The sequence below is a fragment of the Thermanaerovibrio velox DSM 12556 genome (genome assembly GCF_000237825.1).
Lineage (GTDB): Bacteria > Synergistota > Synergistia > Synergistales > Synergistaceae > Thermanaerovibrio > Thermanaerovibrio velox.
Window position 1 is genome coordinate 402,789 of the sequence record NZ_CM001377.1, and the last position, 56,714, is coordinate 459,502.

A 56,714-nucleotide genomic window follows, 5' to 3' on the forward strand; every position below is an offset into this window, starting at 1 on the left:
CCTCTTGTCCCTGGGGTTCCTGGCCCTGGCGGTCCTGTCGTGCTGGTGGTTTAAGAGGTCTTGGCTGGGCCTTGGCTGCTTCGCCATAAGGGAGGATGAGACCGCCGCTTCCAGCATGGGGATACCCCCTGTCAAGTTCAAGCTAGCCGCCTTCGTGTTCGGTGCCAAGCTGGCCGCCCTTTCGGGGGCCCTCTATGCCCACTACATGAGGTTCATAAGCCCCGGGGACTTCGGGTTCCCCGTTTCGGTCATGTTCCTGTCCATGGTGGTGTTGGGCGGTATGGGGACGCTCTGGGGGCCCATATTGGGGGCGGTGGTGCTTGGTGTGTTGCCCGAGGCCTTTAGGTCCCTGATGGACTACCGAATGCTCCTCTATGGGGCCCTTCTCTTGCTTATGATCCGTTTTCAGCCCGGGGGTCTTCTGGGGGAGGGAAGCTTTGTGAAGAAGGTCCTCGGTTTCGGGCGAAGGGGCGGGTGATCGGTGATGGATGCCATTCTGGAGGTCAAGGACCTGTCGATAAACTTCGGGGGGCTCAAGGCGGTGGACTCCGTGAGCTTCTCCATGGCAAGAGGGGAGATAATGGGGCTCCTAGGTCCCAACGGGGCGGGGAAGACCACTTGTTTTAACATGATATCCGGGGTGCTGAAGCCCACCGGGGGGGCCATATACTTCGACGGCAAGAGGACCGACGGGCTTCCCCCCCACAAGATGGCGGAGCTCGGGGTGGGACGGACGTTCCAGATAGTGCGGCCCTTCGGTGCCCTTTCGGTTTTGGAGAACGTATGCGTGGCCCTCGGTGGTTGGCGCTACAGGGGAAGCCCCATTAAGGCCATGGGGTTCTCCATGGGGCGGGAGGTCCTGGAGGAGGCCAGGGGTATCCTGGATAAGGTGGGGCTCCTTCCCCTGGCGGATACCAGGGCGTCTCTTCTGCCCATAGGAAACCTCCGCCGGCTTGAGATAGGCAGGGCCCTGGCGCTGAAACCGAAGCTCCTGCTGCTTGACGAGTGTTTCTCTGGCCTGAGGCACGAGGAGATAGAACGGATAGAACAGCTGGTGAGATCCATCCGGGAGTCCGGGGTTTCCGTGCTGCTCATAGAGCACAACATGAAGGTGGCCATGGGGCTGAGCGACCGGGTTGTGGTGTTGGATCACGGCAAGAAGCTGGCGGAGGGGCTCCCAAGGGAAGTGGCGTCCGATCCGGCGGTGGTGGAGGCCTATCTGGGTAAGGGGGTGTCGTCCCTTGCTTCTTGACGTTAAGGACCTAAGGGTTTCTTACGGTGACTTTGAGGCGGTGCACCAGGTGTCCTTCTCGGTGGATCAGGGGGAGCTGGTCTCCATAATCGGGGCCAACGGGGCGGGGAAGACCACGGTCTTAAGGGCCCTGATGGGGCTCACCATGCCCAAGGAGGGACACATATCCTTCATGGGCAGGGACATCACCTTCATGCCCCCCCACGAGAGGGCGCGGCTTGGTATGAGGCTGGTGCCCGAGAGGGCCAGGGTTTTCCCTCAGCTCACGGTGGAGGAGAACCTGCGGATGGGGGCCTATGGGATGAAGAAGGACCGGGCTTTGGCGGAGCGCATCGATTGGATATACGAGCTGTTCCCGGTCTTGAAGGACAGGATGACGCAGCTTGCGGTGACCCTTTCCGGGGGGGAGCAGCAGCAGCTGGCCATAGGAAGGGCCCTAGTGTCGGATCCGAAGCTCCTCCTGGTGGACGAGGTTTCCATGGGGCTCATGCCGAAGCTGGTGGATAGGGTTTTTGAGGTCTTAAAGGAGCTCAATGCCTCCGAGGGGATGACCATACTGCTGGTGGAGCAGAACGCCTTGGCGTCCCTTGGGATATCCCACCGGGGCTACATCCTCCAGACAGGGAGGATAGAGATAAGCGGAGCGGCCTCGGAGCTCATGGCGGATCAGCGGGTTCGGGAGGCTTACCTTGGGGTTTGACGGGCCTTGTGTCGCAGGCCCGATAACGTTGAAGGAGGTGTTGCTGTTATGAAGACGAGAAGGGGCTTATTGGCTGTTGTGGCGGCTGTGGGGCTGTGGTTGGCCTTATCCCTTGCGGCGTTTGGGGCGGAGCCGATAAAGATAGGGCTTCTTGCCCCCATAACCGGTTTTGCCGCCGCGGACGGGGAGAGCATGATCAACTCCGTGAAGTTGGCAGTGGGAGAGGTTAATGCCGCCGGTGGGGTTTTAGGGCGCAAAGTTCAGCTGGTCTACTACGATGACGCGGCGGATCCCAAGCAGGCGGTTCCCCTGGCCCAGAAGTTGATCAAGCAGGATCGGGTGGTGGGGGTTGTGGGAGGGTCCTACAGCATGCCCTCCCGGGCGGTGGCTCCCATCTTCGACGATGAGGAGATACCCTTCATAGCCGCCTACGCCATACACCCGGACATCACCAAGGGGGACTACACGTTCCGCAACGGGTTCCTTGGGGCCGTGGAGGGGCAGGCGGCGGCTTACACGGCGGTGAAGATCCTGAAGGGCAAGAGGATCGCCATAATAACCAGCGACAACGATTTCGGAAGGACCCTGGCAGAGGGGTTCAAGAAGTACATGAAGCGTAACCCCAGCGACGCCCAGCTGGTGCTTTCCCTCACCTATCCCATGAGCGAGAAGGACTTCAAGGCTTACCTTGCCAAGGTGAAGGAGGCCAACGCGGACGTGGTGTTCGCCAGCGGGTACTACTTCCAGACTGGTCCCATGCTCAAGCAGGCCCGGGAGATGGGGATAACCGCCAAGTTCCTGGGGGAGGAGGGGGCGGACTCGCCTAAGACAATCGAGATAGCCGGCAAGGCCGCGGAGGGTTTCGTGATAGTGACCAACCTCAACCGGGATGACCCAAGACCGGTGGTGCAGAAGTTCCTCAAGGAGTACCGGAAGCGGTACAAGACCGAGCCCGACATGGTTGGCGCCTCCGGTTACGACGCCTTCATGGTGCTGGTGGACGCCATCAAGAAGGCGGGCTCCACTGACCGTAAGTCGGTGAGGAATGCCATCGCCGAGACCGCCAACTACAACGGCCTTACGGGCATCATAAGGGGCTTCGACAGGGACGGGGAGGTCATAAAACCGGTGCAGGTCCAGGTGGTGAAGGACGGTAAGTTCCGTTACCTCGCCATGGTGGACAACCCGGCCATAATAACCCCTAAGCTGGCGGCGGGGGATGATTAAGGTCTTAAGGAACTCTCTTGCCCCTTGAGTATTGACAGCTTTCCCAGGGGCTAATATAATCTCTCACGTTGTGACTGGGGCTGTGGCGCAGCGGGAGCGCGCTTCCTTGGCATGGAAGAGGTCGGGGGTTCAACTCCCCCCAGCTCCACCAGTCGGTTGCTACTCCGCTCCCTCGCGGGTATCCGCAGGGGAGCGGTTTTTTAGTCCCCGCCCCATCCCCTCTCGCGTCGCCCGTCCTCCCCTTTTGCCCCAATCCCTTGCATTGGCTGGTGCTCCTTATACTCTTCGGAAGCTTCAAGTCACCGCTCCCCCTGTGTTGCCCCGCCGTAACCGTCCGATTACGCTGCGGAATAATCGTTCATATCTAAAAACAAAGTTCGAATAAAACTTTCATACTTGAAGATTTTTTGTATCAATATAGTATCTTTAGCGGGGTCGTTTGGGCTTTTTGTGTTGATTTTGGAAGGAGGATGTGCAGTGGAGGGAAGGGAGACCTTTTCGAGCAAGTTGGGGTTCGTGTTGGCCTGTGTGGGCGCTGCCATGGGGCTTGGGAGCATATGGCTTTTCCCCTGGAGGCTTGGGGCGTTCGGAGGAGCCGCGTTCCTCATCCCCTATCTGGCCTTCACCTTTGGTCTTGCGGTCACCGGTCTCATGGGGGAGTTCGCCTTCGGCAGGAGCCAGAAGGCGGGGGCCATAAGGGCTTTCGGGAGGGTCCTTTCGGAGCGGGGGTTCCGCTTCGGTGGAGCCATTGGGCTGATCCCCGTCCTTGGGGTAAGCGGGGTGTTCATCTTCTACCTCATAGTTTGCGGGTGGGTGCTCAAGTACCTGGTCCTGTCGGTGATCGGGGCCTTCTCAAACATGGACCCCGCTGCCTACTTCCAGGCCTTCGCGGGCAGTTGGGAGAGTGTGCTTTGGCACTTGGCCGCCATGGCCCTTACCATGCTCATAATAGCCCGGGGAGTTCAAGGGGGCATAGAGAGCTCCAACAAGGTCATGATGCCCGCCCTCTTCCTGATACTGCTGGCTTTGATGGTGAGATCCCTCACGCTTCCCGGGGCTATGAAGGGCGTTGAGTTCCTGCTGCTCCCCAAGTGGCACCACCTGATGGATCCCAAGACCTGGGTGATGGCCCTTGGCATGGCCTTCTTCACCGTGTGCCTCGGCGGGGCCGCCATGTTGGTTTACGGCAGTTACCTCAAGGACGGGGAGGACATACCCTCCTCGGCGATGAACACCGCCCTCTGGACCACCGTGGCCTCCATCCTGTCCGCCCTGGTGACCATTCCAGCGGCCTTTGCCTTCGGCCTTGACGTAAATGCCGGGCCGTCCCTGCTGTTCATAACCGTGCCTCACATCTTCGGCTCCATGCCGGGGGGCTACGTCTTCGGCATCCTGTTCTTCCTGTGCGTGCTCTTCGCTGCCATATCCTCCGCCATAAACCTCATGGAGGTTCCGGTGGAGGCGGTCATGGACAGGTTCGGCCTTTCCAGGAAGAGCAGCTCCATCCTTGTGGCGGCCCTGGGTTTTCTTCTTGGGGTGCCCATGGCGGTGAACCTCAACCTCTTCGGAAGCTTCGCCGACGCGGTCACCACCTACGTGGTGCCCTTTGGGGCGGTGCTCTCCGCGGTGGTGTTCTTCTGGTTCTACGGCGCCGATCGCGCCAGGGAGGAGGTTAACAGGGGGGCCCGCAAGAAGCTCGGGGCCTGGTGGAACTTTCACGCCAAGTACGTATTCGTGCTCACCTCCGTGGCGGTGTTGGTCTTGGGCATAGTTATGGGGGGCTTCTAGATCCCGAGGAGCGGGACAAAACAAGCCCCTTGGGGTAGGAAAACTGGAAAATAACGAGGGCAGGAGGGGCAAACCCCCCTGCCCTTTACTATTCCCCTCCCTCGCCTCTTTTGCCCCTTTTGCCTCTTAGGATCCCTTTTTAACGTATCCCTTGGGTATCTCAAAGAGCCCCTTGGGGAGCATTCTGAGCTTTGGGTTCTTTATCTCCATGGACCATCTTCCATAACGGTCCCCAACCTTTACTGTGACACCGGTCTTCTGGTCGGTCCAACGGATGAGATCCTCCTTGACGCCTCCAACCGTCCGGGTTATGAAGCTCTTAGAGCACCTCATCCCTCCCACCAGCTCCTGACCCGAATATGTCTCATCGATTGTGCCCGGCACCCCCTCAGGGGAGAAGTAGGGCATGGCGTTCTCCAAGGGCCTCTCCTCGTAGGTCCTTTCCGCGGTCTTTAGGGTCCATAAGACCCCAAGGTCTGGCCGGGCGATCTGCACGGTCCCGGTGCCCTCGATCCTCACCCCCGAGGAGCTTATATAGGCCCGATAGCTCATGGCACCGCTAGGCCCCTTGTATATCATGTACCCCTCGTAATCCATGGGAGGGAGGGCCACCCCAAGGGCCAGATGGGGCAGGAAAAGACCCACCACCAGCCCCAGGATCGGGACCAGTGCCCGCAAAGGGTTCAACTTCATCTTCATTTATTGCTCCTCCTTTTTCATGGGAATTTATGTTTATTATATTATAATCCTAGATTCCATAACAGTTCATGGGGGTGGTGTAGAGATGCGCGGGTCTGACTTCGAGAGCTCCATATCCCGGGTTGACGAAGCCCTTTACGGCCTTATGAGGAGGGAACAGGCTCGTCAGAGGCATGGGCTTGAGATGATAGCCTCTGAGAACTTCGTTCCACGGGCCATACTGGAGGCCCAGGGCTCTGTCCTCACCAACAAGTACGCGGAGGGGTACCCTCACAAGAAGTACTACGGGGGATGCGAGTTCGTGGAGGAGATAGAGGATCTGGCCATAAGGCGGGCCTGCGAGCTCTTCGGGGCGGAGCATGCCAACGTTCAGCCCCACTCGGGCACCACCGCTAACATGGCGGTCTACTTCACGGTGATGAAACCCCAGGACACCATGTTGGCCATGAAGCTTGATCAGGGGGGGCGACCTGTCCCACGGGCATCCGCTTAACTTCACGGGGCTCATATACAACGTGGTGGGCTACGGGGTCCGGCGGGACACGGAGACCATAGATTACGACGAGGTGATGAAGCTGGCCCTGGAGCACCGGCCGAAGGTTATAGTAGCCGGTGCCAGCGCCTACCCCAGGTTCATAGACTTCAAGGCCTTCCGGGAGATTGCGGACCGGGTGGGGGCGGTTCTCATGGTGGACATGGCCCACATAGCGGGGCTGGTGGCCGGGGGGGTGCATCCGAACCCGGTTCCCCATTCGGACTTTGTAACCACCACCACTCACAAGACCCTGAGGGGGCCAAGGGGGGCCATGGTGCTCTGCAAGTCCCAGTACGCCAAGGACCTGGACCGAACGGTCTTCCCGGGGGTACAGGGAGGGCCCCTGGTGCACGTGATAGCCGGCAAGGCGGCCTGCTTCCACCTGGCCATGAGGGATGACTTCAAGGAGTATGCCGCGGCGGTGGTGAAAAACGCCAAGGTCCTCGCGGAGGCCCTGATGGAGCGGGGTTTCCGGCTGGTGAGCGGGGGAACGGACAACCACATGGTCCTGGTTGACCTGAGGTCCAAGGGGATTACCGGCAAGGAGGCGGAGGTGCTGCTCGACCGGGTGGGGATCGCCTGCAACAAGAACATGATACCCTTTGACCCGGAGAAGCCCATGGTAACCAGCGGCATAAGGCTCGGCACCGCTGCCCTCACCACCCGGGGACTTGGGGAGGAGGAGATGCGGGCCATAGGGGAGATAATAGACCTGGCGATCGCCAACCGGTCCGACCAGGCAGCCCTAGAGGGCCTCGCCCGGCGGGTGGAGGAGCTCAGCGGTCGATTCCCCCTCTACGCCTCGATGGACGAGCCTTGGGTGGAGTCAAGCCCGAAGGAGTAGCCATAGGAACCTCTAGGGGACTATTGGAAGATAAACAAATAAGGAAGAATCGGAGGACTGTTCATGCCTAAGAAAGATGCCCTGTCCCTGGGTTACCAGGACTGGGTGGCGGAGATGGAGGCCCTTGGGGAGAAACGCTTCAGGGCGGATCAGATATGCGGGTGGCTATACAAGAAGCGGGTCTTCGAGTGGCAGCTCATGAGCGACATAGGGCTTGAGATGCGCAGCAGGCTGGACGAGCTGTTCCGGGTTGAGGTGCCAAGGCTTGAGAAGGTGGTGTCCTCCCGAAGGGACGGCACCAAGAAGTTCCTGTGGGACTTCGGGGGCTCCTCGGTGGAGTCGGTGGCCATAGCCCACCCGGGCAGGCTCACCGCCTGCCTCTCCACCCAGGTTGGGTGTCCCTTGGGGTGCCCCTTCTGCGCCACCGGCCAGTCCGGGTTCGAGCGGAACATGACAGTGGGGGAGATGGTGGGGCAGTTCCTGGCCATGGAGGCCCGGCTCGGGGACATCAAGAACCTGGTGTTCATGGGCATGGGGGAGCCCATGCTCAACTACGATAACGTTATCGGGGCGGTGAGGAACCTCAACCACCCAAAGATGAGGGGGCTCGGCATAAGGCACATAACGATCTCCACCAGCGGGGTGGTGCCGGGCATACTGCGGCTTGCGCGGGAGGGGCTTGGCGTGAGGCTCGCGGTATCACTTCACGCCCCAAACGATGATCTTAGGGACCTCCTGGTGCCCATAAACGCCCAGTACCCACTGAAGGAGCTCCGGGAGGCCCTGGAGACCTATCAGGAGGCCACTGGAGATAGGATAACCATAGAGTACTCCCTATTCGACAAGGTCAACGACTCGGTGCCCATGGCAAGGCAGCTTGGGGAGTACCTTAAGGGACTTTCCGTGTTCATCAACCTCATCCCCGGTAGCTGCACCGGGGACGCCCGGTACGTCACGTCCCCCCCACTTCAGGGTGAACGCCTTTGCGGAGATCCTGTCCTCCATGGGGTACCAGGTGGCGGTCCGGATGAGCAAGGGGGCAGATGTGGGCGGGGCATGTGGCCAGCTCAGGCGAACGCATGAGGCCCAGGCGGCAGAGTCGGAGGGCCGGAGATCAGAACCCCTAAGGGGAGAGCCCGCGGGGCCTGCGGGTCCTAAGCGTCCGAACCGCTCGGGTGGTTCCGGTAAGCACGATCCTTCGAGGTCCAAGGAGCTAAGGACCAGGGAGGAGGGCTTCGCAAGGGGCGGAGGAGGTCCCTCCAGGAAGATCGTAGATACCCCTGCGGATGACCGTGGGGAGCGCCGTGGACCCTCTTCGAAGGGCCGTTCCAGAGGGGCCGACAGGGCTCTTAGGGGCGACGGCGCCCAAGGTCCAGGGCGGAGCGGCAAAGGCAGAGGGGACGATGGGACCAATGGGCGCCCGGGCCGCCCGGGAGGGCCTAAGAGCAAGAGGCCCTCGGCCCCTGGGGAAGGGACGTTCACACCCGGAGGGTTCAAGGGCCGCCAGGACCGCCGTGAAGGCCCCTCCAGTGAGGCGAGGGGTAAGGGGGCTAGGGGGAAGAAGGAAGGCCGCCGCTGAGGCACCTCTCCCTGAGGCATTTGAAGGGCTAGGTCTCACCCCTGGCCCATAGCGCTTTCCCCATCCTCGCACCCATGCCGCCATGGGGTGTCGGATCCCTGGGATCAGCCGAGGTTTAAACCCTTTAGATCCATCTTCGGGGCCGCCGCAGGTCCGGCGGCCCCGCCGCTGTCCATTTGTAAGCTTGTACGCTCCGCTGAATGGGCCGCTTTAATTACCTGGTGCCCGGGTTAAACGGAGGTCCGCCGATATGATCCCCTCCCCGCGCACTCCTGGGGTCATCCGGAGCTCATCCGTTGGAGGGCCCTTGCCGTTTGGACCCGTGGATTAATATTGACCGATGGTCATTTTTAAGACCGGTGGTAATATATGGGATGAGGGGCGTTGGTGCTGGCCCTTTTTTATGTCTTCATATGGTCCCTTTCCGGCGGCGCTGTGCCGCTTTTGTAGAGGGTTTTATCTGGAGGTGTTCGTTGAACATGGCGCACAGGGACAGTGAGTTTTTGGGCACCGAACCGGTGGGCAGTCTTCTTATCCGGCTGTCGTTGCCCGCCATGGTGGGTATGTTCGTTCAGGCCACCTACAACATGGTGGACGCCCTTTTCATAGGTTGGGGGGTTGGACCTTTGGGCTTGGCGGGCACGGCGGTGGTGTTCCCGGTCCAGTTCGCTGCCATGGCGTTTGCCACCATGGGTGGTGTGGGGACCGCGTCGCTGGTCTCAAGGAGCCTTGGTGCTGGGGACGTGGGGACCGCCCGGCGGGCCATGGGTAACCTGATGATCATGGGGGTGGTGCTGGGGGGGCTCCTGGCGTCCCTTTGCGCCTTGGGGATATCCCCGCTTCTTGAGCTCCTTGGGGCGTCCCCGGAGGTCATGCCCCATGCCCGGGGTTATCTCGGGGTGATACTGCTGGGTTTCCCGCTCATAATACTCGGGGTGGGGATGAACAGCGTGCTCAGGGCCCAGGGCAGGGCAAAGCTCGCCATGGTTACCATGTTCGTGTCCGCCGGGACCAACGTGGTGCTGGACTACATCTTCGTTTTTCCCCTGGGCATGGGCGTTAGAGGCGCCGCATGGGCTACCGTCATATCCCAGGGGGTCATGGTGATCTGGCTTCTCTGGCACTACTTCGTTAGGGGAGGGGTATTGTCCCCTGGTATGGGGGACATGAGGCCCGACCTCCGCGTGCTGGGACAGATACTTTCGGTGGGCCTGTCGGAGTTCACCCGTCTCAGCGCCTCCGGTGTGGTGGCCGCGTTGGTGGTGGGAAGCCTTCAGCGGTACGGCTCGTACCAGGCGGTGGCGGCCTACGGGGTGGTCAACCGGGTGGTGTCCCTGGCGTTCATGCCCATAGTGGGGGTGGGGCAGGGACTGCAGCCCATCTTGGGCTATAACTACGGGGCGGGGAAGCTAGACAGGGCCCTCAGGGCGGTTTACCTCTCCCTCGCTGGGGCCTCCGTCATATCCACCGGTGCGTTCCTGGTCATGCTCCTGTTCCCCGAGGAGATATTCTCCCTCTTCACTTCCGACGTCTCCCTGGTGTCCCTTGGGGCAAGGACCTTGAGGACCATGGGCATGGGATTCGCCCTGGTGGGGCTTCAGGTGGCGGGAACCGGGGTCTTCCAGGCCGTGGGGAAGGGACTCGTGGCCTTCATGCTCTCCCTGTCAAGGCAGGTCTTCCTGTTCATACCCCTCCTTCTGCTCCTGCCCCCGGTTTTGGGGCTTAAGGGGGTGTGGCTTGCCTTTCCGCTGTCGGACCTCATGTCCGCCGCCATAACCGCGGGCATGCTGGTGCCTCATCTCAACGCCATGAGGGACCGTTGAGCCAATTTCTGACGCCCCCGCGGGCGTCCCGTTATCCCTGGGGGACACTGCGTTTGCAGCGTCTTTCAGCCCTTAGCCCGCTGGGGGGGTAGTTGGAGATCGATGCATAATCCGACGGGGGAGGACGAAAAAAAGCGGGGTCTCAAAGAGACCCCGCTTTTGATAACTTGGCAGTCCCAAGGGGATTCGAACCCCTGTTTCCGGGCTGAGAACCCGGCGTCCTAGGCCTCTGGACGATGGGACCGCTTCGCTCAACGAAAAGCATTATAACAGCCCATCATGGGTTTGACAAGCGGTCATGTTGGATCTGAATTTTTAGTTTCTTTTATCCCCTTGGTCGATGGCCTTGTCCCCCTCCGACAGGTCCTCCGGGTATGGGGCTATCACCCGCTGATCCAAGGAGAGCCCGTGGGTTACCATCACCAGCCCTTCCCGGTCCTTCCCAAGCTTAACCTTCACGGGCTTTACGGTCTCCTTTTCCAGCACCATCACCGTTCCGTCCCTCACCGCGTCGGAGGGGATGACGAGCCCCTTCTGGGAGCCCTTTATGAAGGTCACCCGGGCCAGCATCCCGGGTCTTAGGTCCTTCGGGTCCTGGATGATCACCTGGACCTTAACGGTCCTGGTGGAGGTGTCCACGTAGGGATATATGGTGGAGAGCCTTCCCTTGAAGACCTTTTCGTCCCCCAGGGCCTCGGAGACCACCCTTGCCTCCATCCCCTCTTTTAGGTATCTGATCTCCGTCTCGGGGAGCTTAACGGTGCCTTTAAGGGCCTTGAGGTTCGCCACCCGGAACACCGGGGTAGATGGGGATGCAAGGGTGCCGGGGGCCATGCCGTAGTCGTCCAGCACCACCCCGTCCATGGGGGCGGTTATGATGTAGTCCTGCCGGTTTATCCTCTGGGCGCTCAGGGCTGAAGCGGATGCCCCGGCGTTGGCCAGCGCCTGCCGGTAAGAGGCTCGGGCCTGATCTAAGGCGGTCTTGCGTTTATCCAGCTCCTGTCTCGTGGCGTAACCCTCCTTGAACAGCTTCTCGTACCTCTCCAACTCTCGGGATGCGTCGTCCAGGGAGGCCTTTGCCTGGAGCACCGCCGATTGGCTCGCCTTGAGCTGGGAGTACGAGGCGTTCACCTGGGCCTCCTGGGAGCTGTAGTCCAAGAGGGCTAGCACCTGCCCCTTACGAACCCTCTGCCCCGGCTTGGCGGACATCCTGACTATTCGGCCCGTAACCTTCGGAGATATGATGGCGTCCTCTAAAGCCTCTAGGGTGGACACCGCCTCCAGGGTGTCCAGGTATACGTCCTCCTTGGGTTGCACGGTCCTCACCACCGGTGTCGGCTCTCCCTTGGGGGTATGGGTCTTGGGCTTTGCCGAATCCCTTCCGGAAGCCCTTACCATGAGGAACGCAGCCACCAGGATCACCGCCACCGCCGCAGCGATGCCCTTGCCTCCTTTTATCGTGAACCTCCCGTTCTTACCGATCATCATCTGTACACCTCCACGGCCTCAGCGGCTTCCATTGCCATCCCGGCTCCCTTCGAAGGACTCATCGGGAACGACCCTCTCGATAAGCGCTCCACAGTGGAACCATATGTCCTTCAACGCCCCCTGCAGGGCCTTTAGGGTCTCCTTGTACCTCAGCTCCCCGTTGTTCAGTTCCCTCCGGGCGGATATCACGTCCAGCTGGGTGTTGACCCCCTCCCTGTACCCCACTTCCGCAAGCCTCAGGTTCTCCCTGGCTATCTCAAGGTTCTCGGCGTATATCTCCCGGTTGCGGACCGCGGTGTCAAGGGCTATCAGGTCCTTCTCCAGCTCCTCCCTCACCGAGTCCTCCATGTCCTTGAGGCTCACCAGGAGCTTATGGAGCTTCGATTGTTCCTGGAGCACCTTGGCGTCGGTCCTGCCGAAGTCCACCAGGGGCACCGTCAGGTTCAGCGTGGCGGTCCATTCCCCTTCCTTGGTGGAGGAGCCGGTCTTGTCCTGGTAGAAGCGGTATCCCCCGGACAGGGAGGCGGAGGGACGCATGGAGGCGCCGGCTATCTTAACCGCTTCCCTCTGGAGCTCAATGTCCTCCCTAAGGGCCGCCAGATCGCTCCTGCCTTTTAAGGCCGCGGCCTCTAGCTCCTCGAGACCCTGCACCGCCCACCCGGCGGGGATATCCAGCGTGCCGGACACGGAGGTGACCTCCTTGGGGTCCACTCCCATCACCCTGGCAAGGGTTATGAGGGCGGACCTCAAGCTTCCCCGGGCGGTCTCCACCGCCCCCTGGGCCTCCCGGAGGTTCTGCTTCATCCTTGAAGCCTCAAGCCTGGTGCTCAAACCCACCTGCAGGCGCTTCTCCGCGGTCTCCCATGCCTTCTCGTAGTAAAGCCGGTTCTCCTCCGCGGTCTTCAGGTTCTCCTGGGCCAGCAGGGCGTTCAGGAATGCCTCGTAGGCCTCCCTGGCGGCCTTCTCCTTGGAATGCCTAAGCCCGTGCCTGGCCTTCCTCAGGTTCGCCTCCGCCTGCCTTAACGCCCCGGTGATGGCCCCTCCGGCGTATACCGTCTGGTTCAAGGACAGGTCCCCGTAGTCGTTCCTCTCCGCCCCCTCCTCGCTTGACCTAGTGAAGGATCCCTGGACGTTGAGGGACGGCATGGCCGCACTCCTTGCCTGACCCAGCAGGGCCTCGGCGTTCCTTAGGTCCTGCTCCGCGGAGAGGACCGACTGGTTGTGCTTTATCCCAGATCTTACCGCATCGGACAGCGTCACCGCCTGGGTTCCGAAGGCCTGGACCGCCAGCGTGAGGGACAGGGCTAAACTCAACGCAAGGGCCCTCAGTCCCTTAAGAGCGGTGGTTTGTTCCTCGATGGACCCCATTAACCCCATGGTCTTGCATTCCTCCTCCTTAGGTCTTCAGTTAACCCCCGGGTTGGCCTGATTCGTCCTCCCGGCTCTCATGGACAGGGCGCGCCTTAGGACCCTGAGCTTGTCCTTCATGTCGTCCAGCACCAGGTAGACCACGGGCACCACGAACAGGGTGAGGAGCGTGGACGTGAAGACGCCCCCCAACCACCGCCACCGCCATGGACTGCCTGAACCCCGCCCCCTCCGATAGCTTGAGCGCGGTGGGTATGGACCCCACAAGGGTGCTGAGGGCGGTCATGAGGATCGGCCTCAGCCTCAGCGGCCCGGAGGTCAGCACCGCCGCCACCTTGGGGAACCCCTTCTCCCTCTCCTGGTTTATGAAGTCCACCAGGATTATCCCGTTGTTAACCACGATGCCCACCAGGAGGATTATCCCCATGAAGCTCATCATGTCCAGCTCGTTGCCCATCAGCGCCAGCATCCCGAAGGCCCCGGGAGTGAGGAGCGGCAGGGAGAACATGACCGTGAAGGGGTGCAGGAACGACTCAAACTGTATCGCCATCACCACGTAGACCAGGGCTATGGCTATGCCAAGGGCCACGAAGAGCCTTTTGAAGTCCTCCCGCTGGGTCTTGGAGCGCCCGGTGGGCAGTATCTGAACCCCCTCGGAGCCCCTGGCGGAGCTCTTGAAAGCCTGCTCCATGAGGGTCATCACCTCTCCGGTGGAGACCCCTGGTGCGGGGTTCACGCTTATCTCCAGAGAGGTCCTGCGGGAGTAGCGGTTTATGACGTTCGGGGAAAGCACCTTCTGGACCTTCACGAGCCCCGGTATCCGGACGGTCCCGCCGTTGTAGCGCACCGCCACCCTCTCGAGGTCCTCAACGGACCGTCTAAGGGACGGGTCCGCCATTAGCCTTATGTCGTACCGGAAGCCCTCGTCCTTGAATACCCCGGCCTTCACCCCGCCGAAGTAGGCCTGGATCTCCTGGGCCAGGTCCTTCACGCTCAAGTCCAGCTGATCCGCCATGGTGCGGTTGACCGTAACCTCCAGCTGGGGTTTGTTCAGCCTTATGTCGGTGTTGAAGTCCGTGATCTTGCCGGTGGCCTCCAGCTTTTCCTTCATCTCCTGGGCTATCTGATACAGCCTTTCGGGTGTTGAGCCCACAAGGACCATGGTGACCCCGCTCCTGCCCTCCTGGGAGAACGACAGCGTCCCCTCCTTGAATGAGGACAGGGAGGTCCTAACCTGCTCCATAACCTGCTCTATGGGGGGCCTGTCCTTTATGGGAACCAGCTCCACCGATATGCTGCCCTTGTTTGATTCACCCCCCATGCCGGAACCCACGTCGCCATAGGTGTACTTCACGTAGGGGTTCTTCCTTATTATGGAGTCCAGACGGGTCATCACCTCCTGGGTCCTCTCCAGGGAGGTCCCCTCCGGCATGGTCAGGTCCATGCTGAAGGACCCCCGGTCGTCGGAGGGGAAGAAACCCTTGCCTATCTGGGATGCGATCACCAACCCGAAGATGAAGAGGGCCGCCGCCGCCAGGATCACGGTCTTCCGGTGCCCCACCGCCCAGAAGAGCCCCCGCCGGTAAGCCTCCTCCATTCGCTGGAAGCCCCGATTGAACGCCGAGGCAATCCTTCCCCCCTTGGGCTCACCCTTGAGGATGACGGAGCACAGCAGGGGGGTTAACGTGAGGGACACCAAAAGCGACATGGTTATGGTGAGCACCACGGTTATCCCGAAGTGATAGAAGAACCGCCCCACTATCCCACCCATGAAGGCTATGGGGGCGAAGACCGCCACGGTGGTGGTGGCTCCTCCGATGACCGAGAACGCCACCTCCTGGGTCCCCTTTATGGAGGCATCCAAGACCTTCATGCCCCCCTCTATGTGCCGGTGGATGTTCTCCAAAACCACCGTGGTGGCGTCCACCACCATACCCACCGCCAGGGTTATCCCCATCATGGTGAGGTTGTTTATGCTGAGCCCTAGCCACTTCATGATGAGAAAACTGCTTATGAGACACACCGGTATGGATATCACCGCTATCCCGGTGGCCCGCAGGGTCTTGAGGAAGAGGAACATCACCAGGGAACAGAGCAGCACCGCCTGGAAGACGTCGGAGAAGACCCCTTTTATTGACCTCATTATGTAGTCCGAGGAGTCGGATATGAGGATGAGCTTCACGCCCCTTGGGGCTTCCCGCTGGAGCTCCTCCATGGCGGCCTTTACCCTGCGGCTCACCGCCACCTCGTTGGCTCCCCGCTGTTTCTTCACGGTGATGAATACCGTGTCCTTGCCGTTGTATATGGCGGCGCTCTCCTTCTCTTCCATGCCGTCCTCCACCCTGGCCACGTCGGACAGCCTCACCACCGCTCCCTGGGAGACCTTGATGGGCATGGATGCTAGGTCTTCTACCGAGGAGTACTCCCCTATGAGCCTTATCTGCAGGTCCTCCCGGGAGTTCTTTATGTTCCCCGCCGGCAGTTCCACGTGTTTGGCCTTGAAGGCGTCTATCACGTCCTTCACCATGAGGTTTCTCGCCTCCAGCTTGGCGGGATCCAGCCAAACCCGGATCTCACGGCTCCTCAGTCCCGGGGTTCCCACCTCGCCCACGCCCTCTAGGGCCTGGATCCTGGGCTTTACCACCTTGTCGGCGAAACGGGACAGCTCCCTCGGGTTGGCCCCCGTCACCGCCATGGTGACTATTGCCCGGTCCCCTATGGAGAACTTCTGCACCACCGGGGTGTCCGCCTCGCTGGGGAGGGAGCCCATGGCCAGGTTAACCTTGTCCCTCACGTCCGCCGCCGCCTTGTCCACGTCCCTGCCAAGCTCGAACTCCACCACCGTTATGGAGCGTCCCTGGTAGCTGCTGGATGAGATGTTCTCTATCCCCGATATGCTGGACAGCTTGTCCTCTATGACGTCCGCCACGTCGTTATCCATGACCTTGGCGCTGGCGCCGGTCATGGAGGTGGACACGGTCACCACCGGGAAGTCCACGTCCGGTATCAGCTGCACCCCCATGGATGACAATGCCATGAGACCGAATATTATGAGCCCCAAGGATATCATGGTGACCGTCACAGGACGTCTTACGGAGAACTCCCAGAGCCTCATCCTCTCACCCCTTCCGGCTTTTCATCCTTTGCGCTAAGCCCTTGAAGCACCATGGTCTTGAGCAGCCCACATATCTGATCCGACGGTACCCCCGTCTCGGGCCCCTCGATGGCGAAGAGCCTTCCAAGCCCCATCATGGTGCAGTGGATTATGGTCTCCGCAGCGTCGGGATCCACGGGCCGCAAACTGCCATCCTCTATCCCCGCCGCTATGATGTCCCGAATGCAGCGCCTTATCACGCTCAACGGATGATCCTCCCCTTGATGACACATGTGGCTTTTCCTAGCCATGAGGGAGCTGTCCTCCTCAAAGGCCCTGCCGATGGCCGCGATCACGTGCCTGTTCCTGTACATCCCTGAGGCCGCCACCTCCAGGGCCTCCTCAAGACCCTTTGACGCCGAAACCCTGCGGTTGACCACTTCTTCGCGTATCTCCGAAAGCCTCTCGGCGGTGATGCCCCCGTTGCGTTTCATCACGAAGAAGAGCACATCTCCCTTGCTCTCGAAGTATTTGTATATGGTGCCCTTGGCCACCCCCGCCCGTTGGGCGAGCTTCTCCATGGTTAAACCCTTCCATCCCTCCTCCCGCAGTATCCTTACCGCCGCTTCGTACAGGGCCTCCCGGGTAACCAGCTCCAGGAGGTCCCGCTTCTTTTCAGAAAGTCTCAACCTGATGCCCCCTTGCCGTCCGCAGCGTTGCTGTTACGCTGGTCATTTTTTAGACCGATGGTCACTAACCGTGGAGTCTAACCCCATCGACATATCCGGTCAATCGTGGAAAATACGTATGCATGGTGGATAATATGAGCTGTCACAAAAGTGCTATGAGTTATAATGTAATCGTAAGCCTTGCGTAATCCAGTGGTCATGTAGACATGGGGGTGTTGTGAGTGGATTTAAAGCTTCTTAAGATCGTTAACGATGAGGTGAGCTGCGGCGGTATAGGGGTTCTCTGCACCGTGGTGGACGAGGTGGGTTCCTCTCCCAGGAGCAGGGGATCGTCCATGTGGGTTCGCCTCGATGGTTCCATAGCCGGTACCGTGGGGGGAGGTTTGCTGGAGCACCAGGTGATCCAGAGGGCCTTGGAGATGATAGCCAAGGGGGAGTCCTGTGCTACCTTCACCAAGGATCTAAACGCCACGGACGGCATGGTGTGCGGTGGTAAGGTAGTGGTGTACCTGGAGGTCCTGGGCGGGGACGACCAGCTAGTGGTATTCGGGGCCGGGCACGTGGGCAAGGCCATAGGGGACTTGGCCCGCTACCTTGGGTTCTCCGTGGTGGTATGGGATGACCGGGAGGAGTTCGCCAACCAGGAACGGTTTCCCTATGCGGAGGTACACGCAGGGCCCCTGGAGGATTTCATGCGTGAATTCACGTCCAACCGCAGGACCTACATAGTAGTATGCACCAGGGGTCATGCCTTGGACTCCGAGGTGGTTCGGCTCCTGGAGAATAAGGAGGCCGCCTACATAGGGCTTATAGGCTCCAAGAGCAAGCTTATAGCGTTGAAGGAGTCCCTGCTTTTCAACGGGGTGAGCGAGGCTCACTTTGAGCGCATATTCAAGCCCGTGGGGCTCCCAATAGGGGCGGAGACCCCGGAGGAGATAGCCCTTTCGGTGATGGCGGAGATAGTGGCGCTCAAGAGGAGGGCCAATCTGGATTCCCTCAGGGCCTCCTGGTGGGATTGAGCGGATGGGCATGAGGCTTGGGGGGCTTGTGCTGCTTGGGGGTTACTCAAGCCGCATGGGGCGTTTCAAGCCCGGTTTGGACATCGGAGGGGCAACGCCGGTAGAGCGCTGCGTGAGGCTGCTCTCATCCGCCGGGGTGGATCCGGTGGTGGCGGTGGTGGGTCACAACCGGCAGGAGGCGGAGGCCCTTGTGAGTTCCGCCGGCGCGGACGTGGTCTTCAACCCCCTTTACCCCTCCGGCATGTTCTCATCGGTAAGGCGGGGCGTGGAGGCCCTGATGGGAAGCGGGGTGACAGGGGCCTTCGTGCTCCCCGTGGATGTGCCCCTCGTGAGGCCCTGCACCGTGAGGGCCTTGGCGGACCGTTTCGCGGCCCTCGCAGGCTCCGGGGCCGTGGATGCCCTTATCCCCGTCTTCAGGGGCAGGACCGGACACCCGCCGGTGATAGGAAGCCACAGGTTTGAGGAGATCCTGGGGTTTGAGGGCCAGGGAGGGCTTAGGGCCCTCATGTCGGGGTGGAAGTTGGAGACGTTGGACGTCTTCGACAGCCACGTGTTGCTCGACATGGACACCCCTGAGGACCTTGATGTGATCCTTTCGCGGCTTGGCCGGATGGAAGCCCCGGACCGGGAGGAGTGTCTTGAGATGCTAAGGCTATACAACACCCCCCCGGATGTGGTGTCCCACTCCCTGGCGGTGTGCGGCGCCGGGCTTAGCATCGGGAGGGCCCTCGTACCCAGGGGTGCCCAGCTGGACCTGGCGATGTTGGAGGCGGGGTGTCTGCTCCACGACATAGCCAAGGGCACCGGGAACCACGAGGCGGCGGGGGAGGAACTGCTGAAGGGGCTGGGCTTTGAACGTCTGGGCACCCTGGTGGGTTCTCACCGAGACCTCCCGGACTCGGTGAGAACCCCCGAAGCGGAGGTGCTGTTCCTGGCGGACAAGTCCGTGAAGGGAACCGGTTTCATCACACTGGAGGATAGGCTTAATGTTATGCGTCTTAGGCTCAGGGACGATCCCGCTGCCCTTGCGGGGGCGGAGCGCCGGATAGGCCTTGCCATGGAGATACGACGCAAGGTCGAGGCCCTCGCGGGGGCAAAACTTGAGGAGATCTTGAGTCTTGATAGATAAGCTGTTTCTTATAAGGCATGGAAGGCCGGCGATGCCTGAGGGCGTCATGATTGGCTCAAGGTCCGATCCGGATCTCTCGCCGGTGGGGGAGGAGGAGGCCAGAGAGCTTAGGAGCCTTCTTGGGCGGCTTGGGGCCCTGGAGCTACCTTGCGTTTCAAGCCCCGCCCGCAGGTGCCTTAGGACCGCGGAGCTCGCGGGGCTAACCCCCCTTGTGGTGGAGGACCTTAGGGAGCTGGACCTTGGACTTTGGGACGGCCTTTCGAAGGATCAGGTGATGATGGGCTGGCCTGAGCTGTTCGCCCAGAGGGGAAGGGACCTTGAGGGGGTGAGGCCCCCCATGGGGGAGAGCTTCGCGGACCTGGCGGAGAGGATGCGGGGTGCGTTCCGCAAGCTAGATGGCACCTTTGATGGCGGGTTGGTGGTTGTAGGCCATCGGGGAGCATCCTGGGCACTTACCTGCGCGCTCACCCGCCTGCCCTTGGGGCTTTACGGGGTCATCGAACACCGCCACTGCGGTGTCCACGTGCTGAGGCGGGAGGGAAAGGGCTTCCGCCTGGCGGCGGCAAACCTCTCCCCCTACCTGGTGGCGTAACTGGATCGTCTTTGCGCTAATGGAGAAGGCGGCCTTCCGCGGGCCGCCTTGATTTTGTAGAAATTGAAGGGCTAGAGATCCAGCTTCCTGCCCTTGGGATACGTCACCTTGTAGTCCACATTGATCTCCCTGGAGGAGCCGGGTGGGAGCTCCAGCTTCCAGGTGAGTATGCCTCGGTCGTAGGAGTCCTCCCTCATGGAGCAGGAGTAGGAAACCCTTATCGAACCGTCGGCGGGGAAGGGCACCCGGTCCTTCAGGGTTACCGTCAGGGTCTTCCCAAGCCCGTTGAAGACCCTGATGACGGTGCCTCCCTTCACGAAGTCCCTGTCTCCCTCGGAGCCCCGGGTCATAACGGCTTCCTCCCTGGAGGAGGTCACACCTGGCACCTTCCCGCCGGAGAACCTGAGGCCCTCACCCTTGGGGGTGAAGGGGATCGTAACCTTGCCGGTGGGCACCCCCCCTACGCTGACCGAGGCCTCTCCCCCCGGGATGATCCTATCGAGGGGCGATGTGGTCACCTCCATGAATGCGGTTTGGGAAGCCATGGGTATGACGGTGACGTCCACGGAGCCCTGCAGGTTGAACCTGCCGCTCACGAGGGATACCTCCTCTCCCGTGCCTGGGACCAATCCCTTGGCGGTGAAGGTGAGGTCCTCGGTGGAGGCCTCAAAGGAAGGGTTTAGGGCATCCATGAGCTCCGGTGCGCCCTTTAGCATCGAGGCCCTTAACATCACCGCCGGGGCGGAGAAGCTGACCACCCATGGGGAGATCTCGGGGTTCCAGTTCACGTCCTTCGGGGACGCGGTGTGGCACACTATGGGACCATCCCAATCGAGGCCGGTCTTCTGGGATATGAGAAGCTCCTCGGTGAGGACCACCTTGCCGGAGGGGTCCACATCCGCCCGGTACCGGGTTCTCCATGAGGCGTCCTCGGTGAACGCGGAGATCTTCGCGGTGCCGTTACCCCTTATCACAACCCGGTTGAGCAGATCCCCACCCTTGGGACCCCTTTGGGCCATCTCCTCCCGCAGCTTTTCCGCCCTGGCGCTTAGCCCCTGAAGCCGGTCCTGCCAGGACATCATCTCCCCCTGCATCTTAATGCGCTTCGCCTCCCACTGGGCGGAAGGCCCGCCCTTGGGGGCTCCCGCGTCGAAGGCTCTAAGGGCCACCTCCCTTGCGGCTACAGCCAGCTTGAGCTCCCGGATCTGCCGCTTCAAACCCTCCAGCTCTTTGGCATCACCGCTGAGCGCCGGGGGCACCCAGCCGGGAATCCTCTCCTGCCTGATGGAAACGGAGCTCAAGGTGCCGCCCTCCATGGTCACCGATATGGAATCCCTGTTGTAGGAAGAGGTAAGCAGCACCTCCTCCTGCCGGTTAACCGGTCCCTTGAAGACCGCAAGAGCCCCGCCGGGGTACACGTGGGCCTCCGAGGCGGATTTTACGTCAAAGGCGGAGGAGCTTCCCGGCGCCATGAGGAAAAGCATCACGCCCGCTGCCATCAGGCGTGGGAGGGACGCCCCACGGGGGCAGCAGAACCGTCCCGCAAATCTTCTTAACCCTTCTTTCACTTAATCCACCTCCGATGGGTTTAAATTGCGTTAAATTGATGCTATCAAATTCTAGGCTTTCCGCTGACCCGCTGGGGACCTGCCAAGGAGGTGCGGCTCTCACCGATCGCAAAGGGGTATGTAAACGTGAACCGCGGTGCCCACGTGGGGGGTGGATTCTATGACCACCGTTCCCTGGTGGTGGGTTATGAGCCCGTGTACCACCGATAGCCCAAGGCCCGAGCCGATGGGTACCCGGGAGGAGAAGAACGGCTCCGGTGCCCTGGCCTTTGTGACCTCGTCCATGCCGCATCCGTCGTCACATATGGAGAGAACCGCATATGGTCCCTCGGACAGGTTGGGGTTCATCGCCGCCTGGGAGGGGTCCACCTGGACCTCCCGGAGGGATATCTCTATGTGGCCGCCTGGGGAGACCGCCCATATGGCGTTGGACCAAAGGTGCAGCAGCACCTGCCTGGCGTGTTCCGTGGTGAGCTGAACGGTAAGGGGCCGGTCCGGGACTGACCAGGACACCGATATGCCCTCCGGGGCGATCTCGGACAGAATGGGCACGTGGCGCTCCACGAAGTCCTTAAGGTCTATGGTCTCCGATGCCTCGACGGGAGGCCGGCTTGTCATCAGGAGCTTCAAGGTCAGCTCCCTTGCCCTCTTGACCCCTTCCAGGATCTTGGTGAAGCAGATGTCCGGGGGCATCATGCCCGAAAGCCCCATCTCCGAGTATCCCTGGAGGGGGGCTAGGATGTTGTTGAGCTCATGTCCCATCCCCTCCGCGATGGTGGAAAGAGCCCTCATCTTGTGTGCCTGGAGCAGCTGGGTGCGCATCTTGAGCACCGGTGCTAGGTCTCGGAGGATCACCAGTATGCCCCTTTGTCCCTCCCCGAGGTGGATCCACTTTGCCAGCACCTCCACCGGTGAGGGGGCCCCGCCGGACACGGAGGCGAAGACCTCTAGCGGCGTGCTATGGCTCCTGTCCGCCAGCTCCTTGGGTGTCATGGGGCGCTCCGCCTCGCCGGATATGGGGTAGAAGAGGGCCTTAAGGCCTATGGGGTCCTCCTTGCCCAAGAGCCTCCTGGCGGTGCTGTTGGCTTCAACTATGAGGAGGCTTTCACCGCCGAGCACCAACAGGCCGTCTATGGACCCCTCAAACAGAGCCCGGTAGCGCGATTCTGACCTGGAGAGGGCCCTTATGGCCTCCATGCGTTCCGACACGTTGCGGGCAACGCCGGTTATTCGCGTGGGCCTGCCGTCCTGGTACTCCACCGCTGCCCCCTTGCACCATATCCACTCCCACTGGCCCAGCCTGTTCTGGCGGCGGAATATGTGGTCGAAGGTCCTCTGTTCCCCGTTGAGTATCCGATCCACCTTTGCCTTGACCTCCGGTGCGTCCTCCGGGTGTATCCTGCCGAATATCACCTCCTCCGAAGGGGATGAGAGGTCGTCCCTGTCGCCATCCGGCGAAGGGTTGACGGTTATGGTTCCCCTTGGTATGTCCCACTCCCATGTGTATATGTCGCCGCACTCCAATGCCAATTTAAGACGCCGCCGGCTTTCCAGGAGCTCCTGCTCCATGGCCTTCTCCTTGGTTATGTCCCTGCCGCATCCCACTGTGCCTATGAGCACTCCGTTCTGATCGAAGAAGGGGGCCTTGTGGACGTCAAGGAAGAGGAACTTCCCCTTTACGTTGCCCCACTCGTCGAAACGGCTTGGGGCCATGGCCTCCAGGGTCAATAGGTCCGAGTCCTGGCATATCTCCCCGAAGGTGTGCCACTGGGGGTCCTCCGGGTGAGACTCCCGTTCCCGGGTGGCGAAGAAGAGGTCCGTCTTGCCTATGGGCTCGTCGGTGTCCTTGGCGTTCAGGAGCTTTTCCGCCAGCGCCCGGTTGGCGAATATGTAGCGTTTTTTGAGGTCCTTAGCCCATATCATGTCCGGCACGTTGTCGCACATGGTCCTAAGAAGCGTGAACAGCTCCCGGTGCCTCCTGTCGCTTTCCTTGAGCTCCTCCTGCCGCTTCCAAAGCTCGTCAAGGCCCGTGAGTATGCACAGCAGCCCTATGGTCTCCCCATCTGGGTTCTTGATGGGGGTCACACTCAGGTTAAGGGGTCTTAAGGCCCCCCATGGCGTTTTGATGAGACAGTTGGAGTCGAAGCTGCCCCGGCTTAGGGCCTCATTCAATGCCTCATCAAGGGAGACCTCCACGTCGCCGTTGAAGGTGAAGGCCTCAAGGTCTTGAAGTCTTTCGCATTCCGTCGAGGGATCGAAACCCAAAAGATTGAGGGCCGCCCTGTTGCACAGTGCCACCTCGCCCCGGGGGGAGAGCACTATCATCCCCTTGGGGAACCCAATTATGAGCCCCCGGTGCCCTTCAAGGAACCAGTTAAGATCCCTCGGCCCCCCTTTTGTATGCTGCCCTTCCTGCATGGGTATCCCCTTTCGCATCTTGTAGTGCATTTTGCCGGTTAGTATATCATAAAATAAGCGGTTCAAAATGTTTAGTTCAGCCATTTGTTCCCTTTGGATGTAACATTCTAAGCATTATATGCTAAAAACCTGGTATGGTGGTGCCTTGTAAGGAAGGGGGCATTGGTTTTGAGGATAGAATCGGGACGGGTGGTGCGGCTTAAGCTTTATGACGTGGCGGAGGAGCTGGACCTTGGAGTGGTGGGTGGCATTTACCCCACGAGCCCTGGCCCTAAGGTGAGGTTTTTAAGGCGCCCCGTGGGTGGGGCCATAGAGCTGGCAAGGCCTCCGGTGGTTATGGACCTTGGGGAGTGGGTGGTGGATGGGTACCGCTGCGAGGTTGCCTTTAGGGCCTACGAGAGCGGGGTGGTGGGGTTCTCCCTGTCCTTTCCTCTTGAGGGTCTTACGGATGATGAGTTCGCGGAGGCCTCCATGGCCATAAGGTCTTCATCTTCGGCGTCCCTGGAGGTGGACCGCCTTGCCCGGGAGGCCTTTGAGGCCATGAAAGGTGCGGGCCTTTCGGTGTGGTGGGATCCGGACCTCACCGAGGAGTTCACGTTCTTCGTGGTACAAAAGGCCCAGGGTGGGCTTGGGATGAGGGAGTTCAAGGAGAGCTGGCGGTTTGCTTCCATGATGTACGGCGAGGGTCGGCCTCTTTCGAAGCACCTATTGGAGGCCCTTATGGGCAACGCCATGTCGTACCTGGAGGACGACCTTTTGGTAATGAACTACGACGGGGCCTTCATATCCGACCGGGAACCCGACGACATAATGATGATAGTGGAGTACGCGCTGCTGCAGCTTCTGGAGGCTAGGTACTACGACGGGGAGGTGAGCCGGCGCCTTGGGGCCCTATACGGCGCCATGGACATGAAGAGCGCCCACCTTAAGGCGCTCTTTTCCGGCGGTTACATAAGGGTTCGAAGGGAGGCCATGAAGCTGGTGTTGGACGCAAGGCTTGCCATGGACTCCATCCTCTCCTCTGTCAAGGTGACCGAGGACGCCTATTACTCTCAGGTGTACGCCAAGGCCCTCCGGGTCCTAAAGACCCAGGCCTGGGTGGACTCCATGGAGCGCAAGCTTGGGGAGCTGAAGGACGCCTGCGAGATGCTCGAAGGGGAGATCCAGGCCCTAAGGGCCAACTTGCTGGAGTGGATAATAATAGCCCTCATAGCCCTGGAACTGATACCCCTTCTGCCAAAGCTCCTTTAGTCGAACGCCTGAGGGATGAGGGTGAGGTTATAGGATGCTAAAAACCGGAACAAGGATCCCGTAGGTATAGATGGGTTGGAGAAAAATTCATGATATTATCGTTGTGTATTGGTTGGAGGTGGCTTTGGCCGGGGCGGTTTTTTGATTTTTGGGCGGAAGGGGGTTGGTGGGGGTGTTTTTCATCGGTTTGTATTTGTTGGGTCTGTTGGTGGGCATCGCGGCGGTGGTGAAGAAGAAGCCGCGGGACGCCGCCCATGTGGCTGAGACGCTGTTGTTGTACCAGCTTGTCATCACCGTAGCCCTGTCAAGTCTCATGGGTTTTGTGGGCCACGTCTTCATGAGCGAGAAGATCGCCGCCCAAATCGGCTGGGCGTCGAACGGCTTTCAAAAGGAGCTGGGTTTTGTCTCCCTGGGGATCGCCATAGCGGGCTTCATGTGCTTCTGGTACCGGGGGACCTTCTGGCTGGCGGTGATCGTCATCTTCTCCACCTTCTACCTTGGCGCCGCCGTCAACCACGTAAAGGAAATGCTGCTGGCGCAAAATTTCAACCCCGGCAACGTGTTCCCCGCCGTGTCGGACGTCCTCATACCTCTTACCCTCATCGCCTGTTGGCTCTTGAAGGCTAAGTGGGAAGGGCGCTCCTAAGGGGAGCGTTGATTTGGCTTAGGATGACCACAGGGCGGCAGGCATGGCGGGGCATTGGAGGCGTCTTGCTTATTCGGATATCCGATAAGGGGTGCTGCCGAGGCGGCTTAGGGGCTGGTAACGGGCCGTGATCGGGGCTTGGCCGCCGCAGGCCTTGATCACGGGGCATCGTCTCCATGATTGATTAAAAGAGGCAGGGGGGGTAGAGGGATGAGGCAGGAACATTTGGCTTTCCTGGTTTTGTTGTTGTGCGGCTTTGCCTTCGTGTTTCCCGGCGCGGCCTTTGGGGGTGCGGGGGGAGCCTCTGGCGGGGATGTAGGCCAGGGGAATGGTTCTATGGAGCCGGGGGGCCGTACCGCAAGGCTTGAGGTTGAGCCCCCGGCGGCCCTTTCCGGCGAACCCTGGCGCATAAGGGTGACTGGTATAGCCCCCGGCGCGCCGGTAAGGCTGGTTGCCGCCCAGGAGGACGGGTACGGCGTCCGGTGGGAGTCAAGCGCCCTGTTCAACGCCGACCATCATGGGGTGGTGGACCCCGCGCTTCAGTCTCCCATCTCGGGAAGCTACGAGGGGGTGGACCCGGCGGGGCTTTTCTGGTCCATGGTCCCGGTTTCGGGAGATTCCGCCGGAGCCTTTGGGAAGAGCCTAGCGCCCCAGAGGATCACGGTTTCTGCGGAGGCCCAGGGGGTCGCCTTATCCCGCACGGTGGAGAGGCTTCTCATGCTGCCTGGGGTTCAAAGGGTGGAGGTCCGGGATGGCGGGGTGGTGGGCACCCTTTTCCTGCCTCACGGGGAGGGTAGGCGGCCGGCCTTGATCGTGTTGAGCGGCTCCGAGGGGGGCACCTACGAGCCGGCGGCGGCCATATACGCGTCCCACGGCTACGTCACCTTGGCCCTTGCTTACTTCGGCATGGAGGGGCTTCCTCCCGCCCTCGTGGAGATACCCCTTGAGACGGTGGGGCGGGCCATAGAGTGGCTTAAAGCCCATCCCAGGGTGAAGGGCGACGCCATCGGCCTTTGGGGGGCCTCCAAGGGTGCGGAGCTGGCCCTTGTGGCGGCGTCTTACTATCCTGAGGTCAAGGCGGTGGTGGCCAAGTCGCCCAGCGCGGTGGTTTTCGAGGGGACCGGCCCGGAGATGGGGCGGAACCACAGGTCCTCTTGGAGCGTAAAGGGTGAGCCCCTGGCCTTCGTGCCCATCGTTTTCAACCAGGAGCTTTCGGAGAGCTTCTTCGCCGCCATGGCCAAGAAACAACCCTGGGCCACCGCCCCCATGTATGAATACGCGCTTCAGGATAAGGATGCGGTGGAAAGCGCGGCCATAGAGGTGGAGAGGATAAACGGGCCGGTGCTTCTGGTGTCCGGCGGTCAGGACGGGGTGTGGCCCGCGGGCAGGATGTCGCAGATGATCATGGAAAGGCTTAGGTCGAAGGGGCATCCCTTCCCGGATGTGCGCCTTCATTATGAGGTGGCGGGGCACCAGATAAGCGCCCCTTACTCGCCCACCACGGTGAACTGGCTTCAGATCCCAGGAGCCTTTGCCGAGGACCTTGGGGGCTCGCCGGAGGGCAACGCCAGGGCCGCCATGGATTCGTGGCCCAAGATCCTTGAGTTCCTGCGAAGGCACCTGGGGGGCGGGAATTAAGGTCCAAGGGGCTCTTGGCGGAAGAAGGGGCAGCGGACGCTGCTCCTTTTTTTAGTCTTTAGTCCCGGCCGTTGTTCCGCCCTGGCGAAGACGAGGACCGATGGTCTTGTATGATATTAATGTGTCCTGGAGGTTGTTGTGGGTTTAAAGCCTATGTATGGTTTTGTAGAAATTGATTAAGTGGTTTAGGGGTAGTATGTTTTTGACCGAATGTGGGCTAGTGGTTTTATGGCTGCGCCGAAGGAACTAAAATTTTAAAGGGGGCAGTATGGCGATGGGGGAACGACAAAACGGAGCCAGCCTGGGTTTTGAGAACAGGCTTTGGGAGATGGCCGACAAGCTGCGAGGCCATATGGATGCTGCTGAGTACAAGAATATGTTGTTAGGCTTTACGGGATATTGCTGATATTTGCGCAGGCAACCACTGTTGTTCAACAGTAAATTGAGGGATTTCCGAGGGGGGATTAACGTGGAAAACGGCCAGCTAACGTGGATTACCAATTTCATCTGGAGCATCGCTGATGATGTGTTGCGGGACATTTACGTGCGTGGTAAGTATCGTGACGTTATTCTGCCGATGACCGTTATCCGACGGTTCGATGCGGTGCTGGAGCCCACAAAGCAGGCTGTGCTGGATATGAAAGCCCAGCTCGATAAGGCTGGCATTGTTGATCAGCGTTTAGCCCTGCGACAGGCGGCGGGGCAGGCTTTCTACAACACCTCGCCGTTCACTTTGCGGGATCTTCGGGCGCGCTCAAGCCGCCAGCAACTGGAGGCGGATTTTCGCGCCTACCTCGATGGCTTTTCGTCCAATGTACAGGAAATCATTGATAACTTCTAATTCCGAAACCAGATCCCCCGTCTGACTAAAGGCGACGCCCTGGGCACGCTCATCGAAAAATTCCTTGACCCGTCCATCAATTTGAGTCCTTACCCCGTGCTAAACAGCGACGGCACCGTCCGGCTGCCTGACCTGGACAATCACGCCATGGGCACCATCTTCGAGGAGCTGGTGCGCCGCTTCAACGAGGAAAACAACGAGGAAGCCGGCGAGCACTGGACACCCCGTGACGCTGTGCGTCTGATGGCCCGTCTCATCTTCGAACCCATTGCGGACGTGATCGAATCGGGAACCTACCTGCTCTACGATGGCGCCTGCGGTACGGGTGGAATGCTCACAGTGGCCGAAGAAGCTCTATTTGATCTGGCAAATGAACGCAACAAGCAGGTCTCGGTGCATCTTTTTGGCCAGGAGATCAACGCCGAAACCTACGCCATCTGCAAGGCCGACCTGCTCCTTAAGTCCTTAAGGGCGAGGGCGAGGCGGCGGATAACATCGTGGGCGGACCCGAGTATTCGACTCTCTCCAACGACGCCTTCCCCGGTCGTACCTTCGACTTCATGCTCTCCAACCCGCCTTATGGCAAAAGTTGGAAGAGTGACCTGGAGCGCATGGGTGGCAAGACAGGTATCAAGGATCCCCGCTTTGTTGTCCAACACCGTGGAGAAGAACTCTCTCTCATTACTTGCTCCAGCGATGGTCAGATGCTATTTTTAGCTAATATGCTCATCTAAGATGAAGCATAATACCCAGCTTGGCAGCCGCATTGCGGAGGTGCACAATGGCTCGTCCCTGTTTACGGGGGATGCCGGCCAGGGAGAGAGCAACATCCGCCGTTGGATCATCGAAAACGACTGGCTCGAAGCCATTGTGGCCCTGCCGCTTAACATGTTCTACAACACGGGCATTGCCACCTACATCTGGGTGCTCACGAACAGGAAGCCCGAGCGCCGTAAAGGTCGCGTGCAGCTCATTGACGCCACGCAGTGGTACAAGCCGCTACAAGCCGCTTCGCAAGAACCTGGGTAAGAAGAACTGTGAGCTGTCCGAAGAGGACATCCGCCGCATTGTGGATACCTTCCTCCAGTTTGAGGAGACCGAACAGTCAAGGATCCATGTTGCCTCTCTTAAGAATCTAAACGAACGAGACGGGTTGCCTCATGTAAAAATCTAAACGAAGGCAGGGATCTTTTTGGGGGATCCCTGTTTTCTTTTTTCTGCCCCGCATTTTCCCAGCTCCTCCAATGCCGCGTCCAGTTTTCTCCTCAACTCTGCCGGATTGAGAGAGTCGAAGGTTTCACGAAGGGAAGCGCACACGGCAGGTTCTTCCCGCTCCAGGGCGTTCAGGAGCCTTTGGCAGGGAGTCCTGGGTACATCATAGACCTTCCTGACCCTGGCTCCCTGGCGGTGCTTCTCCACTAGCTTAAAGGACGGCTGGAAGAAATTGACGTACAGGCCCAGGTCCCTGTAAAGCCGGTTCAGGATTTCCACCTCCCGGGGGGTGTCGTACCGGGCGTATCCCACCGCTTTTCGTGCTGCCGCCCAGTTCTTCTGCTCGACATGGCAGTTGTCGTTTTTGTTCTCCGGCCTCGACCGGGTGAAGGTGATCCCGTGATCCGCGCAGAACCGCATCAGGTGATGGTTGATGAACTCGCTCCCGTTGTCGGAATCCAGCCCCTTCAAGGGGAAGGGGAGCCGGTCCATGAGAGCGAGGAGTGCCTCCAGCACCCACTTCCGGGCCCGGTTCGGCAGGGCATGAAGCTTGGTCCATCCGGTGGCCACATCCGTTAGGGTTAGCGTGTAGGCGAAATCTCCCGAGGCATTCCCGCCGTCGTGGCTCACCAGGTCCATCTCCATGAACCCGACCCCTGCATCGTCCCAGTCGGCAAAGGTGCGTATGGGAATCTGGTGCTTGAGAAGCGTTCCCGGCCGTGTGCAGGATCGTCCCCTGGGCAGAAGCATCCGTTTTCGCTCAAAAGGCAGAAGGCGGTCGATCGTGGCTGCGGAAAGGGCCAGCAGCTTCTCCCGCAGGGGTGAATCCAGGGACAGCTCGCCATGACGTTCCATCTTGGGAATCAGCCATGGAAGGGAAGGGGCCAGGCGTTTCATGCGGGGATAGCCCATCATTTCCCAGATGGTCTTCAGGGGCTCCAGGACATCGGGCCCGTATCGAACCGGACGCCTTCGCCTGACGGGCTTCGGCTCCGGGACGAGCTTCAGGGGAGCCTTTCCTGCGAAGCGAAGGACCGGTGTCCTGCCAAAGAGGGAAAGAAGGTGCGACGCATAGGACCGGTTGTATCCCGTCAGGGGAATCAGCCTGTCCAGGATTTGCCCTTTCTCTTCCCGTCCTGTCCGACAGTACGCTTCCGCTTCTGCCTTCACGATCTCCATCCGCGTTTTCATGGACAACCTCACCTCGTTTCCCCCCTTCGGGCTTCGCCCTATAGGGGATCATATTTCGTTTGGATTCTTAGGTGAGGCAACGTTCCCTTTTCGTTTAGATTTTACGTGAGGCAATTCGCCCACTATACACCGGTCAAAAGCTACTATAAGCTCATAAAAACCACCGACGACGACCCGGAATTCGATGTCAGAAAGGCGCAGAAGAAACTGCGTCGCTATGTAGAGGATCATGACTACGCCATAAGGCTCAAGGCCGAGATCATGGTGGACCATTTTCATGAACAGGTGATCGCCAAGGGCAAAATCGGCGGCCAGGCGAGGGCCATGGTGGTGACGGGCAGCATCGAGCGAGCCATTCAGTACTTCCATGCCTTCCAGGACTACCTTGCCGAGCGCAATAGCCCCTATCGGGCGATAGTCGCCTTCTCGGGCGAACATGAGTATGGTGGGGTCAAGGTCACAGAAGCCAGCCTTAACGGTTTCCCGTCGAATCAGATCACCGACAGGATCCGGGAAGACCCGTACCGGTTTTTGATCTGCGCCGACAAGTTTCAGACCGGTTATGACGAACCGCTTTTGCACACCATGTACGTTGATAAGGTTCTATCCGGGGTCAAGGCGGTGCAGACCCTCTCGCGGCTTAACCGCGCCCACCCTCAAAAGCACGACACCTTCGTCCTCGATTTCGTCAACGATCCTGATACGATCCGAAAGGCCTTCGAGCCCTACTACCGGACGACCATCCTCGCTGATGAGACAGATCCAAACAAGCTGCACAACCTAAAGGCCGACCTTGACGGCTACCAGGTGTACGCGCCGGAGCAAGTTGACGAGCTGGCGCAGCTCTACCTGAGCGGGGTTGACCGCGACCAGCTCGATCCGATCCTCGATGCCTGCGTCGTCACCTACCTGGAGCAGCTCGATGAGGACGGCCAGGTGGACTTCAAGGGCAAGGCCAAGGCGTTTCTGCGGACCTATAACTTTCTTTCTTCAATACTCCCCTATACCAACGCTGCGTGGGAGAAACTGTCAATCTTTCTCAACTTCCTGGTGCCCAAGTTGCCGGCGCCGAAAGAGGAGGATCTCTCAAATGGCATCCTCGAGGCGATCGATATGGACAGTTACCGGCTTGAGAAGCAAGCGACCATGAGGATCTTGCTTCCCGATGCGGATGCCGAAATTGAACCCATACCGGCTACAGGCGGCGGTCATAAATTAGCACCAGAGCTTGATCGTCTTTCGAACATCATCAAGTCCTTCAACGATCATTTCGGCAATATTCCCTGGAGCGACGCTGACCGGGTGCGCAAGCTGATCACCGAGGAGATCCCAGCACGTGTAGCCGCCGACACTGCCTACCAAAACGCACGCAAGCATTCTGATAAACAGAACGCCCGTATCGAGCACGACAAAGCCCTAGTTAGGGTGATGACCGCATTACTTAAGGACGATACCGAACTTTTTAAGCAGTTTAGCGACAATGGGTCTTTCAAGCGCTGGCTCTCCGACACGGTGTTCGATCTGACTTACAGGAACATCCTGCCGCCAGCGGAAGGTAGGGCTCTCATCGACGGCTGATAACACACGATATTTTTAACCCATTTGGTTTCCCGAGATATGTAGCAGCCCCTATGGCGGTGGCAGGGTTTGGTTTTCAAGGATCTGAACTCCTATCCACACGCTGAGGGGCTGCTGCACATGGGCAATGATGGTGAAAAATCTGGCACCGCAAAAATGGAAAATTGAGCGGATTAGGATCGACTATAAGCAAGAAAACATCTGGACTAGATCGACCGCGCAGCCGCGGGGGCGGTTAACTCAATGTGACAGGTCCTCCTGCCCCTATGCGGCGTCTTCCAGGCAGCAGGCGTTGGCGCCCCATGCTCAATGAATTAGATTGCTTCGTTGCCCCGAAGGCCTACGCTGAAGGAGCAGCCCAAGAGGCCTACGGCATGGCGCCTTGACGCATTAAACGTTGGGGTTTTAGGTTTTTGCCGGCCCATATCGTAGATAGAAAAATACAAAAAATCTTTTTATTAAGTTTTTATCCCCCTTTTGTGGAATTTATCCTTTTTTGCGTGTATTCTACCGGGGTTGATATTTTTCTATCTTCTGCGGAGGGGGTATTTTCTTTGCAATTGTCCTTTAATCCTGTCGAGACCCTGGCCTTCGCCTGCGCCCTGCTGTGGGTGGGGTTCCGCCTGGTGGAGAGGGTGGGGGTGCTGTACCGCTACAACATCCCAGCCCCGGTGGTTGGCGGCGGGCTCTTCTCCTTGGCTAACCTGCTTCTTAGGAGCGCGGGGGTGGAGATAACCTTCGACACCGTCCTCAAGGACTACATGATGATAGCCTTCTTCTCCACCATAGGCTTTGGCGCCAGCGTGAGGCTCCTCAAGAAGGGCGGCCCCGCGGTGGCGGTCTTCCTGGTGGTGGCGTCGGTCTTGGTGGTGCTTCAGGACCTGGTCTCCTGGGGCCTTTCCATAGCCACGGGCTTTAACCCGATCCTTGGGCTTCTGGCGGGTTCCGTCACCATGTCGGGCGGCCACGGCACCGGGGCCACCTTCGCCGCCTACTTCACCGAGGCGTACCACGTGGAGGGGGCCATGGAGCTGGCCATGGCGGCCGCCACCTTCGGCCTTGTGTCGGGCTCCCTCATAGGCGGCCCCGTGGCAAGGCGCCTCATAGAGCGCTTCTCCCTGAAGCCCCGTCCGGAGGACCAGCTGGAGCCCATCGAGCCCGTCACCGAGGAGCTCCACGACCGCATGGACCAGCCCACCACCACCGAGACCATGGTGGTGAGCATCTTCCAGATAGCCCTGGCAATGAGCGTGGGGGCCCTGCTATTGGCGTTCTTCAAGGACCACGGCATCAAGATGCCCACATACCTCTGCGCCCTGTTCGTGGGCATAATCATAAGGAACCTAGCGGACTTCACCGGCCTTTACAAGGTCAACATGCCCATGATAGAGCAGCTCGGAGGGGTGGCCCTCTACATATTCCTGGCCATGGCCCTCATGTCCTTGCAGCTCTGGCAGCTGGTGGGCGTGGCGGGTCCCCTTTTGGTGATCCTGCTGGGGCAGGTGCTCCTCATGATCCTCTTCGCTTACTTCGTGACCTTCAACTTCAACGGCAGGGACTACAACGCCGCGGTGCTGGCGGCGGGACACTGCGGCTTCGGCCTTGGGGCCACCCCTAACGCCATAGCCAACATGCAGGCGGTGACCCTGAAGTACGGACACGCCCCCAGGGCCTTCTTCACCGTCTCCATCGTGGGGGCCTTCTTCATCGACATAGTTAACTCCTTCGTGATCCAGGCCTTCGCCTCCATGATGGCCAAGGGCCTCTGATCCATAATCGTACGGCGCAACACAGGGCAAGCAAAAATCCAGGGGGCCCGCGCTGGGCCCCCTGGATCGTCCTTCCGCCCTTAGGCCTTAACCTTACGTATCACGTCTATCACGGTTCCGTCCCGCCACTCAACCACCGCCACTATCCGGTCCTCCTGCTCCAATGGGTCCATGGGGCCGCATATGGCCCTCGCCTTGGACAGGAGTTCCTCCATGGATATGAGGGGAAGCTTGGCCTCCCGGGCGGCGGAAATAAGGTCCCCCCTTGCGGGGTTCACGGTGATGCCGAACTCGGTGACCACCGCGTCCACCACCTCCCCGGGGGTGGTGGCGCAGTGGACCCGGTCCACCACGCAGGGTATCCTTCCCCTGAGGAGGGGCTGGGCTATTATGGTGAGCTTCGCCCCCGCGGCGGTGTCCTGGTGCCCCCCTATTCCGTGCAGCAGGTACCCGTCCGCCTCGGTGTTGACGTTCACGTTGAAGTCAAGGTCCACCTCCGTGGCGCCGAGTATCACCACGTCCAGGGAGTCCACTGCGCTGCCCTTGGTCCAGGGGCTGGCGTACCACTCGGCGGATATCTCCATGTGCCTTGGGTCCGACCCTATGGACCGCACCGCCTCCAGGTCGAAGGACTGCACGTCCATGAGGCATTCAACCAGGCCCTCCTTGAGCAGCTCCACGAAGTAGCCCGTTATGCCCCCAAGGCCGAAGCTTCCCTTCACGTTGCGTCGGATCATGGCGTCCTTCATAAAGGCGGTAACCGCCAGCGGTATGCCCCCCGCGCCGGTCTGGAAGGATATGCCGTCCTTGAAACAGCTGGATGCCTCGATGAGGGAGGAGGCCATCTGGGCTATCAAAAGCCTCAAGGGGTCCCGGGTTATCCTGGTGCTGCCGGACACTATGCCCGAGGGGTCCCCTATGCTCTCCACCGCCACCACCTGGTCCACGTACATCTGGGGTATCGAGATGGGGCACAGCATCCCTTCAACCAGGTTGTCTGTCACCGCCACCACGTGGTCCGCGTACATGGCGTCGGTGAAGGCGTATCCCAGGGAGCCGCAGGCGCTCCTGCCCATGGCCCCTGAAAGGTTGCCGAACCGGTCCGCCGAAGGAGCCCCGATGAACGCCACGTCTATCTTAACCTCCCCGGACGCTACCGCCCTGGGCCTTCCGCCGTGGCTTCGCAGCACCACCGGTTCCGCCATGCCCCCCTGGGAGACCAGCTTGCCTATGGGACCGTTCACGGATCCCATTATCCGGCGCACCACCCCGGACCTTATGTGGTCTATGAGCTCCTTGTGGACCCCGAAGAGGGCGGTGGGGAATATGGTGAGGTCTCCTATCCCCATCTCTGCGCAGGTCTTGATCACCTGGTTCACCACCAGGTCCCCGTTCCGAAGGTGGTGGTGGAAGGACACGGTCATGCCGCTCTTAAGGCCACTGGCCTCTATGGCATCCCGAAGGCTTCGGCGCACCTTGGACCCCATGGCGTCCCGGCCCTTCCTCATGGGCTGGCCGGCGCTTCTCACCTCCGGCTCCCTGGCAAAGGCCCCCTGGAAGGGCTTTACCTCCCCGTATCCCTCTATGAACCCCGGCAACTCCCGCCCCAAGGCGTTAACAGGCAACGGAACCACCTCCCACGTCTTCCCCGGCCAGCATAAGGGTCCTCATGGCCCGCTTAACCACCGGGGCGTCCACCATGCGGCCCTCCACCGAGACCGCCCCCTTGCCCTGGGCCTTGGCCTCCATGGCGGCCTCCACTATCCGCCGAGCCCTCGCCACCTCCTCGGGCTTCGGGGTGAACACCGAGTGCACCACCCCTATCTGGCTGGGGTGTATGACGCTCTTCCCCTCGTAGCCCAGCTGCTTTATGAACTCCGTCTCCGCCTTGAGCCCCTCCGGGTCGTTTATGTTCGGGAACACCGTGTCCAGCGGATCAACCCCCGCCGCTCGGGCGGCCATCACCACGTACCTCCGGGCCCAGTCAAGCTCCGTCCCATCCTTGGACCGGGAGGTCCTCAGGTCCGCCGCCAGATCCTCCCCGCCGGGGATTATGGCCGCCACCCGGGGCGACGCGGCGGCTATCTCATAGGCCCTCATTATCCCCCTGGCGGACTCCAGGAGGCAGAACACCTTGGTCCTGCCTTCCTCCAAGCCGGACTCCACCTCTATCCGGGACAGCATCCGGTCCAGCTCCCTTACCTGCTCCGGGTCCTCTATCTTTGGAAGCCTTACCCCGTCCACCCCGCAGGGCACTATCTCCTCCAAGTCCTTCTCCATGTGCGGGGTGTCCATGCCGTTTATCCTAACGGTCACCTCGCAGCACCCGAAGTCCCATTTGCAAAGCGCTTCCCGTACCAACACCCGGGCAGCGGGCTTCTCCCCCTCCGGCACCGAGTCTTCCAAGTCCAGGATTATCCCGTCCGGGCCAAAAAGGTAACCCCTCAAAAGCATGTTGGGGTTGTTGCCCGGCAGGTACAGCATGGTGCGCCTCAAGGCTCCTCACCCCCGGTCCTGTGCTTCAGCACCGCCGCCTCAACCCGGGCGGCCAAAACCAGATCTATGGCCCCGTTGTCCTGCACGTCCACCGAGACGTTAAGGATCCCCAGCCTTTTTAGGGTTTCCATAACGGTCCTCTCCATGGAGGACTTGAACCTTGCTGCCCCTGAGCCGGATATGGACACCTTGGGACCCGATGGATCCTCCGTCACCGTGACGAGGCAGTCCATGGACTCCAGGGTCCCCGCCTGAGCTGTGGTCACGTAAATCACTCCTCTTAAAGGGCGTGGGGCTGAAAAGAGGCCCCCCCTTGGTATTCCAAAAGGGGGGCTCTGCCGAGCCCCCCTTGGCAAAGGTAGTCTAGTCCTCGAAGCCGATGGTCTTGTTCCAGTCGCACATCTCCCTTGCCTTGGCCTTCGCGTCCTCCAGGGTGCTGCCTGTGAAGCCGGGGTTGATCTTCTGGGCTATGGCGGTGGCCATCTCTATGGTGCTGGCGGCGTTCTTCTCCCAGTCCGGGTCGTTCCGGAAGTCCCTCAACACGTCGTAGGTCAGGGTCTTGGGCTTGTTCTCCGCCAGAACCTCGTTGATGGCCCACTCGATCTTCTGGGCCTTCTCGTCCATCCCCAGGTACTCCAGCATCATCTTGGCGGTGAGGAGCATGGCGGAGGGATTAACCCGGTACTGGTGGGCGTACTTGGGCACCGATCCGCTGCAGGGCTCGAATATGGCGGTGTTCTCCCCGATGTTGCCGCTTGGGGCGAACCCCAGGCCTCCCACCAGTTGGCTGGCCTCGTCGGAGAGGATGTCGCCGAACACGTTGCTGGTTACTATCACCTGGTAGTCCTGGGGGTTCTTTATGAGCCACATGGCGGTGGCGTCCGCGTTCTCCTCGATCCCCTGTATCCCGTACTGCTCGTACTCCTTGGCGATCTCAAGGAATATTCGCTTCATCATCCCGTCGGTCTCCCGGATGACGTTTGCCTTGTTGCAGCAGTGAACCTTGGTCCTGCCGGTGGCCTTGGCGTACTCGAAGGCGGCGCGGATTATCCTCTCGCACCCCTCCTTGGAGAAGACCCGCCAGGACACCGCCACGTCGGAGCACTTCTTGAAGCGCTCCATGCCCTTGTGGAGGTCGTACATCTCCTTGGGAAGCGGGTGGAACTCCACCGCCGCGTAAAGGTCCTCGGTGTTCTCCCGGAAGAGCACCAGGTCTATCTTGGGATCCCCCTTCAGGGGAGAGCCCAGGGCGGGCAGGGTCTTAGCGGGCCGGAGGTTTATGTAGAGGTCGAAGAGCTGCCGCATCTGCAGTATGGCGGACTTGAATCCCTTCACCCCCGCCTTGGAGGTTATGGCGGCCATCAACGTGGCATCGCACTCCCGGATCTTCTCTATGGTCTCCGGCGGGACCGTGTTGCACCTCGGGTCCCCCTCGCCGAACTTCTTGACCGACTTCTCCCACATGCACCAGCCGAGGTCGGCTCTTACCCAGTCTATCGGAAGGTCCATGGCGTGAAGTACCAGGAGCGCCCCCTCCATCATGTCGTATCCGGAGTCATCACCGGACATGTAGCATACCTTGTAGCGCTCCTTGGGCTCCTTGACCTTAAGGACGTTGCGGCTCATCTCCTGATCTCCTCCTTTGATGTCCCTTTTTCCCCTTGGGGGTTTTAACCTCCCGCGCACCCTAAAGCGTAAACGGCGGGGCCTGTCGTCCGGAGCGATCCCCTGGATACCCCTGGCTTTGGCGGATCAGCCTAGCCCAAGGGACTTCTTCACGTGGGGTATGAGCCCCCCGTCCTCGATAAGCCCCCGGACGAACTCCGGGTACGGGGGGAAGGAGAAGGCCCCCTTGGGGGTTATCACCTCTCCCCGGTCAAAGTCGATCTCCACCGTGTCCCCCTTTTCCAGGGAGTCCACCGCCTCGGGGCATACGACTATGGGAAGCCCCTCGTTGAGGGCGTTCCGGTAGTAGATCCTGGCGAAGCCCTTGGCTATGATGGCCCCTATGCCCCGTTCCACCAGGCAGGTGACCGCCTGTTCCCGGGAGGAGCCGCAGCCGAAGTTCTTGCCCGCCACGATGATGTCCCCCTTCGTGGCCTCCCGGTTGAACTCCGGATCCAGGTCCTCGCAGGCCACCTTGGCCATCTCGGACCTCTCCTTGATGGTGTAGGTGTACTTACCGGGGAAGATCACGTCGGTGTTGACGTCGTCCCCGTACTTCCAGACCCTTCCCTTTATCCTCATCTAGAGCACCTCCCTGGGATCCGCTATGGCGCCCTTGAGGGCAGAGGCAGCCACGGTCATGGGGCTTGCGAGATATATGAAGCTGTCCTTGTTCCCCATACGGCCCTTGAAGTTGCGGTTGGCGGTGCTAATGCAGGTCTCGCCGGGGGCCAGTATCCCCTGGTGGTTCCCCATGCAGGGACCGCAGCCCGGGTTGGAGATGACGCAGCCCGCATCGAGCAGGGTATCCACGATACCCTCCGCCAGGGCCTGCCGATAGACCTTCCAGGAGGCGGGGATCACTATGGTCCTCACCGCCACCTGGCGTCCCTTGAGTATCGAGGCCGCCTCCCGCAGGTCCTCTATGCGGCCGTTGGTGCAGCTCCCGAGGAACGCTTGGTGTATTGGGGTACCCTTGACCTGGTCCACCGGGGAGTAGTTGTCCACCGTGTGGGGTTTTGCCACCCCGGGCACGAGGCTGGACAGGTCGTAGGACAGCTCCTTGGCGTAGACGGCGTCCCGATCCGCCCAGAGGGGCTCCCAGAGGTCCGATTTGGCCGTTCCCTTCACGTGATCCAGCACCTTCTGGTCCGGGGGGCAAACCGCGTTCTTGGCCCCCATCTCGATCCCCATGTTGCATAGGGTCATCCTCTCCGCCAGGGACATGGCCTCGATCCCGGGCCCGTGGAACTCGACGCTCATGTAGTCCGCCCCGTCCGCCTTGATGTCCCCGATTATCTTGAGTATCAGGTCCTTGGCGGAAACCCCCTTGGGGAAGGAACCGGTGACGGTTATCTTCATGGACTCCGGTACCCGGAACCAGAGCTTGCCGGTGGCCCATGTGGCGGCCATCTCGGACCTGCCTATGCCGGTGGAGAAGGCCCCAAAGGCCCCGTAGGTGCAGGTGTGGCTGTCGCTTCCCACCATGATGAGCCCCGGAAGGGCGAAGCCCTCCTCACACATCTTCTGGTGGCAGACGCCGCCTTGGCTCGTCACGTCCATGAAGTGCTCTATGCCCTGTTCCCTCACGAACTCCCGGATCTCCTTGTGGTTCAAGGCGTGGTCGTCCGATGGGGCCGGTATGGCGTGATCCAGTATTATAACTATCCTCTTGGGGTCGTATACCTTTGATACCCCTATCTTCTTGAACGTCCTGGCTATTGGGGCGGCGTTGTCGTGGCTCATGCAGAAGTGGGGTTCCACGGTGACCACGTCCCCGGCCTTGACCTCATAGCCTGCCCACTTGCCCAGCACCTTCTCCGCGAAGGTCTTGCCCATGAGAATATCCCTCCTAAGCCTGGGATTTGAGGTACTCGATGAGACCTCCTGCGGCCATTATGTCCCGCTCGAGGTCCGTAACCGCATCCCCGTGGAACTCCACCCCCTGAGTAAGGTTCCTTATGACCCCGGTGGAGGTGTCCACCTCCAGCTCGTCCCCGTCCTTCACCTGGCCGGCCTTTATGGCGTCCGACAGCCCCTTGACGAAGAGCACCGGGTAGCCGTTGTTTATGGCGTTCCTGTAGTAGATCCTGGCGAAGGACTCCGCCAGCACCATGGGCACCCCTATCTCCTTGAGGCAGTAAACCGCGTGCTCCCTGCTGGACCCGGTGCCGAAGTTCCGGCCCGCCACCACGAAGTCCCCGGGGCGCACCTCCTTGGCGAAGTTCTCCTTGCCCGGGTAGTACTCGAAGGAGTACTGGGCCATCTTCTTGGGGTCCGTCTCCGCCAGGTACTTGTTGTGGTATATGAGGTCCGTGTCCACGTCGTCCCCGAAGACCCAGGCCCTTCCGCGAAGAACCGTATCACTCATATGTGGCACCCCCTTGTACGTGGGTCATCCCAGGATGTCCCTGGGGTCCGTTATCACGCCTCTTACGGCGCTGGCCATGGCGGAGGCGGGGCTCATGAGGTAGGTGTGGCTGCCCTTGCCGACCTTGCCTATGAAGTTGCGGTTGGTGGTGGACACCCCCACGTCCCCGGAGGGAAGCGCTCCGTAGTGCTCCGCGGTGCAGAGGCTGCAGGTGGGGTTGGTGAAGATGACCCCCGCGTCCAGGAAGTCCTGGATGAAGCCCGCCTTGGCGCACTCCCTCATGACCTCCCTGGTGGAGGGGGTTATGATGACCCGCACGTCCGGGGACACCTTGAACCCCGCGGCCTTGAGGACCTCGTGGGCCGCCGCTATGTCCTCGAACCGGCCGTTGGAGCAGGAGCCTATGTGCACCTGGTCTATCCTCTCTCCAGCCACCTCCCGGACCTTCTTCACGTTGTCCGGTGCGTCTGGGCAGGAGGCCAGGGGCTCAAGCTGGGACACGTCGAACCGCAGCTCCTCGGAGTACGCCGCGTCCCCGTCGGGACGGATCATCTCGACCCTGTCCAGTACCTCCTTGCCGGCCCTCTCCACGAGCCACTCCAGAACCGGACCGTTGGGCATTATCAGCCCCACCTTGCCGCTCATCTCGGTCACCATGGAGCACAGGGTTATGCGATCCGAGAGGCTGCTTTGCTCTATGGCGTCTCCGGTGAACTCCACCGCCTTGAAGAACATGCCGTCCGCCCCTAGGGTGCCCACCAGGTGGGTGAGGAAGTCCCTCATGTAAACCCCCCGCTGGAACTTACCCGTGGCGGTTATCTTCATGGTCTCCGGCACCCGGAACCACAGGGTCCCCTTGATCCAGGAGGCCACTATGTCGGTGTTGCCGACGCCGGTGGCGAAGGCCCCCACGGCGCCCAGGAGGTTCATGTGGCTGTCGGTGCCCAATATAACGTCCCCGGGCTTGACCAGCCCGTTCTCCAGCAGCACGTGCTGGCCTATGCCCCAGTTGACGTCGAAGACCTTGGTTATGCCCTGCTTCTTGGCGAACTGGCGGATTATCTTCTGGTTGTTGGAGACCTTCTCCGAGTGGGCCGGGGCCTGGAGGTCGAAGGTGAAGGCTATCTTGTCCGGGTCCCACACCTTGGCGTCCTTGCCGGTCACCTCCTCGAACTGGAGAACGCAGTTGGGCCCCCCGAAGTCCCTGGCGGTGGACAGGTCTATGTTGCACCAAACCCGGTCTCCCACCGACACGTCCTTGCCGGAGGCCCTGGCCATTATCTTCTGGATCATGGTCCGTCCCATGATTTCATCCCCTCCCTGAATGGAGTCCGCTACTTCATGCCGAGGAACGACTTGATGGTCTCGAAGTTCATGAAGTCCGCCTTGTTTACTATCACCCCTTCGGGGCTTCGGAGCGAACCGTCTCCCTCGTGGGCGTGGTTGGCTATGATGTGGGCTATGTCGCTGGGTATCCCGTTCCTCATGGCTATGACGGTGCCGGAGAAGGGGTGCCGAAGGTCCTTGCCCATCTTGGATTTGACGGTCTTGCCGTCCGGGCCCTTCTCGTACTCAACCAGCTTCCCCACGTCGTGAAGGAGAGCCCCGGCTATGAGCCTGTCGTTGTCCAGCTTGTAGCCCCCCTCGTCCTTGTAAAGGCCGTTGAACTCGTCCATGGCGGCCTTGGCCATCCTGGTCACACCCCTGGTGTGGGTGAGGTACGAGGCAGGGCAGTCGGGGATTAGAAGGGTGAACGGGATTCGCGCCATGTCCTCCGGTTCCCAGCCCCCGGTCTTCAGGGCGTCTTCATAGGCGGCCAAGACCTTGTCCTTGAGATCCGGATCGCAGATCCAGTCCACCTCCGGGAGCAGCTTTGCTATCCTCTCCTTCATCTTGGGTTTCCCTCCCTGTCTTTGAGTAGTCCCCAGGCGGTGTTAAGCCTGGGGACGGCGATGCTTCTTAAGGACTTACCCCTTTAAGGGCCAGCACCTCCTGAAGGGTCTTGTAGATGCGCTCGATGTGCTCCCTGGCGGCGCTCTCCGCCCGGTCCGGATCCCTGTCTAGGATGGCATCGTAAAGGGTTTTGTGCTCGTTGAGGAACGCCTCCTTGTCCTCCAGGAGGGCGTAGATCCTGTCGTGGGTGGCCATTATGAGGTTGAAGTTCATGCGCACGATGTTGACGAACACGAAGTTCCTGGTGGCCTCCGCCAGGGCAAGGTGAAAGTCAAAGTCCCCCTTTGCCCGGCTCTCCAGGTCGTCAAGACCCTCCCTGGTGGAGGATAGGACCCGTCTCATCTTGGTGAGGTCGCTGGGCATGGCCCTCCTGGCGGCCTCCCGGGCTATTGCGGGGTCCAGGACCCTGCGGGCCTCCATGAGCTCCAGGATGGCCTCGTCCTCAAGGGGAAGCCCCCTTTCCCTCAGTGGGTCACCCTCTTTTGACGAATGCCTGGGACGCCGTACGAACCGCCCCTTGCCGGGGATGCTCTCTATGAGTCCCATGAGCTCCAAAACCCTGAAGGCCTCCCGGAGGGAGCTCCGGCTGACCCCAAGCTGATCCATCAGGGACCGCTCCGGCGGAAGGGGATCCCCGGGTTTGAGACGCCCGGAGGATATGTCCCCCTTTATCTCCTCCACCACCTTCTCGTATATCCTGGTCTGCCGTACCCTATCGGGCAAGGGGATCATCCCTCCTAACTGGTCGGTCCAGCAATTCTTTGTGGACCACCCAGTGCACCTTATACACTATTCGGCCAATTTGAGCAACCGTTAACTAGTTCGGAATAGTTGGAAAATTTGAGTTTCGACGCCCCCGTGTTATCCTTGAGGCACCATGTAATAAGCCTTACGAATCGTTGGCTTCAGGGTCCCGAGGGCCAACGCGGAACTTTAGGAGGGGTATCATGGGGTTTAACGTGAGCGTCGTAGGCTTCGGGGATATGGTCTGTGAGATGCCCCTTACGGGATCTGAGCTCCTGTCCCTGTCCAGGGTGGAGGGAGGTCATCAGGTGGTGGCCTGCAGGGTCAACCACTACCTTCGTCCCTTGAGCTGGGTCATCGACGGACCCTCGGAGGTGCAGTTCGTTGACACCGGCAGCTTCGAGGGGATGGAGGTTTACCGCAGGACCCTGAGCTTCCTCCTGGTGATGGCCTGCAAGAGGGCGCTTGGACAGGACGTGATAATAAGGCACTCCATGAGCGACGGTTACTACTGCGAGCTCGTGGGAGGCGAGGCCTCGGAGGACGACGTAAGGGCCGTGAAGGCCGAGATGGACCGCCTAATAGGGCTCAACATTCCAATACACCGGGAGGTCCTGCCCCTCGACAAGGCGAAGGCGGTCTTTGAGCGTCAGGGCAACCTTGACAAGGCGAGGCTTCTCAAGTGGACCGCCGTTGACCCGGTGGTGACCTACCGGTGCGCCGAGACTTACGGCTACTTCTACGCTCCCCTGGCCTCCAGCACCGGACAGGTCAAGGTCTTCGACCTGCTCTACTACCCGCCGGGCATGGTCCTCCAATTCCCCACCGTGTCCTTCCCGGACCGCATCCCCCCCTTCCAGGCCCCGAAGAGCCTGGCGGAGGTCTTCATAGAGTACTCCCAGTGGCTCGATGTGCTGGGGGTCACAACCATGGACAGCATCCATGAGCGGGTTGCCTCCGGCAGGGGGCTGGAGCTGATACTGGTCTCCGAGGCCCTCCACGGGGAGGCCTTGGCCCGGGTGGCCAGGGAGATATGCGAGAGAGGACAGATCAAACTGGTCTGCCTCGCGGGACCCTCGGGCTCCGGCAAGACCACCACCGCCAAAAGGCTTCAGGTGCAGCTGCAGGTGTGCGGCAAGAGGCCGGTGGCCATATCCCTGGACGACTACTTTGTGGACCGGGAAAAGACCCCCAGGGACGAGAACGGGGATTACGACTTCGAGGCCCTGGAGGCCCTGGACCTTGACGCCATAAACCGGGATCTGTCGGACCTCATGGAGGGCAAGGAGGTTCAGCTGCCCAAGTTCGACTTCATAACCGGCAGGAGAAAACCCGGCAAGCGCCTTAAGATAACCGGGGACGACGTGATAATAATAGAGGGCATACACGGGCTCAACGAAAGGCTCACCAGGTCCATACCGGATGAGATGAAGTATAAGATCTTCGTGTCCCCCCTAACCGGGGTGAGCCTGGACAGGCACAACAGGACCAGCACCACCGACAACCGCCTGCTGCGGCGGCTGGTAAGGGACCATCGGGTGAGGGGACACTCCCCGGAGAGCACGCTCCTCCGGTGGCCCTCGGTCATAAGGGGTTCCCACCGGCACATCTTCCCCTATCAGGCGGTGGCGGACGTGATGTTCAACACCGCCTTGGTGTACGAGCTGCCGGTGCTCAAGGGCTACGCGGAGCCCCTGCTAAGGGCGGTGCCCGAGGAGTCCCCCGCCTACGGAGAGGCCCAGCGGCTTCTGTCCATGCTCAGGTTCGTCCCATTCATCCCGTCGGATAACGTGCCCAACCTGTCCATACTGAGGGAGTTCATCGGGGGAAGCTGCTTCGAGGATTAGGGCTGAAACCCGTGCCTTTGACCGCTAGGGACCGCACCGCCCCCTGGGAAAGAGCCCTTCCCAGGGGGCGGTATCTTCCAGGGCTTTCCGGCGGCATGACCTTTAGCGCCCCCCGTCATCCGGTGCTTCCTCCTCATCCATGGTAGGCCGCGGCCTCGCGGATGCCTCGTCCTCTCTGCCCTTGCCGGGACCCCCGGGCATTCGGTGGACTCGGTGGGGGAAGAAGGGGTTGAGACAACGAAAAAGGGCCTCCCCAAGGAGGCCCTAGATCATCATGGTGGGCGGCACAGGGATCGAACCTGTGACCCCTGCCGTGTGAAGGCAGTGCTCTCCCGCTGAGCTAGCCGCCCCAACCCGCAACGGTGAAGATTCTACAACGGAACTTGGGTTTTTGCAAGCCCCTCGCTCCTGCGACCTGGGCCGCTCCCGCCGAATCGGTGGGGGAGGAGGGGCCCTCCGGCCCTTGGGGGCTAGCGCTTCACGCTGTAGCTCTTGCTGCCCCAGGGCTTACCCTTTATGGGGTCCCCCTCCAGGAGCTGGAGGAACTTGTCGAAGCACTTGGGACACCGGGTGACCGGCTCCTTGCCCTCCACCTGGAACTCGTGTTTGCAGCTCACGCAGCGAAAACGACGCACCTCCAAGACACCTCCTCGCTGATCAAGGCTTTGTTTCGGCCGGGTAACAACACAACCGTCAGCTGCGGCTGCCGCACCGCTAACGGAGCCAATTATAATATTGGTCAGACTTTTTTCCAAGAGGCTATGGCTTCCCTTGCGATCCTCATGGCGCACAGGGGGCCGCACATGGCACAACCCTCCTGGGAGCGGTGCGGGTCCTGTTGGAAGGCCCAGGGGGTGAGAGCTGCCTTTCTCTGGGCCTCCCAGTCCATGGCCCCCCGGGCTTCCGACATGATCCGGTCCCTCTCCAGCGCCCACGGGATTCCCTTCTCCATGTCCCCCACGTGGGCCGCCACCAAGGACGCCCTCACCCCCTCCACCACGTCCTCCAGGGAGGGGAACCCCAGGTGTTCCTTAGGGGTGACGTAGCACAGGAAGTCCGCCCCCGCGGAGGCCGCCACGGCACCTCCTATGGCCCCCACCAGGTGGTCCATGCCCGGCGCTGAGTCGGTGACCAAGGGACCTAGCACGTAGAAGGGAGCTCCCTGGCAGAGCCGCTTCTGAAGCTCCACGTTGGTCCGGATCTGTCCTAGGGGCACGTGCCCGGGCCCTTCCACCATGGCCTGCACCTTGGCCTCCCGGCACATCTTAACCTGCCTGCCAAGCTCCAGCAGCTCCGCCACCTGGGCCCTGTCGGTGGCGTCGCTGCCGGATCCGGGCCTTAGGCCGTCCCCGAGGCTCAGGGTCATGTCCCACCTCCTGGCTATCTCCAAGAGCCGGTCGAAGTCCTCCGCGAACGGGTTCTCCCGGTCGTTGTGGATCATCCAGGCGGCCAGTATGGAGCCCCCGCGGCTTACGATGTTGGTCACCCTCCCCTGGGATGTGAGGTGGTGCAGCGCGTTCCTGGTAAGGCCGGTGTGAACCGTGACGAAGTCCACCCCCATGCGGCCGTGAAGCTCCACCGCATGGAACATCTCGTCCACGGTCATGTCCACCACCTTCCGGCCCTGAAGACGGCACCGCACCGCCGCGAAGTACAGCGGCACGGTACCAACCGGCACCTGGGACCTGTCAAGCACCGCCTCCAGGACCTCCTGGGCGTCATCCCCGGTGCTCAGGTCCATAACTGTATGAGCCCCCGCGGAAACGGCCCCTTCGAGTTTCTTGAGCTCCTCTTCCACGGAGCTCATCCCCTTGGAGGTGCCTATGTTGGCGTTCACCTTGGTCCTAAGCCCCTGGCCTATGCCCACGGGCCTGTCCTTGGGCTTCGTGAGGCTCCGGGGTATGACGCAAAGCCCCTGGGCGATCAGCCGCATCAGCTCCTGCTCTTCAACGCCTTCGTCCCTAGATACCAGCTGGACCTCCCGGCATGTCTCCCCCAGGGATGCCATCTCCATGATCGTGCGGCTCATTTCATCGGCCCCCCAGGGCTTCCCATATCATGCTCGCCGCCTTCCGCCCCGAGAGCAGCATCCCCCCGAAGATGGGGCCCATCCTGGGGCCCCCGAACGTGGCGTTGGCGGACATGCCCGCCACGTACAGCCCCGGGAAGACCTCCCGGGTGTTCTCCAGCGTGAGCTGCTCCGCCCGGTGGCACCACAGGGACTTCTCCCCCTCCGCCACGCCGGTGGGTGTGAAGAGCCTTCCGGGCACCTTCCTTTCCACCACCCGCACCACGTTTATGTCGTGCCCGGTGGCGTCTATGACGAACCTGCTTCTTATGGCCAGGGGATCCACGTGGAGCCCCGACATCTCAACAGGGGTCCAGGTTATCACCAGCCCTATCACCCGGTCCTCCCTCATCACCACGTCCTCGGCGGTGACGCAGTTGAAGACCCTAAGCCCCGCCCTGGTGGCGGCGGATATCAGAGTGCTCACCGCCTCCACCGAGTCCGCGGAGAAGTACCCGTCTCCTTGGGGGACGGTCCTGACCCCTACCTCCTCCAGGATCCCCTTGGCCTCCTCCTGGACCACGATCTCGTTGAACATCATGCCGCCTCCCCACATGCCGCCTCCCAGGGATAGCTTGCGCTCGAACATGGCCACCTTGGCACCCCTCATGGCGAGGTCCCTCCCCGCCACAAGCCCAGCGGGACCGCCCCCTACTATGGCCACGTCCAGGTCCACGGAGTCCAAAAGCTTCTCCATAAACCTTTCGATGATGACCCTCGATATGCGCCTCTCGTCCAGCTCCATCCGAATCATCTCCCTTCCTTTTTAACGGCCCAGGGGAGCCTTGAAAGGGGGCGGCTTGGTCTTTGGGCAGCGGAATGATGCCGAGAAGCGTAGAAAGACAGGGGGCCAAGCCGCCCTCCGGTGCACGGAAGGCGGCCCGGCCCCCTGGGTTCAACCGTAGGTCGAAGCTGCCGGAGACTCAAGCCCCTTGTCCTTGGAAGGGCCTCCCTGCGCCGGTATTAACCGGTGCCGCACCGCTGGCGCGGCAGCGCTAGTAACGCGCTCAGGTTCGAAGGGTCTGCGGGTCCTCCCGCACTCTCAGCCCCGGATCAGGAGCTCCCCCGTAAAATGAGAAGGTTCTAAGCGGATCCTCAGCCTAAGCCTAAGATCTAAAACAGATGATACACATGGGCCAGGGTCATGTAAAGACCTGCCCCCATAAGACCAATGGCACCCAGCTTTCTGATCCGCTCCTGATCCCTCATGATGGCCCCCCCAAGCCCCAAGGGGGCCGCCGAAGAGGCCAGGAAAGCAGCTAAAAGGGGCGGCAGGGCGCTTCCCACCCCGAAGGAAGAGGCCCCAACGATGGTGCCGGCGAGCCCCTCCGAGGAGAGCCCAGGGAGAAGCACCCCGAAGAAAAGGGCGGCCCCTTCGGGACAGGGGGCCAGGGAGAGGACGACGCCGGCGGAGAAAGCCCCGGGGACCCCCCATTGGGACAGGGAAAAACCCCTGTCCCTAATAACTCTGATGTCGATGCCCCCGGGAGCTTCGATGAGGCTCAGCATGAAGACCGAGCAGATCATGAGCAGCGGCCCTGACAGCTTTAGCATTATCCCCCCCGCAGCGGCCCCCGCGGCGGTCCACCGGTCAATCCCGATCAATATCAGAGCTCCCAGGACCCCGTGGGTGATCCCCCTGGCGGCGCAGTAGCTAAATCCTCGCTTGAGCCTTTGCCCCTCCCGGGAGCCCATGATCGAGAAAGCCACCGCCACCTGGTAGACCCCTGAGCAGGGCAGTATCGAGGACAGGGCGCCGAGGATCAAGCCCTTTGCAATCACGATCGGGTACGTCCATCCAAGCTGAAGGGCATCCGGCAGGGACTGCCAGGTGTGCGGGTTCACCGTGGTGATCCCCCTTGCTGGAGCATGTGCTCCACCTCCTTCATCAGGTACCGGTCGAATTCCTCCTGGGATGACAGGTGAAGGGGTGCCTCCTTGAGGAAGCGGCTCTCTTCCCCCTCATGGTTCCTCAGGAGCAGGAGGATCCCTGCCCCCGTGGCGCCGTACCTTTTGAGGAGCCGGTAGTTGCCGTCCTTCCCGAGGTCCACCTGGAGGATCTCCGCCTCTCCATTGAGCAGCAGGTCCCCCAGGGGGCCGCCCATGGACAGCTTCAGCCTCTCCCTCATGCGGTGGCAGGTGCCGCAGTAACCGTCCTCGAGGCTTAAGAACCGGATCTCAAGTTTACGAGAGGCTCTCGAAGCCTCCGCTGCCCCTTTGAGCTCCACCGCATCCCTTGCCCCGTAGCCCATGGAGAAGACGGCGAAGGCCAGGACTGCTGTGCCGAGGACCCTTTTCAACTTCAACGTACCACCTCCTAAAAAGCGGATGAATGCCAAGATCCCCCTGCCCGGGCTGGCGGGACCTCAAGATGCGGCGGGAACTTGAAATCGAACGGATGGGGCATTATAAACAGAAGGCGTTGCGCCTTTCAAGGTTTCTAAATTTGCTTAGGAGGTATATGTATGGCCAAACCGTGGTGGAGAGAGGGCTTCGAAACGCTGTTCTGGGCGCTGGTGCTCGCCCTCATCCTTAGGACCTTCGTGATCCAGGCCTTCTGGATCCCCAGCGGCTCCATGATACCGACCCTTGAGCCCGGGGACCGGGTTTTAGTGCTTAAGTTCTGGTACCACCTTCCGAACCGGTCCCCCAATAGGGGTGACATAGTGGTGTTCAAGTACCCCGTGGACCCCAGGAGGGACTTCGTGAAGCGCATAGTGGGGCTTCCCGGGGACGTGGTGGAGCTCCGCCGGGGGGTGGTCTACGTAAACGGCATCAGCCTGTCCGAGCCCTACGTTGTAAACCACGACGAGTTCGACATGCCCCCGGTGGAGGTTCCCAAGGGGAACTACTTCTGCATGGGGGACAACCGGCCGAACTCACAGGACAGCCGGTATTGGGGTTTCGTGCCCGAGAAGATGATAAAGGGCCCCGCGGTGTTCCGCTATTGGCCCTTGAGCCGGGTGGGGGTGCTCCGGTAGATGGGCCGCACCGTATGGTACCCGGGCCACATGGCCAAGGGGAGGCGTCAGCTGGAGGCCCTGATGGAGTCCCTGGACCTTTGGTTAGAGGTGAGGGACGCCAGGGCCCCGCTGCTCACCTCCTCTCCCTTCATGGAGTCCCTTCGGGGGCTCAACCGTTGGGTAGTGCTGTCCAAGGCGGACCTGGCGGACCCGGACGTCACGGACCGATGGGTGTCCCACTTCAAGGACCTTGGGATCCCCTGTTGGGCCTTGGATTCTAGGAAGCAGATACCGTCCTCCATGAGGAGGGCCATGAAGGAGCTCAAGCCGTCTCACAGGGACCTCCGGGTGGCGGTGGTGGGGGTGCCCAACGTGGGCAAGTCCGCCCTCCTGAACCACGTGATCGGCCGGAGCTCCGCCAAGGTAGGAGCCATGCCCGGGGTCACCAGGGGGCTTTCCTGGTTCAGGGGGGACGGGGTCATGGTGGTGGATTCCCCCGGGGTGCTTGACCCCCGTTCTGGAGGGCTGGTGCAGCGTCGTCTTTCCTGGTTGAACGCGGTTAAAGGGACGGTCATAGCGTCCCCGCTGGATCTGGCGTTGGACTGCGTCGGTTGCCTTATGTCCCTTGGTCTGTGGGGGACTGTGGCCTCCAAGTGGAACCTTGATCCCGGCCTTGAGGATCCCATGGCCGCGATGGAAGCGGTGGCGGAGAGGCTGGGCAAGAGGGCTAAGGGGGGATTGCTGGACCTTGACGGGGCCGCCAGGGCCTTCCTGGAGGCCTTCTCGTCCGGCCGGCTCGGCCGGTTCAGCCTGGAGTCCCCGGAAAGGCCGATGGTCCCATGATAGTGGCGGGGGTTGATGAGGCGGGCCGGGGTCCCCTGGCCGGTCCGGTGGTGGCGGCGGCGGTGGTGCTCACCCCTAAGGAGGCGAGGGATCTGCTGTCCCTGGGGCTACGGGACTCCAAGAAGCTATCCGCCTCTCGGCGGGAGGGGCTTTTTAAGACCCTGTTGGAGATGAAGGTCCCCATGGGGATCCAGGCGGCCTCCTGGCGCAGGGTGGATGAGATGAACGTGCTTAACGCCTCGCTGTGGGCCATGGAGAGGGCGGTGGCCCGGCTCTGCGTAAGGCCCCAGGTCGTGCTGGTGGACGGGGCGGTCCCGGTTAAGGGGCTTGGGATCCCCCAGAGGTGCGTGGTGAAGGGGGACTCCAAGGTGCCCGCCATAATGGCCGCCTCGGTGGTGGCGAAGGTCATAAGGGACCGGGTGATGGAGGGGCTTCACAGGGTGTACCCTCGGTATCGGTTCGACCGGCACAAGGGCTATCCCACGGAGCTGCATCGGCGGATCCTTGAGGAGATCGGCCCCTCGCCGGTACACCGGGTTAGCTTTTCCGTTAAGCTTCGACCATGGGATACGACGTCGGAGGCATAAGGTCCGGAGGTCCCCAGGGGGGGGATATAGGTCCCGTAGGGCAGTCCCGGGAGGTCCGCTCTCAGGACGCCAAGGGTATCATAAGGGATGGCCAGGAGGTGGAGGGGCTGGTTCTTAGATCCGAGGGCTCCATGGTTCAGGTGCGGGTGTCCGGCAGGACCCTCTGGGCCCAGTCGTCGGTGTCGCTGTTCCCGGGCCAGCGGTTCCGGGCCGTTTGGGACGCCTCGGGGGAGGTGCCGCTTTTAAGGCTCAGGCAGGAGGACCTGGAGCTGCTCTCCCGGTTCCCCTTGAGGGATCGCCCCCTGGCCCAGGCCCTGATCCTGCGGCGTCTTCCCGCCGATGGGGAGTCCCTGTGGGGTTTGAGGCAGGCCTGGATGGCCGCTGGAGGAGCCCCTGAGGACCTCCCGGCAGCGGTGGAGCTTTTCGCCCGGGGGCTTCCGGTGAGCCAGGAGTCCGTCAAGGCCATGGGGTGGTACATGGCCTTGACATCCCAGGAGGCGATGAACCTCTGGAAGCGGGTTCGGGAGCGCCTTAAAAACTCCCCCAGGGGAGCGGGAAGCCTCGAGGAGGTCTTCCGGGATGACCCGGAGGCGTTGAGGTTCCTTAGGGCCCATCGTTGGGCGTCAACCCCGGTCCGGTGGTCCACCGAGGAGCCCCTTATGGCCCCTGCCTTCTGGCCCGCCGGGGAGGAGGGGCCCATGGCCCGAGTGGTCTTCTCCGAGACCTTGAGGGGAGGACGGCGGGCCTATTCGGTGTTCTTCGAGGTGGACGGGGACAACCTGGGCAGAACGGAAGGGTGGGTGGCCTTCATGAACAACCTGGTGGGGGTGGACCTGAGGGCTGACTCCCTCAAGGGGGTCGAGCTCATGAGGCATCATCTTGTTGAGCTCCAGGAGGACCTCTCCTCCGGAGGCCTTAGGGTGTCCCACGTGTCGGCTTCCCCGAGGAGGCCGAAGGGCTCCGGGACCCCAAGGCCCATAGACATGGAGGCGTGAGCGGTGGCCAAGGGCGGATCTTCCAAGGCGCGGAAGGCGGCGGCTTTGAGGTACGACGAAGATCGGGATGCCGCTCCGGTGTTGGTGGCCTCCGGTCGGGGGCACTTGGCGGAGAAGATACTGGAGCTGGCCCGGGAGGCCAGGGTCCCGATAGTTGAGGACGCTGCGCTGGTGAGTGCCCTGCTGGCCCTGGAGGTGGGGGATGAGATCCCCCCGGAGCTTTACGGGGCGGTGGCGAAGGTGTTGGCCTTCGTGATGGAGATGGAGAGGAGAGCCTCCGGTGGCAGGTAGCGGTTCCTCAAGGGGTGCGATGGGGGAGAGGATGGGAGCCGAGTACCTCTCCCAGATGGGCTGGCGGGTTCTGGAGAGGAACGTGAGGTATCCCTTCGGGGAGATAGACATAGTGGCCCAAGACGGTTCTGAGCTTGTCTTCGTGGAGGTTCGTTTGAGGAGGTCCAACCCGTTTCAGGAGGCGGCGGACACGGTGGGGCCTAGAAAAATCCGGCGCCTTGAGATGGCCGCCAGGGCTTTTGCGGAGTCCAGGGGGTTTCGTGGGAGCTACCGGATAGATCTTCTGGCCATAGATGAGGGGCCTTCGGGCTTCCGCTTTGAGCTTTACCGGGACATAACCGGGGGGTGATGGGCGTTTGAGCCTGGCTTTGGGGGTGACCCTTAGGGGGATAGATGCGCTTCCGGTGGAGGTGGAGGTCCAGATAACCGGTGGGCTATTCTCCATAAACGTGGTGGGGCTTCCGGACGCCTCGGTGAGGGAAGCCCGGGAGAGGGTGAGGGGGGCCCTTAGGTCGGTTGGGGTCTCGCTTAAAGGGCGGGTGACCGTGAACTTGGCCCCCGCGGACGTGCCCAAGGAGGGAGCCCTGCTCGACCTGCCCATGGGGCTTGCAATGATGGATGCGGCGGGTTGCCGGCTGCCCCTGAAGGGGGCGGTCTTCATAGGGGAGCTGTCGTTGGACGGGAGGCTCAGGGGGGTTAGGGGGGCTCTGCCGGCGGCGCTCCTGGCTAGGGGGCTTCAAGTGCCCCTCTTCCTGCCCGCCGACAACGCCCCGGAGGCCGCCATGATCCGTGGGGCGGAGATCTACGGGGCCTCGACCATTGAGGAGGTTGTTCGCCATCTTAGGGGAGAGGCGTTGATACCCCGGTTCGAGGGGGATTTCGGTGAAGATGTCAACGATCCACCGGAGGTGGACATGAGGGACGTAAGGGGCCATGTTATGGCCAAGAGGGCCCTCGAGGTGGCCGCCGCGGGGCATCACAACCTCATGATGGTGGGCCCCCCGGGATCCGGGAAGACCATGCTTGCCAAGGCCCTCAAGGGCATCCTGCCCCCCCTTGGGGACTCGGAGATGATAGAGGTCATGGCGGTTCACAGCGTGGCGGGGTTGAAGCTGCGCCACGGCAGGTCAAGGCCCTTCCGGCCGGTGCACCCCACCGCCAGCTCGGTGGCCATATGCGGGGGTGGATCCTCCTTGCGGCCCGGGGAGATCAGCCTGGCCCACCGGGGAGTCCTGTTTTTGGACGAGTTCCCGGAGTTTCAGAGGGACGTGATCGAGGCCATGAGGGGGCCCCTGGAGGACGGTTTCATAAGGGTGAGCCGCTCCTCCGGAACCGTGGAGTACCCGTGCAGGGTCCTTCTTGTGTGTTCCGCCAACCCCTGTCCCTGTGGATACCTCGGTGACCCCGGGGGCTGCTGTCGCTGCGGTCCCGGGGAGATACACCGCTACAGGCGTAAGCTGTCCGGGCCCATCCTGGACAGGATAGACATGCACGTCACGGTGCCAAGGCTCACGCCGGCGGAGCTCATGGAGGCCTCCGCAGCGGAGGGGGAGTCCAGCCAGGCGGTGAGGGAGAGGGTGGTGGGGGCTCGGGAGGTGCAGAGGGACCGTTGGGAACCCATGGGGTTCCTGTGCAACTCCGAGGTGCCCGAGGGGATCCTTAGGAGGCACGTGGGGCTTGTCAGGGAGGCAAAGGAGATGCTGAAGGAGGCGGTAGGGGCCTTTGGCCTCAGCGGACGGGGTGTGAGCCGGGTGCTTAGGGTGGCGAGGACCGTGGCGGACCTCGCGGGTTCTCCCAAGGTTGAGGCGGTGCACGTGGCGGAGGCCTTGTCCTACCGAAATCGCGGGGAGGCCATGCCGTGATGGACCGGGATTCGATGAGGGCGTTTCTGTGCCTCAACCGGCTTTTCGAGGGCCGGGCGGGGCATCACCTTCGCAGGTGGGTGGAGGGCGGAGGGGTCCCTCGGGATCTTTTGATGAGCCCCAAGGGGTTTTCGCAAGGGGGGTTCAAGGAGGACATCTTCCCCAAGGCTTCGTCCCTTTTCTCTTCCCCTTGGGCGGATCGGGAGATGGAGCGTTGTCATGAGATAGGGGTAGACCTGCTGTTCATGGGGCACGGGGGGTATCCAGGCCAGCTGATGGACCTCAAATCTCCCCCGGCGGTGTTGTACGTCCGGGGGGCCCTCAGGGTTCCTGGTTCCTTGGGAGATGGGGTTGCGGTGGTGGGTACCCGCCGGGCGTCCGGCTATGCACTGAGGGTTGCTAGGTGCATAGGGGAGTTCCTGGGCTCCAGGGGTATTTGGACCCTTAGCGGCGGTGCTGAGGGGGTTGACGGGGCCGCTCACGACGGTGCCTTGAGGTCTGGTGGGGCCACCTGTGCGGTGCTCGGCACCGGGGTGGACGTGGTGTTCCCCGCTTCCCATGGGGAGCTCTTCAGGCGTATAACTGAGTCCGGTTGTCTTGTAAGTGAGTACCCGCTGGGCACCAAGGGGGCCCAGTGGCGTTTCCCCTTGAGGAACCGGATACTGGCGGCCCTGGCGGGAAGGACAGTGGTGGTGGAGGCCCCGAGGAGAAGCGGGGCCCTTATAACCGCGTCCCACGCCCTGGAGCTAGGCAGGGAGGTCTGGGCTGTCCCCGGCAGGATTGGGGAGCCCCCATGTGAAGGGTCCAACATGCTCATATATGACGGTGCCCTGGCTCTGGCGGACATCCGCCTCTTGGATCTCTCCGGTGGATCTGGCGCAGCTGATGGAGCTGGGGAGGATGGGGCTGGTTGCCGGGAGGCTTCATTGGACCCCGTCGACGGGGTCATATTGAAACTCCTTGCCCAAAAAGGGGAGCGGACTGTTGACAACCTGGCTGTTGAATGTAAAATCGGCGCCGCCGACCTGATGAGCCGCCTGTGCGTTTTGGAGGCCCGGGGGGTTGTGTACAGCCCGTCCCCTGGGCGTTTCAGCTTGTCCCCCCATGCCCCTGGGAGGCTGCGGGGCATGGGTTGTTAAGGTCGACGGGCCCGGTTTTTTAGTTCATCAATAAAGGGAAATAGGCTTTTGGTGATGAATGGGGCTTGGCTTTAGGTGGGGAGGGTTCACTTCCCGGGGTCCTGGGGGGTTACTCAGGGCCTTATGAGGCGGCCCCATTAAAATGTTTGCGGAGGTGTTTCATGGAGTTCAGGATACTTTCTTCCCTGGAGAGGACGGCCCTTCAGCCGGAGGCGGCGTCGTTGTTCTACGCCCTTTTGCACATGGGCTTTCCCCGGGAGGTCATGGAGAGGGCTTTGTTGGAGTCGGTGCTCCTTTTCAGGGCCACCGGCCTTTCCCTTGATGGGGACAGGTTTTCGGAGATCTTGGACAGGGGTATGGAGCAGCTTAGCCCATTTATGGGGGTTGACGAGGCTTCGGACGACCTCATGGGATTCGGGAGGGTCTGCTGACCATGGCGGCGCGGGGTGCTTCCAAGGCTGCCGGGGCCTCCTCGGGTGCCAAGGGTAAGAGGTCCTCTTCTAAGGGATCGGCCGAGGGGTCGCGCAGGAGGTCGAAGCTTGGCGGCGCCCCGGCGGGGGGCACCCTGGTGGTGGTTGAGTCCCCCACGAAGGCCAGGAGCCTGGGCAAGATGTTGGGGGCGGGCTACACCGTGGAGGCCAGCCTGGGTCACGTGATGGACCTTCCTAAGGGAAGGCTCGGGGTTGACGTGGACAATAGGTTTGAGCCCGAGTACATCCAGGTTAGGGGTAAGGCTCAGCTTATAAAGCGCCTTAAGGAGCTGGCCAAGGGGGCGGATAGGGTTCTGCTCGCCTCGGACCCGGACCGGGAGGGGGAGGCCATCGCGTGGCACCTTGGGATGCTCCTTGGGGTGGACATCGACTCTCCCTGCCGGGTTAGGGTTCACGAGATAACCCCCTCCGGGGTGGCGGCGGCCCTTGAGGACGTTGGCACCTTGGACATGAACAAGGTG

At 61.2% G+C, this 56,714-nt stretch carries 53 protein-coding genes, 3 tRNA genes and 1 pseudogene (2 of these 57 cut by a window edge); 32 read left to right on the top strand and 25 right to left on the bottom strand.

The genetic code is table 11. The features are described from left to right. From THEVEDRAFT_RS01815 to THEVEDRAFT_RS01840, 6 genes are all read left to right on the top strand, one after another. Positions 1-478: the 3' portion of a branched-chain amino acid ABC transporter permease gene (locus tag THEVEDRAFT_RS01815; RefSeq protein WP_006583025.1), read on the top strand. The gene continues 398 nt to the left of window position 1, outside the view; 478 of the gene's 876 nt are visible here — the last part of the coding sequence; the start codon falls outside the window, past its left edge; its stop codon occupies positions 476-478. Between the two features lie 6 nt (positions 479-484). Continuing rightward, positions 485-1,252, top strand: coding sequence for an ABC transporter ATP-binding protein (locus tag THEVEDRAFT_RS01820; RefSeq protein WP_006583026.1), 768 nt, complete (start codon positions 485-487; stop codon positions 1,250-1,252). Beyond that, positions 1,242-1,952 (top strand): ABC transporter ATP-binding protein, encoded by a 711-nt coding sequence (locus tag THEVEDRAFT_RS01825; protein ID WP_006583027.1) that lies wholly within the window; start codon positions 1,242-1,244, stop codon positions 1,950-1,952. Before THEVEDRAFT_RS01820 ends, THEVEDRAFT_RS01825 begins: the two co-directional genes overlap by 11 nt. 48 nt (positions 1,953-2,000) lie before the next feature. After that, positions 2,001-3,179, top strand: a complete 1,179-nt coding sequence (locus THEVEDRAFT_RS01830) for an ABC transporter substrate-binding protein (protein WP_006583028.1) — start codon at positions 2,001-2,003, stop codon at positions 3,177-3,179. 76 nt (positions 3,180-3,255) lie between these two features. Continuing rightward, positions 3,256-3,330, top strand: a tRNA-Ala gene (locus THEVEDRAFT_RS01835). Between the two features lie 326 nt (positions 3,331-3,656). Continuing rightward, the gene (locus tag THEVEDRAFT_RS01840; RefSeq protein WP_006583029.1) at positions 3,657-4,967 is read left to right on the top strand and encodes a sodium-dependent transporter; all 1,311 of its coding nucleotides are present in this window, start codon (positions 3,657-3,659) and stop codon (positions 4,965-4,967) included. Positions 4,968-5,093: 126 nt separating this feature from the next. Here the strand turns inward: THEVEDRAFT_RS01840 and THEVEDRAFT_RS01845 are convergent, their stop codons facing one another. Then, positions 5,094-5,666, bottom strand: a complete 573-nt coding sequence (locus THEVEDRAFT_RS01845; protein ID WP_006583030.1) for a hypothetical protein — start codon at positions 5,664-5,666, stop codon at positions 5,094-5,096. Positions 5,667-5,751: 85 nt separating this feature from the next. On the opposite strand from THEVEDRAFT_RS01845, the pseudogene THEVEDRAFT_RS01850 reads away from it, so the two are divergent. From THEVEDRAFT_RS01850 to THEVEDRAFT_RS01865, 3 genes and pseudogenes are all read left to right on the top strand, one after another. Next, positions 5,752-7,045: pseudogene (locus THEVEDRAFT_RS01850) on the top strand (serine hydroxymethyltransferase). Positions 7,046-7,108: 63 nt separating this feature from the next. Further along, the gene (gene rlmN / locus THEVEDRAFT_RS01855; protein WP_006583032.1) at positions 7,109-8,128 is read left to right on the top strand and encodes a 23S rRNA (adenine(2503)-C(2))-methyltransferase RlmN; all 1,020 of its coding nucleotides are present in this window, start codon (positions 7,109-7,111) and stop codon (positions 8,126-8,128) included. Positions 8,129-9,103: 975 nt separating this feature from the next. Next, the gene (locus THEVEDRAFT_RS01865) at positions 9,104-10,447 is read left to right on the top strand and encodes an MATE family efflux transporter (RefSeq protein WP_040825598.1); all 1,344 of its coding nucleotides are present in this window, start codon (positions 9,104-9,106) and stop codon (positions 10,445-10,447) included. A gap of 168 nt (positions 10,448-10,615) precedes the next feature. Here THEVEDRAFT_RS01865 and THEVEDRAFT_RS01870 read toward each other — a convergent pair. The 5 genes from THEVEDRAFT_RS01870 to THEVEDRAFT_RS01890 form a co-directional block, all read right to left on the bottom strand. Beyond that, positions 10,616-10,691: transfer RNA gene (locus tag THEVEDRAFT_RS01870), tRNA-Glu, on the bottom strand. 71 nt (positions 10,692-10,762) lie between these two features. Continuing rightward, positions 10,763-11,935, bottom strand: coding sequence for an efflux RND transporter periplasmic adaptor subunit (locus tag THEVEDRAFT_RS01875; RefSeq protein ID WP_156787082.1), 1,173 nt, complete (start codon positions 11,933-11,935; stop codon positions 10,763-10,765). An 18-nt stretch (positions 11,936-11,953) separates the two neighbouring features. Continuing rightward, positions 11,954-13,312, bottom strand: coding sequence for a TolC family protein (locus THEVEDRAFT_RS01880; protein ID WP_006583035.1), 1,359 nt, complete (start codon positions 13,310-13,312; stop codon positions 11,954-11,956). A 31-nt stretch (positions 13,313-13,343) separates the two neighbouring features. After that, positions 13,344-16,418: an efflux RND transporter permease subunit gene (locus tag THEVEDRAFT_RS01885; protein WP_006583036.1), complete on the bottom strand. Its 3,075-nt coding sequence runs from the start codon at positions 16,416-16,418 to the stop codon at positions 13,344-13,346. Further along, on the bottom strand, positions 16,415-17,086 hold the full coding sequence (locus tag THEVEDRAFT_RS01890; protein ID WP_006583037.1) for a TetR/AcrR family transcriptional regulator: 672 nt from the start codon (positions 17,084-17,086) through the stop codon (positions 16,415-16,417). Before THEVEDRAFT_RS01890 ends, THEVEDRAFT_RS01885 begins: the two co-directional genes overlap by 4 nt. A gap of 221 nt (positions 17,087-17,307) precedes the next feature. On the opposite strand from THEVEDRAFT_RS01890, the gene THEVEDRAFT_RS01895 reads away from it, so the two are divergent. From THEVEDRAFT_RS01895 to THEVEDRAFT_RS09115, 3 genes are read left to right on the top strand one after another with little or no spacing between them, the layout of a single operon-like run. After that, positions 17,308-18,105 (top strand): XdhC family protein, encoded by a 798-nt coding sequence (locus THEVEDRAFT_RS01895; RefSeq protein WP_006583038.1) that lies wholly within the window; start codon positions 17,308-17,310, stop codon positions 18,103-18,105. Between the two features lie 4 nt (positions 18,106-18,109). After that, on the top strand, positions 18,110-19,234 hold the full coding sequence (locus tag THEVEDRAFT_RS01900; protein WP_006583039.1) for a DVU_1551 family NTP transferase: 1,125 nt from the start codon (positions 18,110-18,112) through the stop codon (positions 19,232-19,234). Then, positions 19,224-19,826 (top strand): histidine phosphatase family protein, encoded by a 603-nt coding sequence (locus THEVEDRAFT_RS09115; RefSeq protein WP_006583040.1) that lies wholly within the window; start codon positions 19,224-19,226, stop codon positions 19,824-19,826. The genes THEVEDRAFT_RS01900 and THEVEDRAFT_RS09115 overlap by 11 nt, the downstream gene beginning before the upstream one ends. A gap of 71 nt (positions 19,827-19,897) precedes the next feature. Here THEVEDRAFT_RS09115 and THEVEDRAFT_RS01910 read toward each other — a convergent pair whose 3' ends face one another. Both THEVEDRAFT_RS01910 and THEVEDRAFT_RS01915 read right to left on the bottom strand, forming a co-directional pair. Continuing rightward, positions 19,898-21,394: a DUF4139 domain-containing protein gene (locus THEVEDRAFT_RS01910; protein WP_006583041.1), complete on the bottom strand. Its 1,497-nt coding sequence runs from the start codon at positions 21,392-21,394 to the stop codon at positions 19,898-19,900. A gap of 99 nt (positions 21,395-21,493) precedes the next feature. Continuing rightward, entirely contained in the window at positions 21,494-23,812 is a 2,319-nt protein-coding gene (locus tag THEVEDRAFT_RS01915) for a PAS domain-containing protein (RefSeq protein WP_040825126.1), read from the bottom strand. A gap of 168 nt (positions 23,813-23,980) precedes the next feature. Here THEVEDRAFT_RS01915 and THEVEDRAFT_RS01920 point away from each other — a divergent pair, with 168 nt between their 5' ends. From THEVEDRAFT_RS01920 to THEVEDRAFT_RS09775, 7 genes are all read left to right on the top strand, one after another. Beyond that, complete coding sequence (locus THEVEDRAFT_RS01920; RefSeq protein ID WP_006583043.1) at positions 23,981-25,063, top strand: RMD1 family protein; 1,083 nt, start codon at positions 23,981-23,983, stop codon at positions 25,061-25,063. A 172-nt stretch (positions 25,064-25,235) separates the two neighbouring features. Beyond that, positions 25,236-25,709 (top strand): DUF6790 family protein, encoded by a 474-nt coding sequence (locus tag THEVEDRAFT_RS01925; protein WP_040825602.1) that lies wholly within the window; start codon positions 25,236-25,238, stop codon positions 25,707-25,709. A gap of 210 nt (positions 25,710-25,919) precedes the next feature. After that, positions 25,920-27,347: an acyl-CoA thioester hydrolase/BAAT C-terminal domain-containing protein gene (locus tag THEVEDRAFT_RS01930; RefSeq protein WP_006583045.1), complete on the top strand. Its 1,428-nt coding sequence runs from the start codon at positions 25,920-25,922 to the stop codon at positions 27,345-27,347. A gap of 274 nt (positions 27,348-27,621) precedes the next feature. Then, a complete protein-coding gene (locus THEVEDRAFT_RS10075) occupies positions 27,622-27,753 on the top strand; it encodes a type I restriction-modification system subunit M N-terminal domain-containing protein (RefSeq protein ID WP_006583046.1) in 132 nt (43 codons plus the stop codon). Between the two features lie 63 nt (positions 27,754-27,816). Beyond that, positions 27,817-28,188: a type I restriction-modification system subunit M N-terminal domain-containing protein gene (locus THEVEDRAFT_RS09765; protein WP_245522697.1), complete on the top strand. Its 372-nt coding sequence runs from the start codon at positions 27,817-27,819 to the stop codon at positions 28,186-28,188. A gap of 96 nt (positions 28,189-28,284) precedes the next feature. Then, on the top strand, positions 28,285-28,905 hold the full coding sequence (locus THEVEDRAFT_RS09770) for an HsdM family class I SAM-dependent methyltransferase (RefSeq protein WP_245522698.1): 621 nt from the start codon (positions 28,285-28,287) through the stop codon (positions 28,903-28,905). An 18-nt stretch (positions 28,906-28,923) separates the two neighbouring features. After that, a complete protein-coding gene (locus tag THEVEDRAFT_RS09775) occupies positions 28,924-29,217 on the top strand; it encodes an HsdM family class I SAM-dependent methyltransferase (protein ID WP_245522699.1) in 294 nt (97 codons plus the stop codon). A 141-nt stretch (positions 29,218-29,358) separates the two neighbouring features. Here the strand turns inward: THEVEDRAFT_RS09775 and THEVEDRAFT_RS01940 are convergent, their stop codons facing one another. After that, positions 29,359-30,579, bottom strand: a complete 1,221-nt coding sequence (locus THEVEDRAFT_RS01940) for an integrase catalytic domain-containing protein (protein WP_172634016.1) — start codon at positions 30,577-30,579, stop codon at positions 29,359-29,361. Between the two features lie 117 nt (positions 30,580-30,696). Between THEVEDRAFT_RS01940 and THEVEDRAFT_RS01945 the strand changes: the two genes are divergently transcribed. Continuing rightward, on the top strand, positions 30,697-32,169 hold the full coding sequence (locus THEVEDRAFT_RS01945; protein WP_245522700.1) for a type I restriction enzyme subunit R domain-containing protein: 1,473 nt from the start codon (positions 30,697-30,699) through the stop codon (positions 32,167-32,169). Positions 32,170-32,723: 554 nt separating this feature from the next. Continuing rightward, entirely contained in the window at positions 32,724-33,938 is a 1,215-nt protein-coding gene (gene gltS / locus THEVEDRAFT_RS01950; RefSeq protein ID WP_006583048.1) for a sodium/glutamate symporter, read from the top strand. 80 nt (positions 33,939-34,018) lie between these two features. Here gltS and citF read toward each other — a convergent pair whose 3' ends face one another. From citF to THEVEDRAFT_RS02000, 10 genes are all read right to left on the bottom strand, one after another. Beyond that, positions 34,019-35,563: a citrate lyase subunit alpha gene (citF, locus tag THEVEDRAFT_RS01955; RefSeq protein WP_006583049.1), complete on the bottom strand. Its 1,545-nt coding sequence runs from the start codon at positions 35,561-35,563 to the stop codon at positions 34,019-34,021. Then, positions 35,553-36,434 (bottom strand): HpcH/HpaI aldolase/citrate lyase family protein, encoded by an 882-nt coding sequence (locus tag THEVEDRAFT_RS01960; RefSeq protein WP_006583050.1) that lies wholly within the window; start codon positions 36,432-36,434, stop codon positions 35,553-35,555. Before THEVEDRAFT_RS01960 ends, citF begins: the two co-directional genes overlap by 11 nt. Continuing rightward, positions 36,431-36,700, bottom strand: coding sequence for a citrate lyase acyl carrier protein (gene citD, locus THEVEDRAFT_RS01965; protein WP_006583051.1), 270 nt, complete (start codon positions 36,698-36,700; stop codon positions 36,431-36,433). Before citD ends, THEVEDRAFT_RS01960 begins: the two co-directional genes overlap by 4 nt. Positions 36,701-36,797: 97 nt before the next feature. After that, positions 36,798-38,060 carry an isocitrate/isopropylmalate dehydrogenase family protein gene (locus tag THEVEDRAFT_RS01970; RefSeq protein ID WP_006583052.1) on the bottom strand — a complete coding sequence of 421 codons (1,263 nt, stop codon included), beginning with the start codon at positions 38,058-38,060 and terminating at the stop codon, positions 36,798-36,800. A gap of 126 nt (positions 38,061-38,186) precedes the next feature. Next, positions 38,187-38,681: a LeuD/DmdB family oxidoreductase small subunit gene (locus THEVEDRAFT_RS01975; protein WP_006583053.1), complete on the bottom strand. Its 495-nt coding sequence runs from the start codon at positions 38,679-38,681 to the stop codon at positions 38,187-38,189. Further along, the gene (locus tag THEVEDRAFT_RS01980) at positions 38,682-39,938 is read right to left on the bottom strand and encodes a 3-isopropylmalate dehydratase large subunit (RefSeq protein WP_006583054.1); all 1,257 of its coding nucleotides are present in this window, start codon (positions 39,936-39,938) and stop codon (positions 38,682-38,684) included. Positions 39,939-39,951: 13 nt separating this feature from the next. After that, entirely contained in the window at positions 39,952-40,470 is a 519-nt protein-coding gene (locus THEVEDRAFT_RS01985) for a LeuD/DmdB family oxidoreductase small subunit (protein ID WP_006583055.1), read from the bottom strand. 24 nt (positions 40,471-40,494) lie between these two features. Continuing rightward, positions 40,495-41,775, bottom strand: coding sequence for a 3-isopropylmalate dehydratase large subunit (locus THEVEDRAFT_RS01990; protein WP_006583056.1), 1,281 nt, complete (start codon positions 41,773-41,775; stop codon positions 40,495-40,497). Between the two features lie 29 nt (positions 41,776-41,804). Beyond that, positions 41,805-42,362, bottom strand: a complete 558-nt coding sequence (locus tag THEVEDRAFT_RS01995; protein ID WP_006583057.1) for an HD domain-containing protein — start codon at positions 42,360-42,362, stop codon at positions 41,805-41,807. 67 nt (positions 42,363-42,429) lie between these two features. Next, on the bottom strand, positions 42,430-43,146 hold the full coding sequence (locus tag THEVEDRAFT_RS02000) for a FadR/GntR family transcriptional regulator (RefSeq protein ID WP_006583058.1): 717 nt from the start codon (positions 43,144-43,146) through the stop codon (positions 42,430-42,432). Positions 43,147-43,370: 224 nt separating this feature from the next. Here THEVEDRAFT_RS02000 and THEVEDRAFT_RS02005 point away from each other — a divergent pair, with 224 nt between their 5' ends. Then, positions 43,371-45,014 (top strand): nucleoside kinase, encoded by a 1,644-nt coding sequence (locus tag THEVEDRAFT_RS02005; protein WP_006583059.1) that lies wholly within the window; start codon positions 43,371-43,373, stop codon positions 45,012-45,014. Between the two features lie 275 nt (positions 45,015-45,289). On the opposite strand, the gene THEVEDRAFT_RS02010 is transcribed toward THEVEDRAFT_RS02005, so the two are convergent. From THEVEDRAFT_RS02010 to THEVEDRAFT_RS02035, 6 genes are all read right to left on the bottom strand, one after another. Then, positions 45,290-45,364, bottom strand: a tRNA-Val gene (locus tag THEVEDRAFT_RS02010). Between the two features lie 120 nt (positions 45,365-45,484). Further along, on the bottom strand, positions 45,485-45,649 hold the full coding sequence (locus THEVEDRAFT_RS02015) for a hydrogenase expression protein HypA/HybF (RefSeq protein ID WP_040825613.1): 165 nt from the start codon (positions 45,647-45,649) through the stop codon (positions 45,485-45,487). Between the two features lie 104 nt (positions 45,650-45,753). Beyond that, a complete protein-coding gene (gene thiC, locus THEVEDRAFT_RS02020; protein WP_006583061.1) occupies positions 45,754-47,043 on the bottom strand; it encodes a phosphomethylpyrimidine synthase ThiC in 1,290 nt (429 codons plus the stop codon). A 1-nt stretch (position 47,044) separates the two neighbouring features. Then, positions 47,045-47,827 (bottom strand): sulfide-dependent adenosine diphosphate thiazole synthase, encoded by a 783-nt coding sequence (locus THEVEDRAFT_RS02025; RefSeq protein ID WP_006583062.1) that lies wholly within the window; start codon positions 47,825-47,827, stop codon positions 47,045-47,047. 368 nt (positions 47,828-48,195) lie between these two features. Beyond that, positions 48,196-48,927 (bottom strand): hypothetical protein, encoded by a 732-nt coding sequence (locus tag THEVEDRAFT_RS09120; protein WP_006583063.1) that lies wholly within the window; start codon positions 48,925-48,927, stop codon positions 48,196-48,198. Further along, positions 48,924-49,388, bottom strand: coding sequence for a hypothetical protein (locus tag THEVEDRAFT_RS02035; protein WP_006583064.1), 465 nt, complete (start codon positions 49,386-49,388; stop codon positions 48,924-48,926). Before THEVEDRAFT_RS02035 ends, THEVEDRAFT_RS09120 begins: the two co-directional genes overlap by 4 nt. A gap of 159 nt (positions 49,389-49,547) precedes the next feature. Here THEVEDRAFT_RS02035 and lepB point away from each other — a divergent pair, with 159 nt between their 5' ends. From lepB to topA, 10 genes are all read left to right on the top strand, one after another. Beyond that, complete coding sequence (gene lepB / locus THEVEDRAFT_RS02040) at positions 49,548-50,063, top strand: signal peptidase I (protein ID WP_006583065.1); 516 nt, start codon at positions 49,548-49,550, stop codon at positions 50,061-50,063. Next, entirely contained in the window at positions 50,064-50,888 is an 825-nt protein-coding gene (locus THEVEDRAFT_RS02045; protein WP_006583066.1) for a YlqF/YawG family GTPase, read from the top strand. After that, positions 50,885-51,475, top strand: a complete 591-nt coding sequence (locus tag THEVEDRAFT_RS02050; RefSeq protein WP_006583067.1) for a ribonuclease HII — start codon at positions 50,885-50,887, stop codon at positions 51,473-51,475. The genes THEVEDRAFT_RS02045 and THEVEDRAFT_RS02050 overlap by 4 nt, the downstream gene beginning before the upstream one ends. Continuing rightward, positions 51,451-52,470: a hypothetical protein gene (locus THEVEDRAFT_RS02055; protein ID WP_006583068.1), complete on the top strand. Its 1,020-nt coding sequence runs from the start codon at positions 51,451-51,453 to the stop codon at positions 52,468-52,470. Before THEVEDRAFT_RS02050 ends, THEVEDRAFT_RS02055 begins: the two co-directional genes overlap by 25 nt. A gap of 3 nt (positions 52,471-52,473) precedes the next feature. Next, positions 52,474-52,761, top strand: a complete 288-nt coding sequence (locus tag THEVEDRAFT_RS02060) for an EscU/YscU/HrcU family type III secretion system export apparatus switch protein (protein WP_006583069.1) — start codon at positions 52,474-52,476, stop codon at positions 52,759-52,761. Next, complete coding sequence (locus tag THEVEDRAFT_RS02065) at positions 52,751-53,110, top strand: YraN family protein (RefSeq protein ID WP_006583070.1); 360 nt, start codon at positions 52,751-52,753, stop codon at positions 53,108-53,110. Before THEVEDRAFT_RS02060 ends, THEVEDRAFT_RS02065 begins: the two co-directional genes overlap by 11 nt. A gap of 7 nt (positions 53,111-53,117) precedes the next feature. Beyond that, positions 53,118-54,623 carry a YifB family Mg chelatase-like AAA ATPase gene (locus THEVEDRAFT_RS02070; protein ID WP_006583071.1) on the top strand — a complete coding sequence of 502 codons (1,506 nt, stop codon included), beginning with the start codon at positions 53,118-53,120 and terminating at the stop codon, positions 54,621-54,623. Continuing rightward, the gene (gene dprA / locus THEVEDRAFT_RS02075; RefSeq protein ID WP_006583072.1) at positions 54,623-55,762 is read left to right on the top strand and encodes a DNA-processing protein DprA; all 1,140 of its coding nucleotides are present in this window, start codon (positions 54,623-54,625) and stop codon (positions 55,760-55,762) included. Before THEVEDRAFT_RS02070 ends, dprA begins: the two co-directional genes overlap by 1 nt. A 161-nt stretch (positions 55,763-55,923) precedes the next feature. Next, positions 55,924-56,193: a hypothetical protein gene (locus THEVEDRAFT_RS02080; protein WP_006583073.1), complete on the top strand. Its 270-nt coding sequence runs from the start codon at positions 55,924-55,926 to the stop codon at positions 56,191-56,193. Positions 56,194-56,195: 2 nt separating this feature from the next. Continuing rightward, positions 56,196-56,714: the beginning of a type I DNA topoisomerase gene (topA, locus tag THEVEDRAFT_RS02085; protein ID WP_006583074.1), read on the top strand. 1,608 nt of this gene lie beyond the right edge of the window; 519 of the gene's 2,127 nt are visible here — the first part of the coding sequence; the start codon lies at positions 56,196-56,198; its stop codon lies off the right edge, out of view.

Bases quoted from the DNA above. Each gene is read 5' to 3' on its own strand.
- THEVEDRAFT_RS01915 (WP_040825126.1), bottom strand. From the start codon at position 23,812: ATGCAGGAAGGGCAGCATACAAAAGGGGGGCCGAGGGATCTTAACTGG.
- THEVEDRAFT_RS01845 (WP_006583030.1), bottom strand. From the start codon at position 5,666: ATGAAGATGAAGTTGAACCCTTTGCGGGCACTGGTCCCGATCCTGGGG.
- THEVEDRAFT_RS02025 (WP_006583062.1), bottom strand. From the start codon at position 47,827: ATGGAGCTGGACGAGAGGCGCATATCGAGGGTCATCATCGAAAGGTTT.
- THEVEDRAFT_RS02005 (WP_006583059.1), top strand. From the start codon at position 43,371: ATGGGGTTTAACGTGAGCGTCGTAGGCTTCGGGGATATGGTCTGTGAG.
- THEVEDRAFT_RS09775 (WP_245522699.1), top strand. From the start codon at position 28,924: ATGAAGCATAATACCCAGCTTGGCAGCCGCATTGCGGAGGTGCACAAT.
- rlmN (WP_006583032.1), top strand. From the start codon at position 7,109: ATGCCTAAGAAAGATGCCCTGTCCCTGGGTTACCAGGACTGGGTGGCG.
- THEVEDRAFT_RS02055 (WP_006583068.1), top strand. From the start codon at position 51,451: ATGGGATACGACGTCGGAGGCATAAGGTCCGGAGGTCCCCAGGGGGGG.
- dprA (WP_006583072.1), top strand. From the start codon at position 54,623: ATGGACCGGGATTCGATGAGGGCGTTTCTGTGCCTCAACCGGCTTTTC.
- THEVEDRAFT_RS02080 (WP_006583073.1), top strand. From the start codon at position 55,924: ATGGAGTTCAGGATACTTTCTTCCCTGGAGAGGACGGCCCTTCAGCCG.
- THEVEDRAFT_RS01880 (WP_006583035.1), bottom strand. From the start codon at position 13,312: ATGGGGTTAATGGGGTCCATCGAGGAACAAACCACCGCTCTTAAGGGA.
- THEVEDRAFT_RS01940 (WP_172634016.1), bottom strand. From the start codon at position 30,579: ATGGAGATCGTGAAGGCAGAAGCGGAAGCGTACTGTCGGACAGGACGG.
- thiC (WP_006583061.1), bottom strand. From the start codon at position 47,043: ATGAGCCGCACGATCATGGAGATGGCATCCCTGGGGGAGACATGCCGG.
- THEVEDRAFT_RS01820 (WP_006583026.1), top strand. From the start codon at position 485: ATGGATGCCATTCTGGAGGTCAAGGACCTGTCGATAAACTTCGGGGGG.
- THEVEDRAFT_RS01885 (WP_006583036.1), bottom strand. From the start codon at position 16,418: ATGAGGCTCTGGGAGTTCTCCGTAAGACGTCCTGTGACGGTCACCATG.
- THEVEDRAFT_RS01980 (WP_006583054.1), bottom strand. From the start codon at position 39,938: ATGGGCAAGACCTTCGCGGAGAAGGTGCTGGGCAAGTGGGCAGGCTAT.
- THEVEDRAFT_RS02050 (WP_006583067.1), top strand. From the start codon at position 50,885: ATGATAGTGGCGGGGGTTGATGAGGCGGGCCGGGGTCCCCTGGCCGGT.
- THEVEDRAFT_RS01900 (WP_006583039.1), top strand. From the start codon at position 18,110: ATGGGCATGAGGCTTGGGGGGCTTGTGCTGCTTGGGGGTTACTCAAGC.
- THEVEDRAFT_RS01875 (WP_156787082.1), bottom strand. From the start codon at position 11,935: ATGATGATCGGTAAGAACGGGAGGTTCACGATAAAAGGAGGCAAGGGC.
- THEVEDRAFT_RS01990 (WP_006583056.1), bottom strand. From the start codon at position 41,775: ATGGGACGGACCATGATCCAGAAGATAATGGCCAGGGCCTCCGGCAAG.
- lepB (WP_006583065.1), top strand. From the start codon at position 49,548: ATGGCCAAACCGTGGTGGAGAGAGGGCTTCGAAACGCTGTTCTGGGCG.
- THEVEDRAFT_RS02045 (WP_006583066.1), top strand. From the start codon at position 50,064: ATGGGCCGCACCGTATGGTACCCGGGCCACATGGCCAAGGGGAGGCGT.
- THEVEDRAFT_RS01930 (WP_006583045.1), top strand. From the start codon at position 25,920: ATGAGGCAGGAACATTTGGCTTTCCTGGTTTTGTTGTTGTGCGGCTTT.
- THEVEDRAFT_RS01865 (WP_040825598.1), top strand. From the start codon at position 9,104: ATGGCGCACAGGGACAGTGAGTTTTTGGGCACCGAACCGGTGGGCAGT.
- THEVEDRAFT_RS01975 (WP_006583053.1), bottom strand. From the start codon at position 38,681: ATGAGGATAAAGGGAAGGGTCTGGAAGTACGGGGACGACGTCAACACC.
- THEVEDRAFT_RS01970 (WP_006583052.1), bottom strand. From the start codon at position 38,060: ATGAGCCGCAACGTCCTTAAGGTCAAGGAGCCCAAGGAGCGCTACAAG.
- THEVEDRAFT_RS01830 (WP_006583028.1), top strand. From the start codon at position 2,001: ATGAAGACGAGAAGGGGCTTATTGGCTGTTGTGGCGGCTGTGGGGCTG.
- THEVEDRAFT_RS10075 (WP_006583046.1), top strand. From the start codon at position 27,622: ATGGGGGAACGACAAAACGGAGCCAGCCTGGGTTTTGAGAACAGGCTT.
- THEVEDRAFT_RS01995 (WP_006583057.1), bottom strand. From the start codon at position 42,362: ATGAAGGAGAGGATAGCAAAGCTGCTCCCGGAGGTGGACTGGATCTGC.
- THEVEDRAFT_RS01985 (WP_006583055.1), bottom strand. From the start codon at position 40,470: ATGAGTGATACGGTTCTTCGCGGAAGGGCCTGGGTCTTCGGGGACGAC.